Below are 57,671 nucleotides of genomic sequence, written 5' to 3'. Positions count from 1 at the left end.
ATAGATAACGAATAGGTAATAACAAAAGAAAAGAGTAGGTCCGTTTATTTAGCTATTCCGGGAATCCTTTATTTTATTCAAGAGCCAGACTTCCACCTCACTTTTCAACCATCGTGAGCTCCGGCCAAGTTTAATCGGCTTTGGAAATAACCCGTCCTTTATCAGTTTATAAAACCATTTATCGGTAAGGCCTGTGAATTCAGTGATAAAGACCATATCGACCATTTGGTCATTCAGTAATGTAGATGAGTATGTATCCATTATAAAATACCTTATGTAAAGGAACCCATCGGAAGTGACGTGGTTCCGGTCATAAGGTTTGGGGATGTCGTAAAATAAAATACCACAATGAACATCATTGTAATCTACAAACGAAAATTAAGGTGTAGAGCACACCGATATTAATAATGGCGCCGCCTTCCTCTCACACTTCTCTCTGGTAGAGAGCTTACCCCATAGACTCTCCCATTTTCCTTTTGGTTCTGTTTCGCCAGATAACTCAAAATATATTTCATACCAGCAATACCTTTGTGATTTCTGTAATCAATTATCTGCTCCCCTCTAATAAAATAATGTTCTTTAGGTTCACATCGATGAGCGTACCCCTCCCCCCTAGTTATTACTTCCCAGCGATTGCTGATATCCGCGAACGTTGGCCACACTTTACTTCTGATTTGTCCGTTAAGGTAAAATGCAGCGTGAATATGAAGTCCATGTGTCTGGGTTTGTTCCAGAACCCAGATGTAACCGGATAAACCCTTTATGTTTTTAATCTCAATGAGTAACTGAACCATATCCGCGGTGATGCCATGTATATCTTGGCAACTAAATTCATGTGAATCTTTTCGGTAGGCAAAATCCACTCTAAGCATGAGAATCTTAGAATGATTTTTAAAAAGCTGATCAAGGTGATTGTTAATATTACGCTGCAAGGTCACATCCATGTCGTAAAAAGGATTAACTACAGAGCTACGTTTCATTTTTATCCCAGTGTAAGATTGAAATTCATAATAAGAGGATTGAGTGTATTTATTAAAAGGGAGGCATTTAATTGTTGTAATATGGATATGACATGGGAGTTGAGTGGATAAGTCTGCGAGAATAAACGTCTCCCTCTGACTATGATGCAGGTAAGTGGGTACTGTATGTTCTGACGAGGAGTGGTTTAATTAGATGACTTCTTTATAAAATATCAGTAATAACCTTATTTCTTTTACACATTGTTATCCAGTTCTACTTCATATCATCCATTTTTTTGCATAAGTCACATGTATTATTCCGTAGGTGTGTCGCTTATGCGGGCTGTTACATACACGGTATGTCGGTCATCATTACGTCTAAATGACGAGAATTTTATGTTTAAAACATGACAATATGCACAGAAAAAACCTACAATTTTACGGTAAAATTACGGCGTAATTACCGTCAATGTGAATGAGGGATATAATAAATGGGCAATGAAAGTGATAAGTTCAAGGGAGTTAACTCATCTGAATTACGAGAATGTTATTTCTATATTGCATACCTAATTGAAAGTAAAATAATTTTACGTCGTTATATGAAAAAAAATGACAATCCAGAAAGAATATGTATTTATGTAAATACAGAAATTAGGAGGCATTATAATTGCAATATTTTTAAAATGAATCTCTTCGTTACTGAAATGCTTTGTGAATGTAAAAAGTATATTCTCCCATTAAGTGAATTCGATTGGATAAAAAATGATAGGCGTATTTGTTTATGGATGTGGTATAAATGTCTCAGTCCGTATAGAGAAAATAAAGTCCTGTATACATACCCGGATGAAAATTCAAGATTTAATAAAATAATTGATTACTTCGATAGATTGAATCTTTCTGAACATGGAAAAAAGAATTACATGGATAGCTATAAAAATGATTGGGGCGATATATTTAAACAGAAAAAACCGCTATCTTTACTAGATGAAAAGAGTGAGGAGGAATGCACTCACATTTGGAATTACCTCAGTAAAGAAAAATATGGTATCAATAAACTCTTCATTCCGATTAATCAGGGGGAACGTTATTTAGCCATTATTGGATATTTTGACTGTATTTGTAACACTCCAGATAAAAAAGAGAATCTGGAAAGAAAGATAAATGCATTGCTTTCGCAACGCCGTCACCGCCAAAAGAAAGGACAGAATAATGTAAATAAACATTTTTACCTTAAAAAAGAAACCGATTTACGACTAAAAACCATGTTGAAAGACAGTGGTAAAACACTAGATGTATTCATTAATGACTTACTGGAGCAAGAATACAAGATGAAATATAACGCTAGCAAAATTGAGAAACATAAAACCTGATAATACACATCTAAATCCCTGGTCAAATAAATCTCACGTCTATATTACCAACATGAACAAACAAAGGCGTATTGTAGAACTACGCCTTTACACATAAAAATGTTTATGAAGGTAAATAATGACAAAGAAAAACGTATTAAATAAACTCTACTCGCCCCTGAGTATTCTGCCATCAGATATCGCACAGACAATTATTCAGCATCTTGAGGGTATTATCAATTATGAGCCCGTCATCGGTATCATGGGTAAAACCGGTGCAGGGAAGTCGAGTCTCTGTAATGCAATATTCTCTCAACCACTCTCACCCACCAGCAATGTGCATGCCTGCACGCGGAAGGCAAAATCCTTCCGGCTCAGTATCGGCTCCCGGCAGATGACCATTATTGACTTACCTGGAGTCGGTGAGAGCAGTGACAGAGATAAAGAATATCAAGACCTCTATGAACAGTGGTTACCCAAGCTAGATCTGATTATATGGGTGATAAAAGCGGATGACCGCGCGCTTTCTGTCGATCAACATTTTTACCAGAATGTCATATGCGCAGCCCCGGAATATCAAGACAACGTTGTTTTTGTCTTGAATCAGGTTGATAAAATTGAGCCCTGCAGAGAATGGGACAGTATTCAAAATTGTCCGTCCTCAGAACAGAAAAATACTATTGCGCTAAAAATACGCGCGGTTGAAGGCGCTATGGGATATCCACGCCATGCTATTAAGGCAGTATCAGCCGTTTATGGTTATAACCTTTCAGCAATGATAGAAAATATTATCTATGCTTTACCCCGCACCGCCACCAGCTGTTTTACCACACAAATCAGACCTGCATTTAAATCTGAATCGATTGAAAAAAAGGCCCGACAGGATTTTAGTGAAACGATGGAGCACGCCTTTGACCGGGCGGTGGAACAGATAACCTTGCCAAAATTGGTGATAAAAGCGGTTAAGGCAGCAAGGGATGCCATTGTTTCAATGGCATCGTCACTCTGGTCTTTCTTCTTTTGATTTTATATCTCCAAGCATGCTCTTTGGCCCAGCACGACCTATACACACCTCCATTTTAAAGCCTGCATACCTGAATCCACTTCATCACATTTTAGCCACTTCGCTATGAAGTGGCTTTTTATACCCATTTGATTAAGGAAATTATCATGACACGATTAGCGTCCCGCTTTGGCCGGGTGAACTCTGTTCGCCGCGACCGCCCCCTGACCCATGATGAACTGGCCTACTATGTGCCCAGCGTGTTTGGCGAAGACAAGCATGCCTCCCGCAGTTCCCGCTATACCTATATTCCCACTATTACCTTGTTGGATAAATTGCGCGAAGAAGGATTTGTGCCGTTCTTTGCCTGCCAGACTCGAGTACGCGACCTGGATAAACGTGAGCATACCAAGCATATGGTACGGTTACGTCGAACGGAGCAAATCACCCAAAGAGAAGTGCAAGAGATTGTTCTGCTCAACAGCCACGATGGCTCCAGCAGCTATCAAATGCTGCCGGGTATGTTCCGTGAAATTTGCAGTAACGGTCTGGTTTGTGGTCAGAGTTTTGGCGAAATTCGCGTACCGCATAAAGGGGATGTGGTGGAAAAGGTGATTGAAGGGGCCTACGACGTACTGGGGATATTTGACAAAATAGAGGAAAGTCGTGAAAGCATGCAGGCATTAACGCTGTCAGCAGAGCACCAGTATGCACTGGCCCATGCTGCACTGACCTACCGTTACGGCGAGGAGCACCATCCGGTCACGGAGTCCCAAATCCTGATGCCCCGTCGCTGGGAAGATAAAAAAGATGACCTCTGGACCACATTCCAGCGTGTGCAGGAGAATCTGACCAAAGGCGGCTTACAGGGCAAGAGCACCAGGGGACAACGTGCCCGAACCCGCGCCATCAGTGGTATCGATGGTGACATCAAACTTAACCGCGCACTGTGGGTCATGGCGGAGCAGATGAAACAGTCTCTGTAACAGGGAGACACCTTGCCGATTATGATCGTTTTAACCGATCAATATTGCTGATATTGATCTGTAGAATCGATTATCTTTTATGCAACCCTGCCGATACACTTTGTTTATATCCATCGTCAGGCTGAATACTTCAGCAAAAAATAATGCATTACAGACTTTCTGGTTGAAGGCTCGAATAAATGAAAAAGGGGTTTTTGGCTATTTTATTATTTCCTGTCGCTCATCAGAGGCTAATTTTTGGCGATGACCAACCGGAGAGCAATGACGGGGGAATACGGCATATTGGGGAGCGATCAGTCACAATTCTAGCCAGGTGATGTTATTCATAAGATGCACTCCGGGATGCGGAGTCTCAAATTCTATGGGTACCAAACTGTTTTGGCTGGTTGAGCCGTAGTGGATGAGATTAATGATCGGCGCGTTATTGTGTATGTCTTGGGTATTGAAATAACACGCCTGTTCTTAGGCGCGTTTATATTAAATATGCCGTCTGTATTATGTAGAGATCGATTAATTGAACCCAAGATAAATAATGTATTACGTAACCAAAATAGTGCCGTTGATGGGCGACGTTTTCGGTAATACTGCCGATAGAGTCCCCCTCGAACATGACTGATATCTAGATATCAACATCAGGCAATAAATGACGCAATAAAAAACCTTACTTTGATACGGTAACGCTATTCAGCCTTGCCGGGCAGAGTGTTGTTGTTACCTCACTGATTAAGGATAAAAAATGAAAGAATGGTTCTATGAAAAGAATGGGCAGCGCCATGGTCCGATAATGGAAACGGATATGGCCGTACTGATCGCCCATGGCACGCTGGTTGCGACAACATTAGTCTGGCAGCAAGGGTGGGATGAATGGATCCCCTTAAGTACCACCGTATTATCCGCCTCACTGAGCCAGCGCAAAACGCCCCCCGCGCTGCCGAGCCACAACGTCAGTAATACTGTCATCTGGATATTGGCCTTTGCTCCCCTGATAGGCTTTATGTTGGAGGCTTTCATTGCAGGAGCGACGACGGGGGATGAAGATGCGGCTATGGAGACCTTATTCAGTGGCCAATTCTGGTATATCACTCTTCTTTTAAATATTGCGCTCAGTTACTGGGATGAACGTAATCTGAAAAAAGGAGGGATCGATACCTCAGGCTACGGGAAACTCGCCTGGTTTGTTCCCGTCTATCTCTGGAAACGCGCCCAAGCCCTGACACAAAAGCCTGTATATTTCTGGGTCTGGGTGGTCACCTATATTCTGACACTCCTTACTTTGATAGAAAGTTGAGCCTCTTCGGCCTCAACCATATAACTGACAGCAAGTCTTAGCGGACTAACGTTTATCATCAGTCTGTACTGTTGATATATACATCAATACAGGGTGATTAATACATTAATATTAATCACCATCATAAATCCGCCCTTCCTAAATAGTTCCCTCCTTACGGATTGTCTTCCCTATAATACATCGCACTCAAATTTATAAATACACCGTAATAAGAAAGCAGAGACCTAATACAAGGGATTCTGCTTTTATACCGTTATTGGAAATTAACCAACATCACCCATTCTCACTACAGAGCTACTCTCCCACTGAAGAGCGGTTTTTTGTTTTATGGAGGTTACCGCCCCGATGAAGTCAGCCGGTGCCGGTTAATGTGCGCAGACGGTGACTGACCTGCCTGTTTTGATGCCAATGGCTACGCGCAATCCTGCCCCCAACTGCAGCTGATTTTCACCGATCCCCAGCCAGCACACGACTGATAATTAATCGTACCTAAACGCCTCCCCCCGGTAAGCACTTACTCACTTTTATCACCCCCCACAAACAGGTTCCTCCGGTTTTCCGGTGGGGCCTGTTTTGTTATTAACCGATGATGACACAAGGATTTTCCCCATGAACCAACACCGCAATACCGAAACAAACGAACTCATCGCCACCCGGGTTTCTGATGCGCAACGCATCCATTTCTGGTCAAAGTACTTTGGTCAGGTGCCTAAATGGGTATTGATTGAACCACAGGTTTTTCGTTGGCTGGACCTATTATGCGAAGACTATCACGGCGACTTCTGGGACTTCTACACCTTGCCCAACGGCGGGGCATTTATGGTGCCGGGCACGGAGCAAGACTATGTATTGTTTAACGCACTCAATGGCAATGGGGCCACCGTCAGTCGTGAAGCTGCCGGTATCATCGCCTGCCTGATGGCTTACAGTCACCATGCCTGCCACACCGAGAGTGAGGCCATGACCGACCACTTTTACCGATTGCGCGAATATGCCTTACAACACCCTGAAAGCCAGGCCATTTTTGACTTGATTGACTGATGAACAGGAGTTCCCCCATGCCACATCAGCCTATGCGGGCTTCACTCCCCACCTTGCCTTTTGCCCAGCAACAGATTATCAGCCAGGCACTGGCGATACTGGAAACCCAACTCCGACACCGGCCCTACACCTTGGCCTCACCCGAGGCAGTGAAAGCCTGGCTGCAACTCCATCTTCGCCCTCAGGGCGGGAGTGTTTTATGGTGCTATTTTTGGACAACCGCCACCGCTTGATGGCCAGTGAAACCGTTTCTGTCGGCACCTTTAATGCCACCACAGTGTACCCCCGCGAAGTCGTTATTCGGGCACTGCACCACCGCTGCGCTGCCGTTGTCATCGCCCACAATCATCCGGCCGGAGACCCCACACCGAGCCAGGCTGACCGCACACTGACTGCCCGACTGGTTAATGCGCTGAACATGGTCGACATCCGCGTACTGGACCACCTGATTATCGGTGAGAGCGAGCCGGTTTCGTTAGCCGAGTTGGGGTGGCTGCCATGTTAACGACTATCCAACAAACCCACATCCTGACCCTTCGGGGTCTGCAATGCAGTACCGCACATATCACCGAGGGTGACAATGCGCTGCTGTACCGGATATCCCATTGTCAGGTGGCATTCGGCGATGGCGAATGGATCCATTTTACCGGCACAGGCTATCTGATTCGACTTAATGCCGGGAACCACCCGGTATTGCGACTCAGACAGTTGGGCCTCTCCAAAGCCTGCCGCTGTCTGGTCACCTCATTGATGAAACGTCATGGGCTAACCTACCTACATATTGATGCCATGGGCGATGTGTTGCCCGGTTTCGCCACATTCGACTGGTGATACAAGACTACCCCCAACGACGCGGTAACAGCGCTCGTCGCCTGACTTAATCCCGCATTATCCACATTGAGAACATCTCCATGAAACCACGCCCCACAGCGCAGGGTGCATTGCCCGTGCCTGTTATTTATCAACAACTGCTCGCTTTTCTGCTGGAGCACCACTATGGCCTGAGCCTCAACGATACGCCCTATCACGATGAACAGGCGATTGCACAACAGATTGAACAAGGGATTTCAGTGGGCGATACCATTAATGCATTGGTTGATAAATATGTATTAGTGCGAATTGGTCGTAACGGGTTCAGCGCACTGGCGCAAGACCCGATGTTAAGCAAAGGCGATATCGTGCGGGCTCGCCAGGCTTCGGGCTTGTGGCGTGCTCATTTTCCGCCCACGTTGCTGTACCCAACCGAATCCCTCAATCCTATTCCACAGAGACCGTTAACATGAATAACCACATTACGACTTCCCCAACATGGGGCCTGAAACGTGATATTACGCCGCGGTTGGGAGCCCGACTGGTACAGGAGGGAACACACCTGCACTTTCTGAGTGACAGAGCCAATATTGTCGGCACCTTTTCCCCTCAAGCCGCTCAGGCTCTTGATGTGGCATTCCCAGCGCTGATAACCAAACTGGAGTCGCAGTTGCTGTCCGGTCAGCTTGACCCTCGTCGTCAGCAGTGCCTTACGGTCCGGCACGGGGGATTTGTCTGTGACGCCGATACGCTGGGCAGTCACGGTTATGTCTATATCGCGGTGTATCAGGAACTGTCTTGAACGGCAGACACTGGCACCTAAAACATCCCTCTTCCTCGACGCCAACAACAAGAGTTGGCGTTTTGCTTTTATGGAGTTCTTACGATGTCTACTTCACTCAGCACAGTTATCGACGAGCCACAGGTTCTAACCGGCCACACCGATGTGATTTGCTCCACCAGCATTGAACGTATCATCACCGTGCGTAACACCGCGCTGGTGCAGATTGAAGCGCTTATCCACCAGCTTGAGGATATTTCAGCCATCACCAACAGCATTGGCGGTGGAATTGCAAAGGACTGGGCCATGCGGCAAGACTTCCGTACTGGCTGCTGGTTTATGGAGAAAGCAGAAACAGCCATGAAAGTGATAACCTGCAATCTCGATCGCGGTATCTGGAGGGATTTAATGAAAAAGTCGGGCATGCTTTCCCTCATGGATGCTCAGGCTCGTGACCAGTGGTACAGAAACCTTGAGGGAGATAATATTCCTGCCATCAGCGAAGCCAACATACTCAGTACCTTTGAGCAACTCCACCAGCAGAAGGACGAGGTATTTGAACGCGGGGTTATCAATTTATTCAAAGGATTATCCTGGCACTATAAAACCAACAGTCCATGCCAATTTGGCAAAAAAATAATCATTAGCAACCTAGTCAGTTGCAACCAATGGGGCTTTACCCTGAACCACGGTTACCGGCGAGACCAGTTGGCGGATTTGGAACGAATGCTTTATCTGCTGGATAGTAAACCTATTCCTGACAACCGTGGCGATGTGACAACTCGGCTTTATGCGCATATCAGTGCCAATCCGCATATAGCGAAAGTTTATGAAGACGATTACTTTTCGATAAAATATTTCATGAAGGGATCAGCGCACTTGGTCTTTAAACGATCAGACTTAGTGAATAATATGAATGATATTGTGGCGAAGCACTATCCAGAGATGCTGGCAACTCGCGTGTAAGTATTGCACCTAACATGCTACTGTCATCAAGTCATATCGCTGTTTGGTTACTACAACTTTTCTCCCATACTAGCCTGTGCAAAAGCCACAAAAGTTAGCGAGGGTACAAATGTGGGCACAAAAATAATCGAATTATATAAAATGGTTATATTACATGAAGATAATATCAAAGGGCGATTCCGAGTCCGGCACCACTATTTAAAGAAACCAGCCTAAGGGCTGGTTTTTTGCTTTCTGGGGTTCCGGTAGATATCTGGTCGTCTTGGCCACAGTTACCACCACTCAGCCTCTTCCATCCAGCCTGAACATTCCCCCCTGACGGCACACTTAATCCTCCGGACACGGTGCCGGTACCTGCAGACCCTAAACTGGCATATAGATAGTATCTCTAACATGCTTACTTCTTTGATGGGCTTCATCACCGCCAAACTACGTCCGGTCTCTGTCTGGTCAGAAAAAGGGATTGTGTCACTCATGACGGTGACGAAAAGCACCTGCTATTGATAGACAAACGTTACCCCAATCACCGACTGAACATTACTATCAATAACCACTTCATCAAAGCTTGATGCCATTGCAGTGAGCTTTAATTGTTTAAGTATTTCAATACAGTTATGACATTGCATTTGATATCCCTTTTAATAACGTGTTGTAACGCTGACAACTGGCTTGGGGTGGGAAGCATTTTATAACTGTCATCGCCCCCATTCAGCATAGGGTGGCGGAAACCGTCAAACCGCTTGCCGATGAGCAACTATTTCCCCTTCTCTGATTTGAATAACGTTGAAATCGCCGATCTGGTCTCAAATTCCTGAAAGATAAAAACCTTCAGTAATCAATAAGTGGTGGAGTCGTTGGTGACTCCACTATTGCTTATCCAATCAACCTGCTATGAACCTTGATTAGCTGCCAGGCCACGATTAGCTCGCAAAGTAAAAATGAATTAACAATAAATATGTCTTGGTGTAACATTCAATATGATTGATAATGCTTATCATATTGATATTGGTTATCATTGCCATGATGGTTATATGGATAAACAGTTGAACAAAACCCCTATAAGGAACGACGAGCCTACGACCATACATCCCGCGGGCAGTAAGCCGCTGTCTATCACCAGCGAGCAACTGCTGGGAGAACACAGTGTCGCTTTTATTATCCATCAGGGTGAATGTTATCAGCTACGTCAGACCAAGGCTGGAAAACTGATTCTGACTAAATAACATACCGACAGACCTAAGCTCCTCGGTGTTGTGACGCCGAAAGCTGAAGATATTAATGCAAGCCACCCAGATTTTCTAATCAAGGCAGCCAGCAAGCTATCTATTTGTTTTTGCATATTATTTTGCATAGAGAATATGGAGAATTGCCGACATGCCTCGTTTCACTTCTGACCGTTTCCGTTGGTCCCCACTCAGTTTGGCAATCGCTTGCACACTGCCTTTTGCTGCTCAAGCTGCTGATCCTACATCCACTCAAACCAACAGCAAAAGACATGCCGCCGATCCCATGGTCGTTACCGCGACCGGTAACGAGCGCAGCAGTTTTGAAGCGCCGATGATGGTGACGGTGATTGAAGCCAACACGCCAACCAGTGAAACCGCCACCTCCGCCGCAGACATGCTGCGCAATATTCCGGGGCTGACCGTCACGGGGAGCGGGCGTGTTAACGGGCAAGACGTCACACTACGTGGCTACGGCAAACAAGGCGTCCTTACCTTGGTTGATGGTATTCGCCAAGGGACTGATACCGGCCACCTGAACTCCACTTTCCTCGATCCGGCGCTGGTAAAACGTATTGAAGTGGTGCGTGGCCCATCCGCCTTGCTGTATGGCAGCGGCGCACTGGGCGGGGTAATCTCTTATGAAACTGTCGATGCCGCAGATCTCTTGCAGACGGGCCAAAATACCGGTTATCGAGTTTACAGCTCTGCCGCCACTGGCGATCACAGCTTCGGGCTGGGTGCCAGTGCCTATGGTCGCACCGATGATGTCGATGGTATTCTCTCCTTTGGTACTCGCGATATCGGCAACATTCGTCAGAGTGATGGTTTTAATGCACCGAATGATGAAACCATCAGTAATGTGCTGGCAAAAGGCACCTGGCGCATTGACCAGACTCAGTCATTGAGTACCAATCTGCGCTATTACAACAACAATGCAATAGAGCCAAAAAACCCGCAAACCAGCGCGGCGTCCAGCTCTAACGTCATGACAAATCGCTCGACAATTCAAAAAGATGCTCAGCTTAAATACAACATTAAGCCCCTTGATCAAGAATGGCTGAATGCCACGGCGCAGGTTTACTACTCCGAAGTGGAAATCAATGCGCGGCCACAGGGCACGCCAGAAGAGGGGCGCAAACAAACCACCGAAGGTGGCAAGCTGGAAAACCGCACCCGCCTGTTCACCGATAGCTTCGCCTCACACTTGCTGACTTACGGCACTGAAGCTTACAAACAAGAACAAACGCCGGGTGGCGCGACTGAAAGCTTCCCACAAGCCGATATTCGCTTTGGCTCCGGCTGGCTGCAAGATGAAATCACCCTGCGTGACCTGCCAGTATCCATTTTGGCCGGTACCCGCTATGACAACTATCGCGGTAGCAGTGAAGGCTACGCCGATGTCGATGCCGATAAATGGTCATCACGCGGCGCGCTCACCGTGACACCAACTGACTGGCTGATGCTGTTCGGTTCCTATGCTCAGGCTTTCCGCGCTCCAACTATGGGCGAGATGTACAACGATTCGAAACACTTCTCCATTCCTATCGGTGGCGGAAGATACATCACTAACTTCTGGGTACCGAACCCTAATCTGAAACCAGAAACCAACGAAACTCAAGAATATGGTTTTGGTCTGCGCTTTAGCGACCTGTTGATGGCCGAAGATGACCTGCAATTCAAAGCCAGTTACTTCGACACCGACGCGAAAGATTACATCGATACTAAGGTGGATATGGCCGCCATGACCACCACGTCGGCCAATATCGACAGAGCAAAAATCTGGGGCTGGGATGCCACCATGAGTTACAAAACCGCTTTGTTTAACTGGGATCTGGCCTATAACCGCACCCGAGGTAAAAACCAGAATACCGATAAATGGCTCGAATCCATTAACCCGGATACGGTCACCAGCACCCTAGATGTTCCCGTGGCTAACAGTGGTTTTGCTGTAGGTTGGATTGCCACCTTTGCTGACCGCTCTCAGCCATTAAGCACCGGCAAACGCCAGCCCGGCTATGGCGTTAATGATTTCTATGTCAGCTATAAAGGTCAGGAACAATTTAAAGGCGTGACCACCACGGTGGTGCTGGGTAACGCATTTGAAAAAGAATATTACGCACCGCAAGGCGTGCCGCAGGATGGTCGTAACGCGAAGTTCTTCGTGAGCTACCAGTGGTAATTGATTGAAAAAGTTAGTCTGAAATAACACTTCCGGTAATTCAATTAGCGAATTACCGGTTTATCATTCCTACCTATTACCTGCATATAAAAAATGAATGAGGAAATCATTATGAGCAATTCAATATATGAGCAATATCTACAGGCTAAAGTCGATAATCTTGGCAAATATGCGCGCGATCTCGCCACTCTAATGAATATTTCAGAAGCAGAACTGACCCACAGCCGTGTCGGCCATGATGCCAAACGGCTGAAAGCAGATGCTCGCACGCTGCTGGCTGCATTGGAGGCGGTAGGTGAAGTCAAAGCTATCACCCGCAATACCTATGCCGTGCATGAACAAATGGGCCGTTACGAAAACCAACATCTGAATGGTCACGCCGGTTTGATCCTCAATCCGCGTGATTTAGATTTGCGTCTGTTCCTCAATCAATGGGCTAGTGTATTCACACTGACAGAAGAAACTCGTCATGGTGTGCGCCACAGTATTCAGTTCTTTGACCATCAAGGCGATGCTCTGCATAAAGTGTATGTCACTGAACAGACTGACATTCCTGCTTGGGAAGCGCTACTGGCGAAGTTTATCACCACAGAAAACCCAGAGTTGCAGCTAGAGCCATTGAGCACACCTGAAGTGACTGAACCCACCGCCACTGATGAGACTGTCGATGCCGAATGGCGCGCGATGACTGACGTGCATCAGTTTTTCCAACTGCTCAAGCGCAATAACCTGACCCGCCAGCAAGCATTCCGCGCCGTGGGTGATGACTTGGCTTATCGGGTTGATAACAGCTCACTAACACAACTTTTGAATACTGCTCAACAAGAACAAAACGAAATTATGATTTTCGTGGGTAATCGTGGTTGTGTACAAATTTTCACCGGTATGATTGAGAAAGTCACTCCGCATCAAAATTGGATTAATGTTTTCAACAAGCGCTTCACACTGCATCTGATTGAAGACACCATTGCTGAAAGCTGGATTACCCGCAAACCAACAAAAGACGGTTTTGTCACCAGTTTGGAACTATTTGCTGCAGATGGCACCCAACTTGCACAGCTTTACGGCCAGCGTACTGAAGGGCAACCAGAACAAACCCAATGGCGTGAGCAGATCTCTCGCCTAAATCATAAGGATATTGCCGCATGAGACTAAGGCTACTGTCACTCCCTTTCATTCTGTCACTGAGCGCCTGTTTTCTGCCGTTAAAATCTTTCGCTGCAGAACGTATCGTCACCATTGGCGGCGATGTCACAGAAATCGCCTACGCACTGGGTGCGGGTGGCGAGATAGTGGCCCGTGACAGTACCAGTCTACAGCCTCAGGCAGTGCAAAAGCTGCCTGATGTCGGTTACATGCGCATGCTTAATGCCGAAGGAATTTTGGCGATGAAGCCGACCATGTTATTGGTCAGCGAATTGGCGCAGCCCTCACTGGCACTGAAGCAGGTCGCGGAGAGTGGTGTTAACGTCGTCACCGTCCCCGGCCAAATTACGCCGGAAAGTGTCGCGGCAAAGATTAGCGCGGTTGCCACGGCGCTTCATCAGCCGGAACAAGGGCAAAAACTGATTAAAGACTATCAGCAACGTTTGGCCGCCGTGAGCAATACGCCGCTACCGGTCAAGGTACTGTTTATTATGAGCCATGGCGGCTTAACGCCCATGGCAGCAGGCCAAAATACTGCTGCGGATGCTATGATCCGAGCCGCCGGTGGTAACAATGCTATGCAAGGTTTCAGCCGCTATCGCCCGCTGTCACAAGAGGGCGTTATCGCCAGTGCTCCAGATTTATTGCTGGTCACCAGTGACGGCGTAAGGGCGCTGGGCGGCAATGAAAACATCTGGAAACTGCCCGGTATCGCCTTGACACCTGCGGGCAAAAATAAGCGCCTGTTAGTTGTCGATGATATGGCATTACTGGGCTTTGGACTGGAAACCCCACAAGTGCTGGCGCAACTGCGTAAAGGCATGGAACAAGCGCAATGAATTGCCGTATCCATCCGCGCCTGATGTTAAGCATCTTGCTGATGATTCTAATTATTTTAGCGCTCGGCTCGGCCAATATGGGGGCATTAACGCTCTCATTTCGCACTCTGTGGCACGCCTCGCTAGATGATGCCATGTGGCATATCTGGCTGAATATCCGCCTACCCCGTGTACTGTTGGCGGTGGTGGTCGGCTGCGCGTTGGCGGTTTCTGGCGCTATCATGCAAGGGTTATTCCGCAATCCACTGGCAGACCCCGGTCTATTAGGTATCAGCAGCGGCGCGGCCCTGTGTGTCGGGCTAATTATTGTTATGCCTTTCAGCCTGCCGCCACTATTAGCACTTTACAGTCATATGGTCGGCGCGTTTATTGGCAGTCTGGCCATTTCTGCCATTATTTTCACTCTCAGCCGCTGGGGGCATGGCAACTTATCGCGTTTGCTACTGGCCGGTATCGCGATCAATGCGCTGTGTGGTGCAGCGGTCGGGGTGCTGACTTATATCAGTGATGACCAACAATTACGCCAGTTTTCCCTTTGGAGCATGGGCAGTTTGGGTCAGGCGCAGTGGTCGACATTGATGGTGGCCACATCATTGATTCTGCCCGCCTGTGTGCTGGGTTTATTGCAGGCGCGTCAGTTGAACCTGTTGCAGCTAGGGGATGAAGAAGCGCACTACCTCGGTGTCAATGTGCGACAAGCCAAACTGCGCCTGTTGTTACTCAGTGCCATTTTGATCGGTGCCGCCGTTGCCGTCAGTGGGGTTATTGGCTTTATCGGGTTGGTGGTGCCGCATCTTATCCGCATGCGCATCGGGGCAGATCACCGCTGGTTACTTCCCGGAGCCGCACTGGGTGGGGCTTGCCTGTTACTCACCGCCGATACACTGGCCCGTACTTTGGTCGCACCGGCTGAAATGCCGGTCGGGTTGATAACCAGCCTACTGGGTGGCCCTTATTTTCTGTGGCTGATTTTACGTCAGCGGGAGCAACGCATTGGTTGATATGGCGATGGTTAATACGGCGCTATTAGAAGCAAATCAGCTTTCTTACCATGTTCAGGGACAAAAACTGATTAATAATGTTTCGCTACATATTGCCAGCGGTGAAATGGTGGCGATTATCGGGCCAAACGGTGCGGGGAAATCTACCCTGCTGCGCTTATTAACCGGCTACCTTGCGCCATCTGAGGGCCAGTGCCAATTGCTGGGAAAAAACCTCAATAGCTGGCAGCCCCAAGCATTGGCCCGCGCCCGAGCGGTAATGCGCCAATACAGTGATTTGGCTTTTCCATTCAGTGTCAGTGAAGTCATTCAAATGGGCCGCGCACCTTATGGGGCGGCACACCATCGCCAGGCGCTGCAAGAAGTGATGGCACAAACAGACTGTCTGGCACTGGCGCAGCGGGATTACCGTGCCCTGTCCGGTGGTGAGCAACAGCGGGTACAACTTGCTCGTGTATTGGCGCAATTGTGGCAACCGGAACCGGCCCCGCGTTGGTTGTTCCTCGACGAACCCACCTCCGCATTAGATCTGTATCATCAACAACATACCCTGCGCCTATTGCGCCAACTCACCCACCAAGAACCTTTGGCGGTGTGCTGTGTGCTGCATGATTTGAATCTGGCCGCACTCTATGCCGATCGTATTTTATTGTTAGCGCAGGGCGAACTTGTTGCCAGTGGCACGCCAGAGGAAGTCCTCAATGCCGAAACGCTGACCCGCTGGTATCAAGCCGATTTGGGGATTTCACGCCATCCGGAAAGCGCCCTGCCACAGATTTATTTGCGTCAGTAATAGCCAGCCTAAGGCTGGTTTTGCTTTTCAGCTACCTTAGGCTCTTCCTCCGCCAGTAGTTCATAAATCGCCGTGCCGACTTTTTGCACTGCGCGTTCAATTTCTACCGTCATCGGTTTGCTGTAACTCAGCCGTAAACAATTGCGGTATTTCCCCGAGGCTGAACTGATAAATCCGACGGCAACCTGCACACCTTGCGGTAATAAGCAGCGATTAAGCCGCAAGCTATCAAACCCATGCGGCAATTCAACCCACAACATAAAGCTGCCTTGCGGTCGGCTCAAACAAGTATTCGGCGGAAAATATTTCATCACCCAACTGGTCATAATGTCGCGATTACGTTGATATTGGCGGCGCATCCGGCGCAAATGCTGCATGTAATGGCCTTGTTTGATAAATTCAGCCATTGCCAACTGCGGTAATGTGGCAACCCGTCCGGCGGAAATATATTTCATGTGCAGCGCTTTATCTAAATAGCGGCCCGGAGCAATCCAGCCAATACGCAAACCCGGCGCCACTGTTTTTGAGAAGGAACTGCACAGCAATACTCGCCCGTCATCATCGAATGAAGCAATAGTCGGTGGCCGTGGATATTGATAAGCCAGTGCGCCATACACATCATCTTCAATAATCGCGACGTCATAGCGCTGGGCCAGTATCAATAATGCTTTTTTGCGCTCATCGGGCATATTGTAGCCCAGTGGATTATTGCAAGTCGGGGTGAGCTGAATAGCCTTAATCGGCCATTGATCCAAAGCCATTTCCAGGGCCTCCAGACTGATCCCGACTACCGGATCTGTTGGGATTTCAATCACTTTCATGCCCATCCCTTTCAAGGTTTGCATGGCACCATGAAAGCTAGGGGAATCTACCGCCACAATGTCACCGGGCTGGCAAACCGCGCCTAACGCAATGGCCAGCGCACCGTGGCACCCCGAGGTAATAATGATATTTTCAGCCGATTGATGATTGCCGCTGTCCAGCATCACACGTGCAATTTGCTCACGTAGAATCTGAGTGCCATAAATATTATCGTAATCCAGCACTTCTTCACTCTGATGGAGGCTAACACGGCTCAATAAGCGGCTGAGGATTTTAAGCCCAGGGCCAGAAAGATCTGGCGAGCCAGCCCCCAGATGGATAATGCTCTCTGGATCGCCAGTGGTGAGAAACGCCAACAGATTTCCCCACTGCGATATTTCTACTGGCCGCTGTGCATGAGTGCATACCGCGGGTAATGAAGGGAGATTTGAACTGCAACGCACGAAATAACCCGACTTCGTTCGCGCCTCAATCAGCAAACACTCTTCCAGTTGCCGATACGCCTGCTGTACGGTGCTAATACTCACCCCATGCTCGTCACTCAAGATTCTGACCGAGGGGAGTCGCTCACCGGCGACATAGAGCCCTTCTTTAATCCGTTGGCTCAAAATATCGGCCAGTTGTTGGTAACGAGTCATTGGTTTCACCTGATAAATAAGTAGCAGCCAGTACAGATGGCGCGAAATAACACCATTCAGTTCATATATCGCATATCTGTATGGAAATAATAGTCCTTATTTGCATCTGTAATGTTTTGCGCCAAAGTTTCATGCTAGTGACTCACCTACTGACGGGGAGTCGATAATGAATAATATAATTGAAGATCAAACAGATGGATGCTGCTCGTCAACTGCACGAGCCATCCAAAACCGCCCTAATATTTTTATTCGGTTATGGCTGAAAGCATACAGATATGTACATCAATGGAATGAACAGCGCAAAACTGCCAATCTCATGGCGAGATTGAATTCCGATCAATTAAAAGATATTGGCCTGAGCCGAGAGGATATTAAGCGAGATTACAGCCGCCCGTTTTGGCGCTGAGAAAATAGAATGTCATCATTAGCCCGCAGAAATTGCGGGCTTTATGATGAATATATTGAGCTTGTTAGAAGTCGTAGCCCACTGTTGCTTGTACTGAACGCTCTGCGCCCCAGTAGCAATAAGAAGTGTTGTAACAGGCGGCGACATATTTTTTGTCTGCGATATTATTCACATTCAATTGAACAAATGCGCCTTTCAATGAAGTTGCCCATGTTCCTAAATCCGCACGAACCGAGGCGTCACCCAGTGTATAAGAAGGGACGCGCAAGGTATTGGCATCATCAGCCCACTGCTTGCCAATGTAACGGATGCCCGCACCCACATTGATGCCATAACCCGCTTCATACTGCGCCCACAGTGATGCCATATTGGACGGCGCTAATACTGGTGTATTGCCATCATTACCATCAATTGCATCTTTGAATTTCACTCGGTTATAGGTATAGCCCGCAATCACACTTAGCCGATCATTAATCCGGCTTCTGGCCTCCAGCTCCAGCCCCTGTGAATTCACTTTACCGGCTGGCACATAATAAGCGGCCGGTACTGCGCGGTTTGCCACATCATTTTGGGTCAGGTCATATAAAGCGGCGGAATAGAGTGAAGAGCTGCCCGGCGGCTGATATTTAATCCCCACTTCATACTGCTCGCTGGTCATCGGTTTCAACAGTTTTTGCTGTGCATCTGGGAATAAACTTGGTGTGACCGCTTGGCTGTAACTCACATACGGCGAAATACCACTATCAAAACCATACAATAATGAAGCACGTCCGCTGGCGTGATTATCCGTGCGCTCATCGGTACTGTTGGCAGTCTTATCAATATTTTCTGTTTTCATCCGGTCATAACGGCCAGATAAGTTCAAATGCCAGTTATCCAACGTCATTTCATCTTGCAGATAAACCCCACTCTGTTCATAGCGGCGATTTAAATAGGATGAATTAATGCCGGGAGTGGTCAATAAGTCATCACGATACAAGGTACTGCCGCCAGAAACACCGGTGTAAGGGTTCAATGTGGTGGCATAAGCACTGTCACTGCGCAGATTATTGCGGAACTTCTGGAAATCCAGCCCCAGCATCACCTTGTGTTCCACTGCCGCAGTGGCAAAATCCGCTGCCAGTTGGTTATCTACCGCAAATGCATTGAGTGAAGACTCTTCACCGGAGTAATAGCGGTTCATCACGCTAGGGTCAACTTTACTCCATCCCCCTTGATAAACCTGCTCTAGTTGAGAATTAGAATGGGTATAGCTGGCGTTTTGGTGGAAAGACCAAACATTATCAAATTTATGTGAAAATTCAGTGCTATAGATTTGCTGCCAGCGCTTAAACACGTTGTGATTGCTTTCGCCATCAAAGAAACCACGGCTTAGTTTCCGCCCATAAATGCTGCCATCCGCCGGCACGGCACTGTGATAGCCACCGGAAGGGTCTTTTTGCAAATTGGCGCGCAGTAACAATGAAGTATTTTCATCTGGCTGCCACAATAATGACGGCGCGATCGCATAGCGCTCTTCGCGCTGATGGTCATACATGGTGTCACTGTTGCGGGTTATCCCGGTCAGGCGAAACGCCCAATGCTCGGATATTGCATCGGTATAATCAAATGCCGCAACTTGCGTATTGTTATTACCGCCCGTCAGGCGGAAATGACCTTCCGAGGTAAACTGCGGGCGCTTAGAAGTCATCATCACCACACCGCCGGGAATGCTCTGACCATATAATGCAGAAGAGGGGCCTTTGATAACATCAACACGCTCAAGGAACCACGGGTCAATCTGCAACACGTTAAAACTGCCGCCATCACTGAGTAAACGCAGGCCATCGAGAAAGGTATTATTCACATCGCCGCCATGGAAACCCCGCAAGGCAATAGTGTCATAGCGGGTTGCGCCGCCGGAAAAACCGGTGAAAACACCTGGGGTATAATTCAGCGCCTGGTTCAGCGTGGCAACATTTTGATCATCCATTTGTTGGCGGGTAACTACAGATACCGTTTGTGCGGTAAGAATTAACGGCTGATCGGTTTTAGTTGCCCCCTTAGTGGTTTTTGCGGTGTAACCCAAGGTGGGTAAATCGGCTTCGTGGCCTGCTTTAGCCGTCACTTCTATCGTATCGTCAGCAATAACGGCTAATGGAATAAAAATAGCCAATGAACATAAAATAGCAGAACGCTTTATTATAAAAGCCGAAAACATAGTTATCTTCCCCAGATAAAATAGATGGTTATTTATCAGCTTCCATTGCTATTTTCACCTGGCGAACCCCTTGCCTAGCCGCCACATATCGTGAATCCATAAATGCAGCGCACAATTTATTAAATGAGAGTGCTAATTACAATGATAATTATTATCTTTAATGATTGGTTTAGGTGAGTAATTATCGGAGTAAGATTATTCAGTAACTCGCAAGGTGTGTCACAATAACTGTCAAGCAGGCACCACTGCATTAATAAATGGGTTCATTGTGACACTCACTTTCGGGCTGACCGGTTTTATGAAAAAGAATGGGTACTTTGTTTTACATCGATATAACCCCCTACTCTGTCTGTTATTCACACTTTTTTGCGCGTCACTTATCGCGACTTCAACTATAACCTTTGCGGCGACAGTATCAGACACTACAACGGAAGGCAGTGAGGAACCGGTAAAACCTGCGGTATCAGTTCAATTAATTAGCTTGCAAAAACAGTTAGATAAACTCAAACAGAGTGTGTCAGTCAGTACATCGGACAATCAGTTAAGTACGCTGAATGAAACAGCATTGACACTGGTTCAGGATGTCGACATTCTGCTAGCCGATTTGAAGCCCAAGCGGGAACAACTGCAAACACAGTTGGATGTTTTAGGCCCACCGCCAGCCGCAGGAACACTGGCTGAAACTCCGATAGTCGCTCAACAACGCCGTGCGCTAAACACCCGAAAAGTCCAGTTAGAGGGCCAGAATGATCAAGCTCAGGCCATCAAAGTCAACGCAGAGAACTTGGCTGCACAGATTGTTGCGTTACGGCGAACTGCGCTGAAATCACAAATTGCCTTAAATTCCGGCAGCATCTTAGGGGCTAAATTCTGGGCGCCTATCGTCAATCCCAATGCCGACGATGACCAGCGGTTGAAAGGTTTTGTGCAAGAACTGGCGGATGCCTGGCATGCTGCTTGGGAGCCGGAATGGCGCACGGGCACGGTAATGTACCTGTTGCTGACCCTGTTGATCGGCGCATTTGGCTTTAAGCTCCTCGACAAACTGACGGCCTGGTTTTGTGCCAAGTGCTTGCCCCAAGGCCCACTACGCCGCAGTTTTATGGCCTCAGCCACCACTTTATACACGGTGCTGATTACCGTCACGATAGCGCAATGTATCACCCAGGTATTCACCCGCACGCCGGATGTCTCACCGCTGGTGATGAATTTTGCACTGGCATTTGTTCAACTGATGTTTTTCTCCGCGTTGGTCGCGGGTCTTGGCCGCGCGTTTTTATCCAATCAGCGTCCCTCATGGCGGCTACCCGCCATTGCCGATGAAGTCGCCGCGTCTCTCAAGCTGTTTCCTCCGTTATTAGCCAGTTGCATCATGATTTTTGGTGCTATTGATCAGATGAATAACATGATCAATATCAGCGTATCAGGGACAATTTTTGGCAATGGTATCTCGGCCCTGCTGATGGCGCTGACTGCCGCGATTATCCCATTACGCGCCAACCGAATACGCCGCCAGCTGATAGTCAATGGTGAAAAGCCGGAAGCTTATTCCACTCTGGCCGGATTAATTCACTTGGCCATCGGCATTACTGCAGTAGCCATATTATTGTCATTGTTGGTGGGATATATCGCACTGGCGAAATTTTTAAGTTACAAACTGGTATGGGTTTGCCTGGTGCTGGCCTGTTTATATTTACTGACCCATCTTTGTGTCGATTTAGCAGAAAGTCTCTTTTCCCCCACCAGCAGTGCCGGCAAAGCGATTAAGCAGTCGCTCAATATTGACGATCGCCATTTGGCGCAAGCGGCAACATTATTATCAGCGACCAGCAAAGTGACGCTGATATTACTGGCTATTATCGCGCTGTTTAATGGCACTTTTGGCTCGACAACCCCGGTTTCACTGCTACAAAAGACTATGGAGCTCTTGGGTGGCGAGGGGTTGGAAAAACTTAATATCGTGCCAACCAATTTGCTTAATGCGGTTATTTGTTTGCTGGTTGGGTTATATGTGCTCAAAGCAGCACGGCGTTGGCTAAGTACTGAATTCCTGCCGAAAACTCAAATGGATTCCGGTATAAAAACCTCGGCAATCACCCTGTTCAGTAATATCGGTTATGTGCTGGTGATACTGCTGACCTTATCGGTGCTCGGTATTCAGTGGAATAAATTAGCCTGGATTGTCAGTGCATTATCAGTCGGTATCGGCTTTGGCTTGCAGGAGATTGTGAAAAACTTTATTTCCGGCATTATTCTGCTCACCGAACGGCCGGTCAAAGTGGGAGATTTAATCAGTATTAGTGGGGTTGAGGGGGATATTCGGCGCATCAATGTCCGTGCCACAGAAATCCAACTCAGTGACCGCTCGACGGTTATCGTGCCCAACTCTCAATTGATTTCGCAGAATGTCCGCAATGCGACTATGGCTAATGCGCAAGGGGTGGTGACCATTGCCCTGACATTCCCGCTAGATTTAGATATTGAACTGGCGCAAGCGCTGTTGATAGAGGCGTATGAAGAACACGAATCGATACTCGACACCCCGGCCCCATCAGTGAAATTTAGCCAGTTAAGCCCAGATGGCATTGTGCTCAGTGTCACCGGTTTAGTCCCCAGCCCACGAATGGTCAGTAACACCAAAAGTGAGTTGTTATTCAGCATATTAAAACGGCTGCGGGCCTCAGGGGTGTCTCTGGCAATGGCAGCGCCGACCAAAAGCATACCGACCGCGAATTAACCGGATAATTAATAGAGAGTGGGCCATAAGCAATATCAATACGATAAAACTTATGGCCCCTGAATGACTTATTTCGCCGGGCTGAGACTAAATACTTTCGGATTGCGCCCTAACCATTAAGCAGCTAACGCACTGTTTTTACTTACGCCCACTTCAGCGCTGGATCAAATAGCGGATGGTCGGGCCATCTTGCTGAATATCCAATACTGTATAGCCGTAATTTCGGGCATCTAACGGAATATTATTAATGGATTGTGGGCAGTCGCTGATCACTTCCAGAATTTCACCCGGTTTCAGTTGCGGCATAGCTTCGAGCGTCGCGACCGCCGGGTATGGGCAGGGTTCGCCCACCATATCCAACCGGTAATCCGGCACGATAGCGGTTGGGATTGCTGAACTATCAATGGCTAAATTATCAACTGATGAAGAGTGGCTCATGATGGCTCCTTAACCAAAGTGGATGCGGCAGCTTTCTGTTGGCGGAAGAAGCGTTTTTCCCACCACAGCATGGCGGCAAACGCGATGGCTAACATCAGGTAAGTCACCAGCAATCCGCCGATCGGCCCGAAAGTTTCCAGCAGGTTAACTTTGTCATAATTGGTTGCCAATGCTGGGGCAAAATCGTCCCAATAATACGCCAAAATAGTCGCGCCAATAATATTCCCCAGCCCCACCCACCAATAGTGAATTTGCCCTTCTACCGCGCGATACATCCAGCCCGTTTCACAACCACCGGCGAGCACGATACCAAAACCAAACAGTAACCCTCCGATCACCGCATTTGGCCCTGCCCACAAAATCTTGGGCGCAACCCCCAGTTGGACATAACTGAATATCCCAATAGCACTGACCGCCATCCCCAGAATAATCGCCTTCGCCATGTGAGTGCGCCCGGTGATCCACAGATCACGGAATGCCGAGGTAAAGCAAATCTGCGCCCGTTCAATCAGCAAGCCAAAACCAATGCCACATAGCATGGCGATGCCCAGTTTCGGGTGGCGGAATAGCTCAATCAATGACCAGCCCAACGCCAGAACAAACACCACCATGCCGAGACGAAAACGTCGTGCAGCCCTGGCGGGATGCTGAGTCAGCGGCGAGGCTGATGTCATTTTTTGCAATTTCACCGGAATACGAAACAGCGGCAACAAAGTGAATTTGGCACCAAAATAGGAGCCTGCTGCCGTCGCGAGCGCGAAGAACCAGGCGTGCAGTGAAAACTGTGGAATGCCGGTAAAGAAAGCCGCCAGATTACAGCCCATTGCTAAGCGCGCACCAAAACCGGCGATAATGCCGCCCACCAGCGCTTGAGCAATGCGAATATTATGCTGGGGCTTTCGCAATTTCACATTGTTAGCCCACAGTGCAGCGGCGATACATCCGGCAAACATGCCGATGATCATCATGCCGTCGATGCGATCTAATGGCGTCCCTTCCAATCCGATAACTTTAAAATAACCCCACTCTTGCGGATGCGCGCCAAACAGTTGCATCAGATGGCCGCCCCAGCGCGTGAATTCGCCTGTCACCGCCCAAAAAGTGCCCGTCAAACCAAAGTAATAAGTCGATAAAATACCTGCGGCGATTACTGCCGGCAGTGGGGCCCAGAAGCGCACCAAATATTGAGATTTAAACATCTGCCAGCTCACACTGACACCTCCAAAATACGTGTTGTCGCCGACAAAATGAGGGTCATATGCCGTGACGAGGAAATAGACCTATCTATAATAAGCCAATTATTTGGTTAAGGGAGATATGACGTATTGAAAATTAGATGTTAACCAGAAGTTATCCTGCTCAAAGGGGAGTATTGGGCAAGGGATAAGTATTTCGAATCAAAGTGGGTCATCTTCATCCGAGGATTGATAATCCAGGGACAAAGCCAAGCGCAAGATAGCCGCCACCGGCTCAAATAAGGGTTCGGGAATGGTATCGCCACACACCACATCGCGGTGCAATGCCCGTGCCAGCGCAATATTTTCCACAATAGGAATTCCTTGCTGTTGCGCTAATTTGATAATCAATGCCGCTCGTTCGTCTTTACCTTTTTCAATCACGACCGGAAGCGGGGCATCATCAGGGTGATAAAATAGACACACCGCAAAATGGGTGGGATTACGCACCACCGCCGTGGAGCGCTGAACATTTTTAGCAAAACTGCCGCTTTGCACCTCTTGCTGCAACTGCCGCCGTTTTTGCTTAATATGCGGATCCCCATCGCTGTCTTTGTATTCTCGCTTGACCTCTTCATGAGACATTTTCAGTTGTTTCAGGGTGTTATAGCGTTGAAAACTATAATCCAGCAGAGAAAAAACGCCATAACAGGCAATCAATGCACCTAATAGCCAACTCATTAATGTGCCAAATACTGGAATAGCGCAGTGACTGCCACAATAGGCCAGATAACCAAAAGAGCTGGCATATCGCGCTAATAAATAGCCGAAAATTAGGGTTAACACCCCCACTTTCAGTAATGATTTGGTCAACTCAAACAGGCTACGCAATGAAAAAAGCTGTTTAGCATTATTGATGGGATTGATGTGTTCGCCTTTGAACGCCACCGCCTTAGTCGCTAATAACGGCCCGACCTGCGCCATACCGGCCATTATCGTCATTAAGATCAGTGCCCCGCCCAATATCCCCATAATGTGGATAACCACCGCCATGCACTCTGCCCCAATACGCGCCAGTGCGAAAGTGAAGGGTTGCTGTAATTGTTTGATTGAACTGCGAATAAGAGCGCCGATTTGCTCGAGCAAGCTGTCGCCCACCAGCAAAAAATAAGCCACCAGCACCACCAACTGTATCCCCGAGGTTATCTCGACACTTTTAATCACCTGCCCTTTTTCCCGAGCTTCTCTCAGCCGTTTAGCTGTGGGCTTTTCATTCTTTTCACTGCTTTCACCGCTCATTATTATCCCCTTTTATCAGCGGGATAAGTGTGCTTATTTTTTGTTCGGTTTGATTAATGCCGACCAAATAGTGATGCAATGCATAAGGCAGACTGATCAGTAACAACAGCAGGGCTAAGGCACTTTTGATCGGCATGGCCAGGAAGAATACATTCAGTTGTTGAGATGAGCGATTGATTAATCCTAAAGATAAATCCGCTAAAACCATTACCAACATCGCCGGTAAGGCAAAGCTTAGACAGAGTTCATACATCAGCCGCCATTCACTTTGCAAAAATTGCAGCATGGCCGATGAGGGCTGAATCCCACTGCCCGCAGGCAAGATTTCATAGGAGCCATAAAGTGCTAACAGCACCAGATTAAACCCGCCTGAAATCAGAAATAGGACGGTCAATATTTGTGTAAATAACACCCCAAAAATGGAGGACTCCATCCCCATGCTGGGGTTAAATAATGTCGACATGGTGGCACCGCGTAAGGTGTCAATCAGGAAGCCCGCCATATCAATCGCCCAAAAAGGCAATGCGGCGACAAAACCAATCATCACCCCAATCATTAGCTCGATGCATAACAACCAGAACCACCCAGTGAGGTTACCCTGATGCAGTAATGTGGTGGTAAAAAACAGCGGAGTGACTGGCAGGGCGATGGCAAAAACCACACTATTACGCAATAAACTACTGCCCAAACTGCGGGCGGTAAACAGAGGTAATATCAGCAACATACCGTAAGGGCGCATCATCGCCAGCCCCAAAGCCCCTATCCAATGTAGAGCATCATGCATATCAAGACCGCATACTGGTTATCTGCAAAAAGGTCTGCTGGGTATAATTCAGCAATGTCGATCCCATCCAATGATAGGTAATCAATAACGTGGCTGATACAGCCAGTAATTTAATCAAGAATTGTAATGTTTGGTCCTGTATTTGGGTTAACGCCTGTAACAAGCTAACCACTAATCCAACCACTGACGCCACGACCACCACCGGCATCGAGAGTAATAAAACTATCCATAACAATTGAGTCGCCAGATGAACCACAATGGCCGTGCTCATTGCTGCTTCCTTTGATGGAAATTCACAAGTAAGACCCTACTAACTGCCCTAGCAGTAGCCCCCAACCATCTATAAGTATAAAAATCAATAACTTGAATGGGAGTGAAATGGTAATGGGCGAAACCATCATCATCCCCATGGCCAGCAAAATGTTGGAGACAATTAAATCAATCGCCACAAAGGGCAGGTAAAGCAGCAAGCCGATTTTGAATGCCTCGGTCAACTGACTAAGAGTAAAAGCGGGCATTAATATCAGTAATGAATGGGATTTGATGGTGTCGCGATAGCGTTCCGGCCACTTAGTTTGGACAATATCATTGAAGAAATTGATCTGTTCCGCATCAGTATTCCGTTGTAAAAAATCGCGGTAAGGCCCCAGCGCACGCTCATCAATATGATGCAGCAAAGCACCAATATCATTGGGCAGCGGCTCATCCTGGAGGCGAGCATGCACATCCAACCCGACCGGGGCCATAATAAAAATGGTTAACACCAGCGCCAGACCATAAATAGCAATATTGGGCGGCACCTGTTGGACACCCAGGGCATTACGCAGCAATGAAAAAACAATTGATAGCTTAAGAAATGATGTCCCCATCACCATCAACAAGGGGAGCAATGACAGGATAAAAAGCAGGACAATTAATTGAGAGGACGAATTCAGCAACTCCATAATCTATTCCGCAAAAATCGGCCTGTTGGGTGAAGAAGAATGCCCCTAGTATTTATCGATTCACCGCGATCCCCTATCAGGTCATGGCCTGAATAAACGTCGCTGCGGCATCAAGTGTGCCGATTGTTATCCACAACAATTGGTGTTGCAGCAAGGCAGCCAGTGAATAAATCCCGATGAGCTGACTCAGGTCAGTGATTCGGGTGCATGAGCGCCGCTAACACCGCTGCGGCATCAAGTGTGCCGATTGTTATCCACAACAATTGGTGTTGCAGCAAGGCAGCCAGTGAATAAATCCCGATGAGCTGACTCAGGTCAGTGATTCGGGTGCATGAGCGCCGCTAACACCGCTGCGGCATCAAGTGTGCCGGATAAACCACTGATCGATACGCACCACCATCTGCCCATCACAACACAACAAACTGCCACTACCGACGGGCTGCCCCTGTAGCCGGATATTCACTTCACCATAAAGGTGGGTTTGGCAAACCAATGTTTGCCCGACATCTAACTGTTTGATGTCACTCAGCGGCAATGTCAGGCGGCCAATTTCCATGACCAGTATTTGCGGTAATTGCTCAAGTTGCACCGCCTGTGGCATTTTCGGCAGCGCGGCAATATCCAGCACGAGCAGGGCGTCAATATCGTCATTAACTTGTTGAATGGTCATTCTGTTTCCATCTTCCAGTTTGATGTGAATCTGCGGTAATTCCCTTTGCCATAACCAACAATTCCCTTGTTCCCATTCAGCGGCACAGTTGATTCGCACCCCATCCCCCGGCCTGATTTGTTGCAATTGATGCAGTGATAATCGGCTCCACCCCACCACTAGCTCCGCCTGCCACTGGAGGTCATGCTCGGTAACCCGCTCTTGGTGCCAGTCGGACAAAGTTTCAGCTAACGCCGCCAAAGGCCAGTCAAACAACACGCCACTGAGTGACTGGCCTTCCAGCTCGAAAGCCAACACCACCGCCCATTGGGGCAGAAGTGTCATCGCCACTGGCGCGGGGGCATCAATCGCCAACTCGGGCAGCACAGCAGACAAGGGGCTGACAGCCCAAATAGCCATGGCACTGACCAATTCAGTCGCCAGTAAATGGGGATTATCGGTAGCCAATGAAGCTGCTAGCCAGTGGTTCCAACAAATCTGTGATAGCCAGCAACCGCACGACTTGCCAGCATAGTGAAGTGGCAGGTAAACACCCTCGCCCTCGACCTGCGCCAATGTGGCGCAAACACCGCTGGAATGACGCCCACGCCCAATCACAGCACTGATATGGCGTAATTCAGCCGACAATATCGCCATCATGGGTCACCTCCAACACGCAAGGGAAGCCCAATTGATGCAGTTGTTGTTGCCAGCGAGATTGCAGGCGCTGTAGGCGCTCGGCCAAACCCCAGTTGCCGTGACTGAGCACAATAACCAAACCATGAGCCGCCAGACTGACATGAACCCGAGTGCCAGCCAGTGCCCCACTGACGATGCGGTAGTCCGTCTGCATCACATTTTCATGACCCGAGTTCGCCATTGCATAGGCCATATCCTGCATGGAAGATGAACGCAGAGGGAGATAGCGGGAAAATTGCTGTTTTTGTCTCTCATTACCTAAATTTTGCGACGGTTCGCCGCTAAAGTGTCCCTCACTGAGGGGCGGTATTGCACCTTCAACATCGATTCGACTCATCTTTGATTAACATCCGTAATTTTTCCTGCTCGCGCTGATTAGTCCGTAATAGCGCCAGTTGTGCTGTAATGGCGGCTTGCTGTTGCAGCCGTCGAGCCGCTAGCTCAGCGAGTGATTTTTGCAGCCGCCGCTCCCCCTGATAGGTTTGGTGCTGCAAAGCTCTTTGATCCCGCGCTTCGGTCGGGTTCAGCGTACCGCGCCATTGAGCAAGTATTTGTAATTGCTGACATAGCCCTTGGCGTGTTTGATGGAAGTGCGCCAATTGCTGTTCTTGTTGTTGCTCTTCTTGCTGCAAACTTATTAATTGGCGACGCAATCGGCGCTCTTGGTGTTGGCGCAATGCCAGTAAGCGCAGAAAAATCGCTAATGTGGGATGGCTTAACCCAGTGCTTGCGCGAGCTGCGCCAAGGTGTGAGTAAGCCCGGCGGTGTCGGTTTCGCGCGCGAATAATGCATTCTCCTGTTGCAAGAAAGCACAAATAGCCGGGTAGCGCTGTAGCGACTCATCGGCTTGTAAATCTTGCCCTTCCTGATATTCACCCACTCGCACCAGCAATTCGATTTCCTGATAGCGGGCCTGTAGATGGCGCAGTTTTTGTGCCAATGCCCGATGCTCCGCACTGACAATTTGCGGCATGATACGGCTGACACTGGCGGCAATATCAATGGCCGGATAATGCCCGGCCCCCGCCAGTTGTCGCGATAAAACAAGGTGCCCGTCCAACAGCGAGCGCACCTCATCGGCCACCGGCTCATTCATGTCATCGCCCTCGACCAGCACGGTGTAAAAAGCCGTGATACTGCCGCGCTCGCTATTACCCGCCCGCTCAAGTAACCGCGGCAGGGCCGCAAAAACACTGGCGGGGAAACTGCCCATCACCGGGTGTTCCCCCGCCGCCAAGCCAATTTCACGCGCCGCCCTGGCGTAGCGGGTGAGCGAATCGGCCATTAACAGCACTTTCAACCCGCGCTCACGGAAATATTCGGCTACTGTGGTGGCGGTATAAAGACCTTTTAGCCGCTCCAGCGCGGGGCGATCGGAAGTGGCCACCACCACCACAGTGCGGGCGCGAGTTTGGGGCGTGAGCACTTGCTCGAGGAATTCCCGCACTTCTCGGCCGCGTTCACCAATCAGCGCCAACACGGTAATATCCGCCGAACAGCCGCCACATAACATGCTCAATAAGCTGCTTTTCCCTACTCCGGCGGCGGCAAAAATCCCCATTCGCTGCCCTTCGCCACAGCTCAATACGCCGTCAATGGCGCGAATACCGGTGGTCAATATTTGCTGGACGGGTTGGCGAGTGAGTGGGTCTGGCGGCGGGCAATCCAATTCACACCAATGTCCGCTCAGGGGCGAGCCACCGTCCATCGGCTCCCCCAAACCGTCCAATACCCGCCCGACCAAATCATCCCCAACTCTGACACGGTGCGCATACCCCAGTGGAGAAATCCATTGACCACATCGCAAGCCAACGGAAGAGGAAAACGGGGATAACAATGCCGTTTGCTGCTCAATGGCGACCACTTCAGCCAACCTATCCGGTGAGGCGATTTGGCATAATTCCCCCAGCGCCACACCGGGTAAATGGGCGCGTAACAGTGTTGGGCCGACATCCAAGATCGGCCCGCAAGACACCATGCCGCTTGGCGGGCAAGGCGGTAAGCGCAATTGTTGCTGCAACTGGGTGCTTAATCGTGCGATATCAGGCGGTTTCATCAAGCTCATCTCCGATAAGCTCGATGGTGCTTGCCACCTTAATATTCATTTCATCGCCCAATTCCTGCCAGGAAAGCACCGGCAGCGCAAAAATATCCCGCTCAACAATTTTGCGCAGAAAACGCCGCACATCAATGGTGGTCAGTAGCACCGCATCTGGGTTTTCAGCAAATGCGCTTTTTATTTTGTCGAGAATTAGCCGCGAGTGTTTATCTCCCAGAGCAGAATAGGTTCCCGCCGAGGTCTGGCGGATAGACTCGCGGATCAGGTTTTCAGCCCCTTCCCCCAACCGCAATACCGGCAGCCAAGCTTGGTTTTTGCTAAATCGGGCACACACATGGCGACGTAAGGCGATACGGACATATTCGGTCAGCATCACGATGTCTTTCTCTTTGGGCGCCCACGCCACCAGCGCGCCAAAAATAGTGCGCAAATCGCGGATCGAAACATCCTCCTCCACCAGCCGTTGCAGTATTTCTGCTACTTTTCCGACCGGCATTTGGCGCTGTAGTTCTTTGACTAACTCGCCGTAACGCGCTTCCATGGCATCCATCAGATAACGGGTTTCCTGCACGCCGATAAACTCGGCGGTATGCCGTTCAAGTACCCGAGTTAAGCAATGAATAATGCGCTGATGCCCTTGCGCATAAGGGAGACCCAAAGTGCTGGCATGCCCCCCTTGTTCAGCGGCCAACCACTCAAAAGCGCCCATTTTCATGCCCAGAGTTTGGCTGCGAGTCGCCAGTGCCGCACTGGGCTGGAGCAGTAATAAGTCATCGGCAGGTAAAATCAATTTCAGCACTTGCTCCTGATAAACCCGAATTGACAGCTCATTTTCGGCCAATGTCGGAGAACTGCGGATAACTACCTCGGGCAATGGCACACCAAGATGCTCAAACCAGCGCCAGCGCAGGCCATCAATGTCCCGCCCCAAATGGGGATAATGTAAATTGGGGGCGCAATACAACATCAGCGGCACCGCGCCAGGCGTCATGGTGTTAGCCGACGAAAGCATATTCTTGCCGCTGGCACTGGCCCCGGCACTCTGCTGCTTTTTCCGATACAGTAAAAATGCTGGGGTGGCGACCAGCGCGGCTAAAGTGATAAAAATCAGGAAAGGGAAACCCGGTAATAGAGCAAAAACGGTCAAAATGGCTGCCGCCAGCCACAAAGCATCGGGTTGACGCCCCACCTGCACGGCTAAGTCTTTGGCCAAGCTCTGTTTATCACTGCCGGGAACGCGGGTAACAATAATCCCGGCGGTGATAGAAATCAGTAATGACGGGATTTGAGCACATAAACCATCGCCGACGGATAACACCGCATAAGTGGTCATCGCCTGTTCCGCCGACATATTATGTTGCAGCACCCCAATAGTGATGCCGCCAATAATATTCACCAGAATGACAATAATTCCGGCAATGGCGTCCCCTTTAACAAACTTCATCGCCCCGTCCATGGCACCAAACAGGCGGCTTTCTTTTTGCACCCGCTCGCGCAAGCGCCCAGCTTCGGCGGAGTCAATCACCCCGGCTCGCATATCACCATCAATGCTCATTTGCTTGCCCGGCATGCCGTCGAGTGAAAAGCGGGCGCTCACTTCGGCGACGCGCTCCGAGCCTTTGGTAATCACGATAAACTGCACCACGGTGATAATGGTAAAAATGATCAACCCCACCGCCAGATTGCCCCCAACCACAAACTGACCGAATGCCTCGACAATTTCACCGGCATCGTGCTGGAGCAACACCAGCCGCGTGGTGCTGATGGTCAGTGCCAGCCGATAAAGTGTGGTGATAAGTAGCAGCGACGGGAAAACCGAGAATTCGAGCGGATCGCGCAGATAAATTGAGATCATCAGCAGGATAACGGAGAACGCGAGGTTAACAGCAATCAGCACATCCACCATGACGGTGGGCAGTGGCAAGATCATCATAAAGATCGCCACCAGCAACATGATCGCTAAGAAAACATCCTGCCGCGCCGCGATCATCATCAGGCCGCGTGTCAGGGCCGATTCTCTCATCGGTATTCTCCTGGCAAGCGGCGGAGTAAAGCGCACTGTTGCTGATAAAGCTGATACCAACACTCGGCTCCCGATGACGCCGGAGGGGAGCAACTGACCATCATGCCCATTTTCAATAAGTAAATGCGCTGAGGAACCCCATTAAAACGTTCGAGTTGCCAACATTCCTGTAGCAGCAATAAGTCCTCATGGTGATAATGCCGATGTTGCACGCCCGTGGTCAGTAATAGCCGCGCATTGCGCCACTCAAGGAAAATTCGCTGCGGCCCTATGTGCCATTCCATGCACGAGGTGATTGCCGAGCAAGGTAATTCCGCCATTTGGATGAACAGCTGGAGGTTACGGGTCGCGACTAAATCCATTTCCATCACCCGAAGCCCATTGATATACATTATTGAAATAATAAACAGCCAACAATTCTCACACTATCGGGCATTCGCCTGAATTGTAAAATCACATCTCCAGCAATACCGCCAAAACCTGCTGCTGCTGCTCTTGATCATTAAAACAATCAACCGGCATAAGGTTGAATAACTCATAAAATCGGCGAATAAATCTATTGCGTGTCTTGGTGTCCGGCCCAGTAATCACTTCAATCCGGGGCTGTAGCCAACGGCTAAATAGCCAAGGCTGGCCCACCACCGCCAACACTTCATGCAGAATCACATCCCCCGCCACGCCACAGGCCCTCCCCATGTGATTGCAATGATCTTCCAGCCCTAAAAACATCAGCAAACGACGAAGTTGATACAATGTGGCGGCCAGACGCTCACCACGTTGAGGGGGCGGTTGAGAAGCTAAATCAAATGCCACCGCGCGCATTAATACCCGCACACGTTGCTGGCGCTGCGGCCAGCGGCTAACCTGCGAAAACCACTCTGCAACGGACAACTCATTTTGCTCAATACTTTGTGCGAACAATTGCTTGATAGCACCTAGCCCTTGGCTTTCCTGACTGCCCAGTTCGAACAAACCAAATAACTCGATTTCCCAGCCGCCCTCTTCCAATAGCGGTTCAAGTAATTGCGATAAGCTGCGGCGGCGTAACGGATTATTTTTGCTGTAGGCCAGCATCGCGGCCAGCAACAAGATTTGCTGCCCTACCGATAGCCCCCCGTGGCGGAGTTGGCTGGCAAGTGACGAAATATCCATATCCAGCCGGATATTCTGCGGTAGCAGAGAATCAGCGCTACCGGATAACTGGGAGATTAACTTCACCAGTAACTCTTGGCGACGTTGGCTGCGTTCCTCAGCTTCGACAGATTTTTGATCTTTTAATCGGGATCCCAAACTCAGCCCGATTTCTTCCATGGTTTCTTCCAATGCAGTTTGTCTGACCTCCAACAATTCCATGCTGGCTAACGCCATAATCGAGTGCGCGGGTGTTATTTCGCCATGAAGCTCAGATCCATGGAGTGACGAACCATGAACAGCAAGGGTTTCGGACACATTATGGGCATTTATCATGCTCGGCTCCTGATGAGATGAATTCCTGCTTTGGTGATTCCTGTAACCACTGAAGAAGTTGCGATAAATGGTGCTGAAGAGAAAGTGTGATTTGCAACATCGGCGAGCTTAATTGCGCCTGATCTGACGCCATTTTTTCATCTGCGATGCACCGCACTCGCGCCCCTAAAGCAGAGGCCACGGCAGAAAAATGCTGGGGATGAACACGCAGCATCAGCCCATGCAACACCTGCGCATCGTCGAGAGCCATTTTCTCGACTTGCGCCCCCAAGCGGTGGATGAGAATCTGGCTCGCCTCTTGCTCCCCGGCCCAAGCAGTTACCACCGACGCAATCGCCGCCAAAATAAGCTCCCGAGCCTGTGTAATCAGTACAGATTCCAGTTGCTCTGCCGCCACTAACCAGCTGACATGCTGCGCTAACACATCAATTTCCAGTTGGCTCCGCGTGTGTTCGAGCAGCTTATCCACCTGTTGTTGCGCCTGGGCCAGTAGCCGCGCACTCTCGGCCTGCGCGCTTTGCACTATGTCTGCTGCTTGCCTGTGAGCATCTGACACCCTATCGCGACACTGTTCCATTTCCTGTAACTGAGCCGCTGGGATAACACCGCCAAGAGGCAGTGAAAAATCAAATTTTTCCACTCGAATCTGAAAAGGATTCACAACAAACGCTCTAACCGGGTTAACCAATGATCAACCGAAAGGGATAGCGCCCGCGGCAAAGATAACGCCCGTGTTAACGGAGGTAACGAAATAGACATTGCCCGCCACACCACATCATCACCGCGGGCACCATGAGCAAGACTCTGCCCCAACCGCAAAGCAACAGCGGGCAATTGTTGTGGATTTAATCTGGCAGGAAGGTGGCCGCGATACCCCATCCCCATAAGTTGCTGAATATCGTCCTCACTTAATAGCGGCGAGAGTGACTGCCGGTAACTGCGAAAGCGCAGATAATCATCACACTGTAAATGAACCAATCCCAACGCCAAACAGCGGGCCGACAAGCGCTCAGATGCCACTATTTGACATTGCTGTTGCTGACTCAAGACGGCGGGCAGCGCCTGTTGAGGAAAGTTTCGCAAGCGATTTAGCTCCGCATTCAACGCGGTATCCAGCAATTGGCTGCGGCCATAACAATAACTTTCTGTGTTAACGCCAGCCGCCGCCAACCACAATGGATGGGCAAATTGGGCTGGCCGCCAGGCTAACTGATGCAAATAACGAATATCGGGAGTTAACGGCAATATCATCCTTTCCTCCGGCCATTTATCGCCGCAGATAGCGCAATAAGCAGGCGGTCGACAGCCCGACCAACAACACCAGCAACGCGCCTAAGACGATTTGTAATGTCGCGGCATGACGTAATAGCCATTGTAGGGCCGCTTCTGAGTGGCTTTGTTGCCGTGTTACCGGGGCAGTGAATCGATAATTAGCGGGCTGCATCACCACACTAATTTGTGAAAAATCAATCCCAGGAATACCATCGCGGACCAGGTTCTTAATTTGTGGCTGATAGCTCAGTAAATTGACCTCTGGCGAATATTTTATAAACACCGAGGCAGCATGGGGGACACTGCTTTTCCCGTCTGTCGGCGCTGGCATGGCAATGGTCACATCAGCTTGAATCACCCCATCCATATGGCTCAGCATACTTTCCAACTGTTGCTCTTTTAAATAGACCATTTTGGCCTGTTCTTGCCCCGGCGAAGTCACCAACTGATTCGACGGGAACAGCTGATCCACGGTGGCAAAGCGCTGGCGAGGAAAACCATGCTGGCGTAGCAGCTCCACCGCGTTAATAAACTGACTTTTATCGACATTCAGCCCGACCGTCCCGCCTTTCTCAGATTGTTTTTCCGCTTTGATTTGGTGCAACATCAATAACGCCAGCATCTGGTTAGCTTCCCCTTCCGACAGCCCGCTATACAACTCCATACCACAGCCAGAAAGCGACATCACGACCAGTAATAGCGCTACCGTGCGCCGCACCTGTTTCATTGCATATTGACCAATTTATTAATGTTTTGCCCGATAACACCGGCAACTTTAGCCGTCAAATCAATGGCTAATGTGGCATGCATCCATTCAGACTGCATGGATAACAATGGGTCTGGAGACATCATGGCCGTGGCCGGTTCAGTCGGCTGCATTAACTGAGCAAACTTAGCGATGTGCTGGACGTCGGCAGGTGGCTGAGAGGGGATATTCAATTTAACGGCGGCTTTGATAGCATCAATTTCCATCGGATAATCTCGCTTTAATAAAAATGTTTATCGCGCAGGTTTACATCTTGGCAGAACAAGCAATCCCTTGTTGCAACAAAGCCAACATGCCCTGAGCCTCTTGAGAGGAGGACGTCGCCAATAACGCCAATGCCTCACTTTGGCGATTAATGCCAAATAACAGCATACCCTCACAGACTAAACGCACTTGAGGATCAGGAATTAACTGGGGCAATACGTTAAGAATATCGCGAGCCTCTGCCAGTAAGCTGTGATTAACTCCCGCCAATGCGGCTTCCACCACTAACTGGCGGCAAGGTGCTGAAAGTAAAATCATATTTTGGCAATAATCCCACTGGTCATATCCTTAATTCCCTTCATCAACGCACTGCTGAAATTGATATAAGACGAATACTGCTGCATCGCGAATTGCATCTTTAACATATGCTCAGGATCAGAGGGATTACCGGACGCCATTTGGCTTTGAAAATCCTGGCCAATCTTATTGATGCTCTGTGCCAACCCGTTCACTAACGCGTTTATGTCCATAACCCCTCCTATTCCATAAGTGACCGCATATGTGACGGGCACTGCTGAAAACGGCGACGAAAACTATCAGAGAAATGAGCGTGATTACTAAAGCCACACTCCAGGGCAATATCTGCTACCCGTAATCGCGTGGATAGCAGCAGTTCACACCCTTTTTTCAATCGTTGATCCAAAAGCCATTGCTTCGCAGACATGCCGAATTTTTCATAAAATAGGAAATTCAATTTACGGGTCGAAATACCTAATTCATTGGCATAACGCGAAACTGTCCAAGGGTTAAGGCGGTTTTTCTCAAAGAACTCCAGTAACTCATTATTAGTTCCGACAATTGATTCTAGTAGTCTGGAGAAATAAACAGGCTCCAGACCTAAACAATAAAGATAAAGAAATCGTAACGATGCACTTCGCTCAATATCAACTAACTGCTCAGCCGCGCAAATAATATCGTTATTAGCAGGTAATATCTTATAGCGTTCACAAACACTTGGGGGTAAGCGAAATTTATTCGGCTGCACCATCTTACTGGCTAAATCTTTGTATAGCGGTAAAAGATCGATAGAATGACATAATATTGAAATAAACGTACTTTGTGAAAAAGAGGACACACTCGCCTGCTCATCGGTAATCACTAAATTACCGGCAGGCACAGTATGGCCGACACCTTCAATGCGTAATATTCCCTCTTGCCGAAATAGAATAAATTTTATTGATTTCATCATATCCCTTCGAGTGTCATTGTCCTTGGACAAGAGTGACAAATAATACCGCTCAGGGTTATCCGTCTTAAACCTTAATCCCATTAATAATATTCTGTTGACTTTCTCCTGATAACTTAATGAACTCTTTAAGTGCGGCTAATATCTTCTTCTCCCCCGCAAGAGAGGCTAAGCTTTCGACAGTCTCTTTTTCAGTTGTGACCAATTTTGTTATAATAGCGTCTTTCGCATCACTGTCATGATTCATCCAGGTTCCTAAAGCCCCCGCCGCGACCACACTCATCATGGAGGTTAATATTGGGGCATAATTTTTAGCGAGTAAGCATAAACTATTATTAATAACCGGATGGATAAACCCTCCGATTACGCCGAGAGAAATCACAATTCCAGCTCTAATAAAATACGAAGTGAAGCGGGCAATTTTTTTAGCATTTATCGGTGATGCCTGGCAATGCCTAGCTAGCATAAAAACAGCTTGTTGTATGGCATCGCTGCCCATCGTCAGTTCTTCTTTATTTTGACTGGCGCAACTCCAGTTATGATAAGCACAGGCCAAATTAGACAGTGAGAGCATAAGATTTAAGCCCGCAATAACAGCAACAGGGGTTGCTACACCACCGCTACAAATACTGATCCCAACCCCGACAACAAACGAAGTCAGAGAAATAATCGATTCAATCACATTAATAAAAAATTGTTTCTTAGCTAATTTTACTCTGGCACTTTTTAATTCAACAAGCTCACAGTCTTGAGTGTCACCTAATCTATTAACGCCAATATTTGCCTCTTTAATAGCATTATTCTCAAGCTTTTTCATCAATTCAGTTAAAGCAAGAAGAATAGGTTTTTTATCATCAGATGCCGGATTGACACTTTTTTCCATAGAATTAAATGTGGAGATGACCTCTGGACACTGATTTATTTCGGATGCAGTTATTAGGCTCATAGTTATCCACCTTAAATATGGCTTATACGAACTGTATTATCTGTTTCAGATACTATTTAATAATTGATTGGCTTTTTCGGCCGTCGGAGCATATTCAGAGTTAAGATAGCTCATTTCAATGGCAGTTTGTAATGCTTCTCGGGCATCCGCTCCATTTCCCATGGCCTGTAAACAAACGGCCATTTGATAGACTGGTTCAGGATCTTGCGCCTCTAAAAGTAGTGCACAAGCATAAGCACTCAGCGCTAATGTAAACTCCTGCTGCATTTGCATGGCACCCGCCAAAGCCAAATGAAATTGCGGTTCTAGCGGGCAATGTAATGTCAGCCAAGAAAACTCCTCTATTGCAGCAATATAATTATCCACCAGCCAGGCCTGATAACCTCGTTCATATCTTGTATGCACCTCCTGAGGAGAAACATCCTGACTATCATTCATCATTTGTGTATTAATAATACCTTTGCACGTCAATGTGACATTTATTTTTTCGCAAATAGACTGTAACTTTTCGATATTATCCTCACTCATATCACCCCTTAGCTAACATCAAATAATAACCAATCATCACCATCAATATTTTTATTGAAAGCACCTTTGGCTATGAGCAACTTAATAAGGCGGCGACGTATTAACTGCAAAGTTGGGTTGGCAATATTATCAACAATCATCATTCTGATTATCGACAGGTCAGTAATACTCATACCTAATTGATGTAATAAATTAAATAATTTTAAAAAATCACCGGGCTGGCCATCATTATTTATGACCTCTAGATGGCAAATAATAAACTCACTGTGCTCAACCCGGTAAATGACACGATAGCCATAATGGAAAAACTCATGACCCATTTTAAATGCACTATTTTCAAAGTAAGCTATTTTGACTGTGCAGCCTTGATTACTTAAGTATTGTTCAGCATTACATGGGTTATATTTCATATATCATAACTTCACAGCCATGGAAATTTGGCCCATCATATTGCTTACGGCATTACACAAATCTTTCATGTTTTGGCGGGCTTCATTCATCTTATCCGACAACTCACTGATATTTTTACTATAAGATTGTGCACCAGTGCTTTGCAGATCACTGGTCATGCGTAGCAAATCAGCATTCCGCGCCATATCTCCTTCAACTAATTTACCGCTACCCGCACCAAGTTGCCCTAGCGCCGAGCCGCTATGTGTCGCAATATCACCGAGTTTTAAACTGGCCGCCGCCCCCACACCGCTAACCACACCCGAGAGAATAGTACAAACACCATTGGCAATGGCACCAGCCGCTGTTTTATCGATAGCTTCCCGCTTATTCTGCATTGAACTTACTTGAATATTCCAACCTAACATTTGTTGCTTTTGATTATAGGTATTCAATAAATCACGCATTTTTTTAAATAAAATATTCATTTGAAAAATGATATTGGACAAATCTGACAAGAAATTGGACAGGTCTGAGGTAAATTTATTTCCTATTTCTTCATTATCTTTTTCAGTAGCAATTTTATTTTGCTCAGGAAAAATTATTTTATGATTTACTGTCATATCCATAATAACCTCTCTATATCAATGAACTCGCAATACTGACCTGCAACATGCCATTCTGGCGGACATTGTCATTGAGTTTTGTCAATGTATCTTGCGCATCCTGGGACGTTTCTTTGAGTTGTTTAAGCTGATGCTGTTTATTTTTCTCTACCCATTCATCCATAAATTGAGTGAAATCTTGATCAAGAATTAATTTTTGAATCTCTTTTTGCAACCCGGAATTCTGAATAGATAACTGGCCATTATTAATTTGTACTGCCGCACTACTGCATTTTTGAATAATCAGTAAAGGTGACGTGGCAATATCTTTTAAAATGGTCTTAATTGATTTTTTCATAATCGCTTTGGTACATTGCCGGCCCAATTCTTCTGTGGTGAGAGTGACCCCTTTTTTTATTGCATCCTGAGCCAATTTTTTCGTCACCCCACTCACCAGTTTTTCAATGCCTTCGTGGGTAAATGATTTAGTGATATTACGCACCAAAGTCATTTCCGCCTTTACCGCTTGCTTAGCCGCCGTCGACGCCATATTAGAGGCCTCAACCATTTCTATTTCCATCGCTTTCATTGAGATATTACGGCTGACCTGCTGACTCACATCTTTACCGAACTGCCCAGCCAACTGCTCAACTTCTTCAGTCGCTCCGCGTTTGATAGCATCAGTCAGTGCTTCGCCGCCGCCCTTTGTCAGCACATCACCCGCGCCTTGGGTCACCGCACGGGCGGCATTGATTGCGCGGCCCGCCTGAAACAGGTCAATGGCCATAGCAAAACATTCAAAGCCAAGTTGTACTTTTCCTGCAACATCAATAACTTCCTGACATTTTTCCTTTGATGCACCCAATAACATTGCCGTTTCTGCTGCAGCTTTAACCAAACCTGCTGTGCCCGCCGCTAAATAAGCGACACCCGAGGTAATGGCGACGGGATCGCCAGTTAATACGCCCTCAACAACCTTCAGCGCGCCATAAACCACTTCGGCAGCCCCGATAATCCAATCAAATACGGCATTGAAAATGCCCGCTTTTTTGGCTTTATCTGCCTGTTCAATCGCCTTATCAATCTGTTTTTGATATTCAGCGACGCGTTTATCGCGCAAGAAAGCCTGCACATCTGTGGCACGTTCCATTTGCTTGCCGATCGACTTGCACAAATCAGAGAAAATCCCAAGATTCAGATTTCCGGCCATCGACATAATGAGTTGCATATCCGTGCTGCCCAGTCGGTCAAGCGAAAGTCGGTTATTGCCCACTTCATTTGAACCCGAGCGCGGTAAAGATGTTAGCAAGCGATCGAGTGCGCCTTGGGCATTTTGTCGCGTCACTTTGGGCGAGTTTGTATTGGCATCTATTAAGGGAGGAAACCCAGCAATACCGCGCCAGTCAGGCATTTTTACCGGCGATAAAGCCGAGCTTTTACCCGCATTCACCATTGCACAATCATTCAGAAAAGTGGCTTTAACACCTATCGCATCGGGCATGTCATACCTCCAACCGTAAAGCCGCTAAGCCGCGCTCGGCTCGTTGTTTCACTTCAGTCCATTCAGTGTGCGAATGGCACCAATTCAATGACATGCGGAAAGCTTTTTCCGCATAAACTCGGTTATTGCAGGCCACATAACATTCCGCAGCAGAACAAGATGGGCGGGGGTCATCGACCTGAATTTGTCCCGCACGACTAAAGCAATAAATTGCCTGATGGAAATCAGCCGTTTGCTGATAACACGCCCCCAACGTCAGCCAATAAGAGAAATTCCAATGATCCAGTCGCACTAATAGATTTAATAGCTGCTTGGCACTGTTATATTCCCTTCCCTGGCATAACTGAACGGTGTATTCATATACCAATGCCAAATCTTGTGGGTTCATTTTGGTTAACATGCGCAGAGAACCGCCACGCCTCATAAAATTAATAACCTCATCACTGGGTTGAATACTCATTTCACACCATCCTTACCCTCGCGATTGAGTTAGCAGAAACTTCGAGCAATCGTCATCAGTAAATCTTTTAAGCCGGTCTGCAATGTACTGATGTTATTGGAGCAAACGTTATAACTTTGCATTATTTTCTGTAACTGCAATTGATCCTGGCTCATGGTGTCCGTGGCCCGGCTCTTCTCATTATCTAATGAAGCTTTCACCGCCTGTAATTGCCCTTTATCCAGCTCTGGGCCATTCTTTTTTAAATACTCATCAATACTCATTCCATCAACGGTAATGCCATTTTTTCGCATAAAATCAATTACCGAGTCAGGTAGAGACTCTTTAGTTTTATCGTCTCCTTTCGCGGCTTTGGCAATAACCTCATCGACTTGGTTAGACATATCCTGCGTATCACTGGCATATTTTGAGCGCGCCTGCATAGCTTTAAAATTGTTACTGGCAATATTAGAAAGCACTTCAAGAAATGAATATAAGACTTCTAATCCTATACTGAAAATATCATCTGAGTCATTGATCGTATCTGACTCCGTTTTTTTTATTGCGTCCTTACCTAATGCTTTTCCCGCATATGTTGAAACGTGTCTTGGCATATCGATATAATTATTTGTTAACATATAGACACTCCTACATTCCAGTTAAAATAATATTTAAGGAAGATCATCGCTACCTGTGCTTATTCTCTGGGTATTAATATTCTTAAGTTGTGTTTCTAACTGTTTAAACTGTATGCTCATCTGAGAAATACAATCCATCATCTTGGCTTTTTCTTGTTTAAAACCATCAGGAAAAGCGGCATCCAGTCGTGATAACACTTCTCTTGCTTGACTATCATTATCTGCCCGCTGTTGTAGTAAGTTTATATGCTGTTGAAAAACCTTAAGTTTATCTATATCAGACTCTAACTTACTATACCTCCCCTGCAAATCACCCAGCATGTATTGAATAGGGTTACTATCATTCATATAATATATCCTTATCTATTCATGAGATATTAAATTAATTTTGCCTCATTCATTAATCAGTGTCTTTTATATTCACTGAATTTCTTTTAAAAATAGGCATAATAAATTGAATTACTTCTTGTAACGGAGAGTTAAGGTTTCTATGATTTTTTCTGCACTACCCAATGCTAATAACATATCATTAAGATACTTATAATTCTCCGGTGTTTGCTGGAGAGACAACTGATGAATAACTAATGATTTTTCTTTTATTAGCAACGACTTTTTCTGCTGAATGGATAAAGAGTCATACTTAACACAATCTTCCAGGTCCGTAATATGTCTCATCAATTAATTCCCTATTCTCAAAAATCCATCGGTATTTGTACTAAGTTAGATGCTTTTAATAGGGAGATACTCTGCTCTCCAATCAAAATAACCTTATAACCATTTCCCAACACAGCACCTTGCTGCAAACGAACACCATTAGCCAGTTGCACAAATTTTGAATGGCTATTTCCACCATAACTAACAATCGCCGCAGGGAGGAGTTGAGTGGCCTGATCCGAGGCTGGGATATTTTGATATCTGACTGGAAATACATCAGGTTGTTGACTGAGTGTCGCTAGCATTAACCTAAGATGTTGCTGCTGCTCGAGTGACAATACGCCGCTAATAACGATCTCTTTATTACTTTGCGTCATAGTTAGATAACTTAATAATCCCAATTCTTTGAAACGATCAATCAGAAGTGGGATTTGGCCATCATGAGGATTAATAACCGTCCAACCTTTTAAACCTACAATGGCTGCTAATGCTTCCTGAACACTTAACCATTTCGCCCCCATCTCAATAGCACCCTGGATAGCAACATATCCTGTTTTTTTACCGGCCTTAACGTCTATATCCTGATAACCATACTGGTGTAATACCTCACTGACACTGGCAATTAACCTATCATCACAAACTAGTTGATTACGAAATACCACATGGTTCGAAATCAAAAAATTCTGCAACTGGATAACTGCTGGGGATGATGCACAGTGACCGCTCAATACAACACTGCCATCAGCTAGCCAGGCGGCATTTACGCCCTCCAAAGTGGGCCTTTTTAATTGTTCCAATAATTGTGTTGGGATAGAGGGAGGAAGATAAGAAAAAAGCCGATTCGATTGCTGTGTAAACCAAAATATAAAAGAGAATAACAAGCCTAATAAGATAAATGTCGCCACAGATAAGCATAATAACAAGCGAGATCCTGAACGGCGGGTCACTCTTATTCCGCTCAAAACATCTTTCTCCTCGCCGAGCACCAATGCTAAACCCGCTGTTTCAATGACTTGCCGTAAAGGAACGGGTTGTTGTAAATCATGCCGCAAGCCATTAATCCAAACAACACCCGACACCTGTAGCATTATTTGGTTCTCGCTGATTATCAAGGTTAATATTTTCCCCTGATGTAATGGCAATAGCACATCCGCCCCCTGCTCCCCCAGAGTAAACACTCCCTCAGGCAAAATCAGTTCGCGGCCATTGAGTTCACCATCCAATATGCGAAGCTTGAATTGTACTACCATATTATTCCCCTGTGTTAATCGGTACGGCTTTGATTAAAAACAACCGAACAACACTGTGGGATTGCTTATTGGTATTACGAAACAACCCACCTAATAAAGGAATATCACCCAATAAGGGTATTTTATTTTGTGATTCAATTTGTTTATCTTGAATGAACCCACCCAAGAGTAAACTTTGTCCAACCCGCAATGTAGCTTGGGTTGAAATATCTGAGTTTTGTATTTCTGGTAAAGGTTCACTGCTACTGATTGATGCCTGTTGTTGTCCATCCTGAATATTAAGGTTAAGTAGGACTTCTTTCACACCATCAGAATCAATCATCCTTGGCGTTACTCGTAATAATGAACCGGATGTTATTGACTCAAGTTTTGCCACCTTATCACCTTGCAGTTTTGTATAAAAAGTCACATTTTTATCTAATACTGCTTGGATATTATTCAAGGTAACTACTGATGGGCGAGATAAAACTCGCGCGCGTGAGTTCTTTTGTAACGCATTCAGGCGCACCATAAAGTTTCCGCTATCCCCTATCACGGTGGAGAATCCATTGGCATTATTTTGAGGTTCCCCACTGTTAAATGAGATACCGGTTCCACCAATGGATGTGGATGCTGACCAATCGATACCAAGCTGACTGATATCCCCGGCATCAACATCAATGATCGTCACCGAAATTTCTATTTGGACAGGCCGTAAATCCAACTGTGTAATCAAACTACGATAAAGCGGCATATTCGCCTGGCGATCGCGAATAATAATCGCATTCTGCCGAGGGTCTGCCGAAAAAAGTGGCGTGCTGGCAGGTACACCCTCTGTTTCCTTTTCGCCCCCCAAAGATAGATGATTACCTGCACTCATTTCTCGTAGCACACTAACAAGGCCCGGTAATTTAACTTGTTGATCCCTATACTGGTAGTTAGAGTCAGCAGCAGAAGCATATTTTAACTGGAAGACTTTCACTGTTTCTTTATTTTGGTTTTGCTCACGAACTTTCGCGGAAAACATTTTAGTCAGAGAACTCACACGCTCAATGCAGACTGGCACCCCCGTAACTTCAATAACATTAAGTTGCGAAATAGCCTTTACAGTACAGTTTTTAGCCGCAGGTACACCACTTTGATTTAGATATTTTATTAAGGAAGCCGTTGACAAGCTTTCAGGAGATATAAGCTCCCTTTTAATAGATTGAGTTTTGTAGAAGTAGAGGATATCACCGTCATAATACCAAGTAATATTGTATAGCCCAGCCAGCTCGGACAATATTTTCTCGGGTGTTTTATCCCGTATTTTGCCACTAAATTTTTCAGTTATTTCTGGGCTAACGAACACAGGAATTCCATAATTTACCCCTAGATCCTGTAATAAATGAGTGACCGTCATACCTCGACTATAAATAAAAAAAGGTTCACCTTGCCAAGGAATATCTTTCCCATTGACTTGAAAAATAAAAAAAAACAATATTAAGCCAGCAATTTCTTTCATACAGCCACCTTGCTGACATCTATTTTATGTTCACTTAGAATACGTTTTTTAGGTGCTTTAAGTGGAGTTACCAATGAGCTAAAGATATCAACTAACTCATTGATTTTATGCAGTTTTATTGATAATTTATGATGTTCATCATCAATGTTTATTCTGTCACTAATAGTATGCCGATACCAAAGCCACCAATCGTTACTCTTAAGTTGTAATGCAAAGTCTTGCGTATCCTCAAGAGCCATTAACATGAGAGAAATATAATAAATCGTCGAGTCGGATATCATTTTTTTTTCAATAAAAAAAAGCCCAATACAAATAGAATGGTCATAATCCATCGCTTTGGCAGGGATACCATTCAATGTAAAGTGCATAATTTGAGTATCTGATAAATTAATATCTTTAATTAACGCCTGCATTTTCAATATTTCTAACATTGACAATAACTCCAGCAACACCACGATTCAATTATCCTCTATAATCAAATCTCCGTTATAAGGTTAAAACCTGATTTACTCATAATTCATAATTCATAATTCATAATTAAACGAATCTATAACGAGCAGTAATGAAATCAGTGTAATTCTTGATATCATTTTTAGGCTGTGGCGTACTAAAAAAAACAGTCAGGTGACTTCATGGAAAATTCATCATCACTCGTCACTCGATTGACATTCTTACTCGGTATAACCTTAACGGCTATTTGGCTAATTTCAATTGCCACAACAGCATTCTTTTCATATGAAGATATACGTCAACGGTTAGTAAATGAATTAACACACATGGCGTCATTACGCGCAGATTTAAGCAATTACCAATTTGAAGGGGCTGAACGGGATGCTATCTCGCTGATCAACCGTCAAACTCATCATCAAATGAACTGGGGATTCCCTATACCGCTTAAAGGCGAGAATATGAATAATACTCTCGTTAACTCAATAATATGTAATACCCCACAGTCGAAGCATGACCTTCAAGTAACACAGGCTTATGGCACTTCAGGTCAAACCTATTATCTTGATAGTTTTACGATTAAAAGAAATCAGGGGATTACAATATTTAAACCGCAAGACGCATCTAACGATTATTTGCAGCAACGCCGCAAAGAGCTAATTTTACTCCCTGTGTTTCCCACCCACGATAATATTTTTTGGGGTGCACCCACGTATACAAAAAAAAGTGGCTGGCATGTTTCTGTTGCCGCCTGTGATCAAGAAGGTTCGTTAGCCGGATTCTCATTAAAACTAAATGAATTAGTCACTAATAATCAATCAATTGAGCAGAGAGACATTAACTTATTGCTGGATAAGAATGGTGAGTTATTACCTCTTTATCAACAGAATATACCGTCAAACCAGTTATATGAAATTCTCCGTCAGTTGAAAAATAATCCCTTACATGATGGTTGGCAACAAACACCAGATTATTTAGTGCTAAGAACTCAGCTGAAAGGCCCTGGCTGGCAACAATTAGTTATTTATCCACGAATAGGTTTTGCCTGGGAAGCAGCAAAGCCCTCATTGCATCAACTCCCTTTTGCATTAGCTATTTTGCTGTTACTCACCCTGGCGCTTTCTTTATTACTACGATATTACCTGGCTATTCCCTTATGGAATTTTGTCAATATCATTGGTGCCACTGGCCCACATGCGATGGAGCCGAGATTACCCGTTAAACGCATGGATGAATTAGGTCATATTGCTCGTGCTTACAATAATTTACTAGATACATTGAATGAGCAATACGACACACTAGAAATGAAAGTAAAAGAACGTACACTGGCATTAGCAAAATCGAAATTAGTCGCCGAGCAGGCAAATCATCGTAAGAGTATTCATCTAACAACAATAAGTCATGAAATTCGTACTCCCTTAAATGGAACTCTAGGTGCAGTCGAATTATTACAAAATACCTATCTAACACCTGAACAATATCGGCTAGCAGAAACGGCTAGCCAGTGTTCGCACTCATTGTTGGCGATAATTAATAATCTTTTGGACTTTTCGCGTATTGAGTCTGGACAATTAACACTGTCCCAAGAGAAAACGGCGTTATTACCTTTGCTGGATCAGGCAATGTTAACTGTTCACAGCCAAGTTCTCAGTAAGTCTATTGCTCTCTCTACTTATGTCAGCTCAGATATCCCTCTAGAGCTTGAGCTGGATAGTCAGCGCCTAAAACAGATCCTGATTAACCTATTGGGCAACTCGGTTAAATTTACACAACAAGGAAGTATAAGCCTCACTGTTGAACGCAAAGGCCAACAACTCTGCTTTACTGTTGAGGATACCGGCTGTGGCATTGATTTACAGGATCAACAGAAGATATTCCGCCCTTTTATTCAGACTTACGACCATAGGCAAGGGACGGGCCTGGGACTGACTATTGCGGATAATCTGGCCAAAATGATGGGGGGGCACATTACGCTTTACAGCAAACCAAACTCTGGGAGCCGTTTTTCATTAACTCTGCCGTTTAATGGAATAACCCCCGCGATGCCTTTTAAGGGGGAATTCTATGCCCCCCTCTCACCATTACAGACGCAATTATCTGCTTGGGGTATAACCTGCCAATCGAAAAATAACCAATCTAACTCCCTCCCATTGACGCTGTTGGCGGAGAAAGAATTATGTTACTTACCAGGCCGTTTATATACCAAAGTAAAACAGTATTTGGATAATAAAAGACACGCTACTCCTTACCTGCCAGAAATACGACATACTCTCCCGCTACAACCTTGGCATATGAATATATTGCTGGTCGACGATGCAGAAACTAATCGTGATATTACTGGTATGATGCTGCGGCAATTGGGGCATAACATTACGCTGGCGGAGAGCGGCGAAGTGGCGCTGCGTATCGGGCAGAGTCAACATTTTGACCTGGTGCTGATGGATATTCGCATGCCAGGCATGGATGGCCTGATGACAACTCAGCGCTGGCGTAATGATGCAATTAATCTGGATAACCGCTGCATGATAACAGCGCTTAGTGCGAACACTAACCCTGACGAAAAAATAAGGGCTTATCATGCAGGGATGAATCATTATATTTCTAAACCCGTCACATTCAGTCAATTAGCTAAGGTTCTGGATCTGACGGCACAATTTCAACTCGAACGTGGGATTAATCTCACTCCACAAATAACTACGCCCCAACCATTATTGAATCTAGCTGACGGCTCACTTCGATTGAAAATATTAAAATCACTACAAGACTTACTGCAACAAGCAAGAAACTCGCTTACTCATACCCCCACATTATCAGACTGTCTTCACACTCTAAAAGGCTGTGCCGGGCAAGCAGGATTAATTGAATTGCAAGACGCCGTTATCCAACTGGAAATAGCCATTGATACTAAGAAAGTAATTACACAGGAAGATATTACCCACCTCGAAGAGATAACCCATTGGCTATTTCAGCCACAAGGCCCCGTGGCACTATTTAAATTATCAGGTAAAGGATTCACTTTATGAACACAAAACTATTAATTGTCGATGATCATGAGCTGATTATTAATGGCATTAAAAATATGCTTGTTGCTTATCCACGCTATCAAATTGTCGGCCAGGCAGATAATGGGTTGGATGTGTATAACTTGTGTCGTCAAACCGAGCCAGACATTGTCATTATCGATTTAGGACTACCCGGAATGGATGGTCTTGATGTCATTATTCAGCTTCTCCGCCGCTGGCCCACCATGAAGATCTTGGCATTGACTGCTCGTCATGAGGAGCATTACGCCAGCAGAACACTCAATAATGGTGCGCTAGGGTATGTTCTGAAGAAAAGCCCACAGCAAATCTTGCTGGCAGCTATTCAAACTGTCGCTGCGGGTAAGCGCTATATTGACCCCGCACTGAATAGCGCCTTACTGAGTAAATTGGCTCAAGGTGGTGAGGCTAATCAAACCATCTTGACGCCACGCGAGCGACAAATATTAAAACTGATCACCGAAGGTTCATGTAATCGTATTATCGCAACTCAACTTTCGATCAGCCAGAAAACCGTTGAAACCCACCGCCTTAATATGATGAAAAAACTGGATGCACATAAAGTCGCGGAACTGATTCACTGGTCATATCGCTTAGGTTTAAATGAATAATGTCCACGAATTAACTACATGCTCATCTTTGGTCGGAACGCCCAATAAAAACCCCCCTGTTAGTCTCGCTCCAACAGGGGGGTTTTAACTGATAAGTAATTTATGATAGGTAGCTATTTTGGGCTGCTAGCTATTTTTGACAAATAATAAAGGGCTTAACCGCTAGCTTTGAACCGGTATCTGTTTCGGCGCAAACAATGCCTTCTCATAAGCCAGGGCTTTCTTATCATCAAACTGATTTTCCCACTTGGCGATTACCAGCACCGCTAATGCATTCCCTACCACATTCAGTGCGGTACGTGCCATATCCAGAATACGATCAACGCCAGCAATAAAGGCCAAACCTTCCAATGGAATACCGACACTGCCTAATGTCGCGAGTAAGACAACAAAAGAGACGCCCGGAACACCGGCGATGCCCTTTGAGGTCACCATCAAGGTCAACACCAGAATAATCTCTTGCCCAAGGGACAGCTCAATACCGTAAAGTTGGGCAATAAATATCGCCGCAATACTTTGGTATAACGTGGAGCCATCCAGATTAAATGAATAACCGGTCGGTACCACAAAACTGGTAATCGCTTTTGGCGCACCATAAGCTTCCATTTTTTCGATAATTCGTGGCAATACAGTCTCAGAACTGGCCGTGGAATAGGCCAGAATCAACTCATCCTTCAGAATTCGAATTAATGTCCAAATGCGCAACTTACATAATCGGGCTACGGTACCTAGCACCACCAATGCAAAGAACAGGATGGCGGCGTAAACCAGAACAACTAACTTGGCGAGTGGAATAAGCGATGCAAAACCAAAGTTGGCGACGGTCACCGAGATCAAACCAAACACCCCGATAGGCGCATAACGCATAATCATGTGTGTGACTTTGAACATGCTTTCAGATACAGCTTTAAACACATTCAACAGTGGTTCTTTGGTTTCTTTTGGCAATGAAGACAGCCCTAAACCAAACAACACTGAGAAGAAAATAATTGGCAACATATCGCCTTTTGCCATAGAGGCAAAGACATTGGCAGGGATCAGCGACAAGATAGTACTAACCAAACTGTGGCTACCACTTTGCACTTGTTCAGTGGTTTTTTCATATTGGGAGATATCAACCACGGTCAACGCAGACATATCAATACCGTGCCCTGGCTGGAACACATTCGCCAAGGTGATCCCGACAATAATAGCAACAGTAGTGATCACTTCGAAATAGATGATGGTTTTTAGGCCAATTCGCCCAAGCTTCTTCGCATCACCAACACCTGCGATGCCCACTATCAAGGTTGAAATAACAATCGGCACTACAATCATTTTAATTAAGCGAATAAAAATATCGCCCGCTGGGCTTAAAATATTACTAACTAACCACTCTCTTGATTCAATTTGGCTATGCAGAATTGCACCAACCAAAATACCCAACACCAGTGCAATGAGTATTTGCCAGGCCAGACTTATTTTTAAACTTTTCATACCCTAAAAATTCCTCAAAGCATTCAATAAAAGGCAAGTTACCAAGTACCTCAAATAGAATACTTAATCATTAAATACGGGGCTATAGTTGATGAAACCTGTGGTTCAGCCTCCCGCCAGCCGTCCACGTTATAAATCAGTATCATTTCCAGGCACTCCTCTGCAAGCCTTGTTTACACTAAGCCTACATCAGACCTGCGCCGGGTTTCGGTGAAAATAATCATTAATTCCCAGTAAATATTTGTTATTTAAAAAGTAAAATTCATCAATAGCAAATAACAGCTTAACTGGGTAGTAGGAAAAATGAGCGAAATTAAATTACTGTATAATCCATTATTATGTTTGGTTTTATGCTTTATTTTGTTTGTATTTTGTTAAAACCGATTGCAGTAATTCTCCGCCTATTTGGGATATTACACAACCAAATCTGGCTTTTATTAAGAAAATTCTCAAAAGATAATTAGAAAAATAAAGATATTAAAATGCATATTTATGCCATTCATAATTTTATTTTTAATGGCATATTTCAATCTGAAATATATATAATTTTTTAATTACAGAAAAATATTAGAATAATATTTCTCATTCAGATGTAAATTAATACATTATTTTCTAGTTAACCATTAATACCATATCGTGTTAATCACGCTGCGTTAATATCCCTGATCAGGTAAGCCTGTCAATATCCCCTTTTCATACTGAAAATGAGCCGATGAGCACATTTTCTTTCCTTTATAGCATGTCCAGATAGTGCCTCTTCTATCATTAAGATATCGATTCACCACTCAGCGCATTAAGTAAGTCTCTAAATCAACATCTTTTATGCGTGATCTGCCGCCCAAAAAAGAAACAAAACATCCATTCACACTATAACTAACTATTTATTGACATATTATTAACAATCTCAAGGAGAATGATAATGAGCCAAATACATAAACACCCTATTCCAGCTGCAATTGCAGAGCATGCCCTGATAAATCCAGAACAATATCATCAATACTATCAACAATCAGTGCAGAACCCAGATCAATTCTGGGGTGAACATGGCAAGATTATTGATTGGATTAAACCGTATAAAACGGTGAAGAATACCTCTTTCGACCCCGGTCATGTCAGTATCCGCTGGTTTGAAGACGGCACATTGAACCTTGCGGCAAACTGTCTAGACCGCCACTTGGCAGAGCGCGGTGATCAGACCGCGATTATCTGGGAAGGCGATGATCCTAATCAGTCTAAAACCGTTACCTACAAACAACTTCACCATGATGTTTGCCAGTTCGCCAATGTGCTGAAAAAGCTGGGAATCAAAAAAGGTGATGTTGTCGCTATCTATATGCCAATGGTGCCAGAAGCTGCTGTTGCGATGCTGGCTTGTGCTCGTATTGGTGCCGTTCACTCAGTGATTTTTGGTGGGTTCTCACCTGATGCTGTCGCTGGCCGTATTATCGACTCTAACTCAAAACTGGTGATTACTGCCGATGAAGGCATCCGTGCTGGCCGTGCAATTCCACTGAAAAAAAATGTCGATGAAGCACTGAAAAACCCTGCCATTACCAGTATCAAGAATGTTGTTGTATTCCAACGTACCGGTAATACCGGTTATTGGAAAGATGGACGAGACCTATGGTGGCATGACCTGATTAAAGACGCCTCGCCCGACTGCCCGCCTGAAGAAATGAATGCAGAAGATCCTCTATTCATCCTTTATACCTCCGGGTCAACCGGTAAACCGAAAGGGGTATTACATACCACTGGCGGTTATTTGGTTTACGCCGCACTCACTTTTAAATACGTTTTTGATTATCACCCTGGCGATATCTACTGGTGTACCGCAGACGTTGGCTGGGTTACTGGCCATAGCTATTTACTGTATGGCCCACTGGCCTGTGGTGCTATTACCTTAATGTTTGAAGGTGTGCCGAACTATCCCGGTGTCAACCGCTTGGGTCAGGTCATTGATAAACATCAAGTTAACATTCTGTATACCGCACCAACCGCTATCCGCGCTTTAATGGCCGAAGGTGACAAAGCCATCGAGGGGACTAAACGTACTTCGCTGCGCATCATGGGGTCAGTTGGCGAGCCTATCAACCCAGAAGCATGGGAATGGTATTACAACAAAATCGGTAACAGCAAATGCCCGATAGTTGATACCTGGTGGCAGACTGAAACCGGTGGTTTCATGATAACGCCGCTCCCCGGTGCTACGGAGCTGAAAGCAGGTTCCGCGACTCGCCCATTCTTTGGGGTTCAACCGGCGCTGGTAGACAATTTGGGTAATCCACAAGAAGGTGCAGCCGAAGGTAATTTGGTCATCACCGACTCGTGGCCGGGCCAGGCCCGAACTTTGTTTGGCGATCATGACCGCTTTGAACAAACCTACTTTTCAACCTTCAAAGGCATGTATTTCAGTGGTGATGGCGCGCGTCGTGATGAAGATGGCTATTACTGGATAACTGGCCGGGTTGATGATGTTCTGAACGTTTCAGGCCACCGTCTGGGCACCGCCGAAATTGAATCAGCGCTAGTTTCGCACCCAAAAATTGCCGAAGCCGCTGTTGTGGGTGTTCCGCACAATATTAAGGGACAGGCAATTTATGCCTATATCACCTTGAATCATGGCGAAGAACCCACGCCAGAGCTGTATACCGAGGTACGCAATTGGGTGCGGAAAGAAATTGGCCCAATCGCCACACCCGATATCTTGCACTGGACTGACTCACTGCCAAAAACGCGTTCGGGAAAAATCATGCGCCGGATTCTGCGCAAAATCGCGGCTGGCGATACCAGCAACTTAGGGGATACCTCAACGCTCGCCGATCCGGGTGTCGTAGAAAAATTACTGGAAGAAAAACAATCAATGCAAGCACCGTCGTAAATTATGCCGCCTGCGGGCGGCACCTTATTTAATGCCTCAAAGGAGAGACTCTGATGAATGACAACATTTATCAAGAGATTGAAAATAACCCGCGTTTCAAAGAGTTGGTGCACAAGCGCAGCCGTTTTGCCTGGCTACTGTCGCTGATTACCTTGGCGCTGTATGTCGGTTTCATTTTCCTTATAGCTTTCGAACCACAATGGCTCGGCACCCCACTATATGCAGGTGCGACCATTACTCGCGGTATTCCTGTGGGCGTGGGCTTGATTATTATTTCTTTTGTTCTTACAGGTATTTACGTTATTCGTGCTAATGGCGAGTTTGACCGTCTGACGGCAGAAATTCTTCGTGAGGTGAAGCAATGAAGACTCGCCATTGGTCCGTACTTTCCCTATTAGCTCTGCCAGCGCTGTCACAGGCAGAGGCAATTACCGGCGAAGTTCAACGCCAACCACTTAATATTGAAGCAATTGTGATGTTCGTGCTGTTTGTCGGCGCAACACTCTATATCACCTACTGGGCATCAAAACGCACCCGTTCACGTGGCGATTATTACACTGCGGGTGGGCGTATAACGGGTTTCCAAAATGGTTTGGCGATTGCCGGTGACTTTATGTCTGCGGCCTCATTCCTCGGTATTTCCGCATTGGTCTATACCTCCGGTTACGATGGTCTGATTTACTCCATCGGGTTCCTCATCGGGTGGCCAATCATTCTATTTCTAATCGCTGAACGCCTGCGTAACCTGGGCCGCTATACTTTTGCCGACGTAGCATCTTACCGGTTAAAACAAAGACCTATCCGGACATTATCTGCCTGTGGCTCATTAGTCGTCGTGGCTTTATACCTGATCGCACAAATGGTTGGCGCAGGTAAGTTAATTGAGTTGCTATTTGGTTTGAACTATCACGTAGCCGTAGTGTTGGTGGGCCTGCTGATGGTGCTGTACGTCCTGTTTGGTGGCATGCTGGCCACAACATGGGTACAGATAATCAAAGCGGTATTGCTACTGGCTGGTGCATCATTTATGGCTATCATGGTCATGAAATCGGTTAACTTTAACTTCAATACATTATTCAGCGAAGCCGTTAAAGTTCACCCTAAAGGTCTATCAATCATGAGCCCTGGGGGATTGGTATCTGACCCGATATCGGCCTTGTCCCTTGGACTGGCATTGATGTTTGGTACTGCCGGTTTACCACATATTTTGATGCGATTCTTCACCGTAAGTGATGCCAAAGAGGCCCGTAAAAGTGTGTTCTATGCAACAGGCTTTATCGGTTACTTCTACATATTGACCTTCATTATTGGTTTTGGCGCAATCCTGTTAGTCGGCCCAAACCCAGCCTTCAAAGATGCCGCTGGCGCATTGTTGGGCGGCAACAATATGGCCGCAGTTCATCTGGCTGACGCTGTAGGCGGTAGCTTCTTCTTAGGCTTTATCTCAGCAGTGGCTTTTGCAACTATCCTGGCAGTCGTCGCCGGCCTGACATTGGCGGGTGCATCTGCGGTTTCTCATGACCTTTATGCCAGCGTCATCAAGAAAGGCAAAGCAAATGAGCGCGATGAGTTGAAAGTGTCTAAAATCACCGTCGTGGTTTTAGGGCTTGTCGCAATCGGCTTAGGCATTCTGTTTGAAAAACAAAATATTGCCTTCATGGTCGGTTTGGCATTCTCCATTGCAGCCAGCTGTAACTTCCCCATTATTTTCATTTCGATGTATTGGGAAAAACTGACTACGCGCGGCGCAATGATTGGAGGCTGGTTAGGGTTACTGACTGCGGTGATCCTGATGATTTTAGGCCCAACTATCTGGGTCAAGATCTTAGGGCATGCAGAACCAATCTATCCATATGAATACCCAGCATTATTCTCAATGATAGTGGCATTTGTCGGGATCTGGTTCTTCTCCATCACAGATAACTCAGTTGAGGGCCAGCAAGAGCGCCTGCGCTTCAAAGCCCAGTTTGTACGGTCACAAACTGGCTTGGGCGCCTCTCAGAGTAGTTCTCACTAATCCTCATTATTCACAAAAGGCCCTAAGGGGCCTTTTTTATGGTTTTAGCCAGCAGTCCAACCATAATAAATCATATTTTCTATTCTCGGTAAAAGGCATGCCCCAATGCCAGGCAAGTCGGATATCCAACTGTGACTCTGCATTTTGTGAGCGACAAGCATGTACTTGGTTACCCAAGTATTCTGTCAGCTTAGTGATAAGCTATGGCTGAATCCCGGTATAAGTGATTCATATTTCATTAAATCGCGACCAACTTTCCGATATAAAAAAAGCCCTCTGCGCAGCAGAAGGCTTTTCTCTTTTTCTTTTCCACATAGCAAAAACCCCACGCTTTTGGCATGGGGTCTCGGCTTTATTTGATGCCTGGCAGTGTCCTACTCTCGCATGGGGAGACCCCACACTACCATCGGCGCTACGGCGTTTCACTTCTGAGTTCGGCATGGAATCAGGTGGGTCCACCGCGCTATGGCCGCCAGGCAAATTCTGTTTCAATTAACCCGCTATGCAATATCACACAGCCAGCCAATCCAATCTCGGAACTTCGCTGAAAATCTTAATTTCTCTCAAATCAC

59 protein-coding genes, 1 rRNA gene and 1 pseudogene are annotated in these 57,671 nt (G+C 46.5%); 23 read left to right on the top strand and 38 right to left on the bottom strand.

The features are described 5' to 3' along the window. Positions 1-48: 48 nt before the first annotated feature. Positions 49-261 (bottom strand): helix-turn-helix transcriptional regulator, encoded by a 213-nt coding sequence (locus OVO64_RS19000; protein ID WP_145509643.1) that lies wholly within the window; start codon positions 259-261, stop codon positions 49-51. Between the two features lie 140 nt (positions 262-401). Continuing rightward, on the bottom strand, positions 402-980 hold the full coding sequence (locus OVO64_RS18995) for an inovirus-type Gp2 protein (RefSeq protein ID WP_099462418.1): 579 nt from the start codon (positions 978-980) through the stop codon (positions 402-404). 470 nt (positions 981-1,450) lie between these two features. Here OVO64_RS18995 and OVO64_RS18990 point away from each other — a divergent pair, with 470 nt between their 5' ends. The 16 genes and pseudogenes from OVO64_RS18990 (at position 1,451) to OVO64_RS18910 (ending at position 16,367) form a co-directional block, all read left to right on the top strand. Continuing rightward, entirely contained in the window at positions 1,451-2,329 is an 879-nt protein-coding gene (locus OVO64_RS18990; RefSeq protein WP_099462416.1) for a hypothetical protein, read from the top strand. A gap of 118 nt (positions 2,330-2,447) precedes the next feature. Next, positions 2,448-3,332: a GTPase family protein gene (locus OVO64_RS18985; protein WP_099462415.1), complete on the top strand. Its 885-nt coding sequence runs from the start codon at positions 2,448-2,450 to the stop codon at positions 3,330-3,332. A 146-nt stretch (positions 3,333-3,478) separates the two neighbouring features. Next, on the top strand, positions 3,479-4,297 hold the full coding sequence (locus tag OVO64_RS18980; protein ID WP_145509458.1) for a DUF932 domain-containing protein: 819 nt from the start codon (positions 3,479-3,481) through the stop codon (positions 4,295-4,297). A 736-nt stretch (positions 4,298-5,033) separates the two neighbouring features. Then, positions 5,034-5,585, top strand: coding sequence for a DUF4339 domain-containing protein (locus tag OVO64_RS18975; RefSeq protein WP_145509459.1), 552 nt, complete (start codon positions 5,034-5,036; stop codon positions 5,583-5,585). Between the two features lie 609 nt (positions 5,586-6,194). After that, positions 6,195-6,626, top strand: a complete 432-nt coding sequence (locus OVO64_RS18970; protein WP_145509460.1) for an antirestriction protein — start codon at positions 6,195-6,197, stop codon at positions 6,624-6,626. Between the two features lie 32 nt (positions 6,627-6,658). After that, positions 6,659-7,131 (top strand): annotated as a pseudogene (gene radC, locus OVO64_RS18965) (RadC family protein). Next, entirely contained in the window at positions 7,125-7,457 is a 333-nt protein-coding gene (locus OVO64_RS18960; RefSeq protein WP_050078950.1) for a DUF5983 family protein, read from the top strand. The pseudogene radC and the gene OVO64_RS18960 overlap by 7 nt, the downstream one beginning before the upstream one ends. Positions 7,458-7,537: 80 nt before the next feature. Further along, a complete protein-coding gene (locus OVO64_RS18955) occupies positions 7,538-7,909 on the top strand; it encodes a TA system toxin CbtA family protein (RefSeq protein WP_050078949.1) in 372 nt (123 codons plus the stop codon). Further along, positions 7,906-8,238 carry a type IV toxin-antitoxin system YeeU family antitoxin gene (locus tag OVO64_RS18950; protein ID WP_038251171.1) on the top strand — a complete coding sequence of 111 codons (333 nt, stop codon included), beginning with the start codon at positions 7,906-7,908 and terminating at the stop codon, positions 8,236-8,238. Before OVO64_RS18955 ends, OVO64_RS18950 begins: the two co-directional genes overlap by 4 nt. An 84-nt stretch (positions 8,239-8,322) precedes the next feature. Next, positions 8,323-9,183: a DUF4942 domain-containing protein gene (locus OVO64_RS18945; RefSeq protein ID WP_050292338.1), complete on the top strand. Its 861-nt coding sequence runs from the start codon at positions 8,323-8,325 to the stop codon at positions 9,181-9,183. 1,031 nt (positions 9,184-10,214) lie between these two features. Continuing rightward, positions 10,215-10,406, top strand: coding sequence for a hemin uptake protein HemP (gene hemP / locus OVO64_RS18935; RefSeq protein ID WP_162472791.1), 192 nt, complete (start codon positions 10,215-10,217; stop codon positions 10,404-10,406). Positions 10,407-10,557: 151 nt separating this feature from the next. Then, positions 10,558-12,588 (top strand): TonB-dependent hemoglobin/transferrin/lactoferrin family receptor, encoded by a 2,031-nt coding sequence (locus OVO64_RS18930; RefSeq protein WP_050291536.1) that lies wholly within the window; start codon positions 10,558-10,560, stop codon positions 12,586-12,588. Positions 12,589-12,699: 111 nt separating this feature from the next. Further along, entirely contained in the window at positions 12,700-13,737 is a 1,038-nt protein-coding gene (locus OVO64_RS18925) for a hemin-degrading factor (RefSeq protein ID WP_038637019.1), read from the top strand. Then, on the top strand, positions 13,734-14,573 hold the full coding sequence (locus OVO64_RS18920) for a heme/hemin ABC transporter substrate-binding protein (protein WP_038637021.1): 840 nt from the start codon (positions 13,734-13,736) through the stop codon (positions 14,571-14,573). The genes OVO64_RS18925 and OVO64_RS18920 overlap by 4 nt, the downstream gene beginning before the upstream one ends. After that, positions 14,570-15,574 carry a FecCD family ABC transporter permease gene (locus tag OVO64_RS18915; RefSeq protein WP_038637022.1) on the top strand — a complete coding sequence of 335 codons (1,005 nt, stop codon included), beginning with the start codon at positions 14,570-14,572 and terminating at the stop codon, positions 15,572-15,574. Before OVO64_RS18920 ends, OVO64_RS18915 begins: the two co-directional genes overlap by 4 nt. Then, entirely contained in the window at positions 15,567-16,367 is an 801-nt protein-coding gene (locus OVO64_RS18910) for a heme ABC transporter ATP-binding protein (protein WP_072089059.1), read from the top strand. The genes OVO64_RS18915 and OVO64_RS18910 overlap by 8 nt, the downstream gene beginning before the upstream one ends. 8 nt (positions 16,368-16,375) lie before the next feature. On the opposite strand, the gene OVO64_RS18905 is transcribed toward OVO64_RS18910, so the two are convergent. Next, entirely contained in the window at positions 16,376-17,827 is a 1,452-nt protein-coding gene (locus tag OVO64_RS18905; RefSeq protein ID WP_267248945.1) for a PLP-dependent aminotransferase family protein, read from the bottom strand. A gap of 166 nt (positions 17,828-17,993) precedes the next feature. Between OVO64_RS18905 and OVO64_RS18900 the strand changes: the two genes are divergently transcribed. Beyond that, positions 17,994-18,233, top strand: coding sequence for a DUF1127 domain-containing protein (locus tag OVO64_RS18900; protein WP_038637025.1), 240 nt, complete (start codon positions 17,994-17,996; stop codon positions 18,231-18,233). A gap of 64 nt (positions 18,234-18,297) precedes the next feature. Here the strand turns inward: OVO64_RS18900 and OVO64_RS18895 are convergent, their stop codons facing one another. Continuing rightward, entirely contained in the window at positions 18,298-20,433 is a 2,136-nt protein-coding gene (locus OVO64_RS18895) for a TonB-dependent siderophore receptor (protein ID WP_145509463.1), read from the bottom strand. 268 nt (positions 20,434-20,701) lie between these two features. Between OVO64_RS18895 and OVO64_RS18890 the strand changes: the two genes are divergently transcribed. After that, positions 20,702-23,170 (top strand): DUF3772 domain-containing protein, encoded by a 2,469-nt coding sequence (locus OVO64_RS18890; RefSeq protein ID WP_162472778.1) that lies wholly within the window; start codon positions 20,702-20,704, stop codon positions 23,168-23,170. 153 nt (positions 23,171-23,323) lie between these two features. Here OVO64_RS18890 and yedF read toward each other — a convergent pair whose 3' ends face one another. The 32 genes from yedF to OVO64_RS18730 all read right to left on the bottom strand — a co-directional run bounded on the left by yedF (position 23,324) and on the right by OVO64_RS18730 (position 47,060). After that, the gene (gene yedF, locus OVO64_RS18885) at positions 23,324-23,608 is read right to left on the bottom strand and encodes a sulfurtransferase-like selenium metabolism protein YedF (RefSeq protein WP_042562535.1); all 285 of its coding nucleotides are present in this window, start codon (positions 23,606-23,608) and stop codon (positions 23,324-23,326) included. Continuing rightward, positions 23,605-24,819, bottom strand: a complete 1,215-nt coding sequence (gene yedE / locus OVO64_RS18880; protein WP_145586072.1) for a selenium metabolism membrane protein YedE/FdhT — start codon at positions 24,817-24,819, stop codon at positions 23,605-23,607. Before yedE ends, yedF begins: the two co-directional genes overlap by 4 nt. Positions 24,820-25,005: 186 nt before the next feature. After that, positions 25,006-26,082 (bottom strand): EscU/YscU/HrcU family type III secretion system export apparatus switch protein, encoded by a 1,077-nt coding sequence (locus tag OVO64_RS18875; RefSeq protein WP_038637030.1) that lies wholly within the window; start codon positions 26,080-26,082, stop codon positions 25,006-25,008. Continuing rightward, the gene (locus OVO64_RS18870) at positions 26,072-26,866 is read right to left on the bottom strand and encodes an EscT/YscT/HrcT family type III secretion system export apparatus protein (protein WP_038637032.1); all 795 of its coding nucleotides are present in this window, start codon (positions 26,864-26,866) and stop codon (positions 26,072-26,074) included. Before OVO64_RS18870 ends, OVO64_RS18875 begins: the two co-directional genes overlap by 11 nt. 1 nt (position 26,867) lies before the next feature. Then, positions 26,868-27,137, bottom strand: a complete 270-nt coding sequence (locus OVO64_RS18865) for an EscS/YscS/HrcS family type III secretion system export apparatus protein (protein WP_004391785.1) — start codon at positions 27,135-27,137, stop codon at positions 26,868-26,870. Between the two features lie 22 nt (positions 27,138-27,159). After that, positions 27,160-27,810, bottom strand: a complete 651-nt coding sequence (sctR, locus tag OVO64_RS18860; RefSeq protein ID WP_038637034.1) for a type III secretion system export apparatus subunit SctR — start codon at positions 27,808-27,810, stop codon at positions 27,160-27,162. A 358-nt stretch (positions 27,811-28,168) separates the two neighbouring features. Continuing rightward, on the bottom strand, positions 28,169-29,119 hold the full coding sequence (locus tag OVO64_RS18855; RefSeq protein ID WP_267248944.1) for a YscQ/HrcQ family type III secretion apparatus protein: 951 nt from the start codon (positions 29,117-29,119) through the stop codon (positions 28,169-28,171). Further along, positions 29,097-29,495, bottom strand: a complete 399-nt coding sequence (locus tag OVO64_RS18850; RefSeq protein WP_038637039.1) for a hypothetical protein — start codon at positions 29,493-29,495, stop codon at positions 29,097-29,099. Before OVO64_RS18850 ends, OVO64_RS18855 begins: the two co-directional genes overlap by 23 nt. Then, on the bottom strand, positions 29,476-29,850 hold the full coding sequence (locus OVO64_RS18845) for a hypothetical protein (protein WP_042562661.1): 375 nt from the start codon (positions 29,848-29,850) through the stop codon (positions 29,476-29,478). Before OVO64_RS18845 ends, OVO64_RS18850 begins: the two co-directional genes overlap by 20 nt. A gap of 23 nt (positions 29,851-29,873) precedes the next feature. Beyond that, positions 29,874-31,214: an EscN/YscN/HrcN family type III secretion system ATPase gene (locus OVO64_RS18840; RefSeq protein ID WP_038637040.1), complete on the bottom strand. Its 1,341-nt coding sequence runs from the start codon at positions 31,212-31,214 to the stop codon at positions 29,874-29,876. Then, positions 31,201-33,240: an EscV/YscV/HrcV family type III secretion system export apparatus protein gene (locus OVO64_RS18835; protein WP_038637041.1), complete on the bottom strand. Its 2,040-nt coding sequence runs from the start codon at positions 33,238-33,240 to the stop codon at positions 31,201-31,203. The genes OVO64_RS18840 and OVO64_RS18835 overlap by 14 nt, the downstream gene beginning before the upstream one ends. After that, positions 33,237-33,608, bottom strand: coding sequence for a type III secretion system protein (locus tag OVO64_RS18830; protein WP_038637043.1), 372 nt, complete (start codon positions 33,606-33,608; stop codon positions 33,237-33,239). Before OVO64_RS18830 ends, OVO64_RS18835 begins: the two co-directional genes overlap by 4 nt. 85 nt (positions 33,609-33,693) lie before the next feature. Continuing rightward, a complete protein-coding gene (locus OVO64_RS18825; RefSeq protein ID WP_038637045.1) occupies positions 33,694-34,707 on the bottom strand; it encodes a TyeA family type III secretion system gatekeeper subunit in 1,014 nt (337 codons plus the stop codon). Next, a complete protein-coding gene (gene sctL, locus OVO64_RS18820) occupies positions 34,691-35,368 on the bottom strand; it encodes a type III secretion system stator protein SctL (protein ID WP_042562533.1) in 678 nt (225 codons plus the stop codon). Before sctL ends, OVO64_RS18825 begins: the two co-directional genes overlap by 17 nt. Further along, on the bottom strand, positions 35,365-35,958 hold the full coding sequence (locus OVO64_RS18815) for a type III secretion system domain-containing protein (protein WP_038637047.1): 594 nt from the start codon (positions 35,956-35,958) through the stop codon (positions 35,365-35,367). The genes sctL and OVO64_RS18815 overlap by 4 nt, the downstream gene beginning before the upstream one ends. Positions 35,959-35,974: 16 nt before the next feature. Then, positions 35,975-36,706, bottom strand: coding sequence for an EscJ/YscJ/HrcJ family type III secretion inner membrane ring protein SsaJ (ssaJ, locus tag OVO64_RS18810; protein ID WP_038637049.1), 732 nt, complete (start codon positions 36,704-36,706; stop codon positions 35,975-35,977). Next, a complete protein-coding gene (sctI, locus tag OVO64_RS18805; protein WP_038637051.1) occupies positions 36,703-36,951 on the bottom strand; it encodes a type III secretion system inner rod subunit SctI in 249 nt (82 codons plus the stop codon). Before sctI ends, ssaJ begins: the two co-directional genes overlap by 4 nt. Before the next feature lie 40 nt (positions 36,952-36,991). Beyond that, on the bottom strand, positions 36,992-37,267 hold the full coding sequence (locus tag OVO64_RS18800) for an EscG/YscG/SsaH family type III secretion system needle protein co-chaperone (protein ID WP_032820404.1): 276 nt from the start codon (positions 37,265-37,267) through the stop codon (positions 36,992-36,994). Then, on the bottom strand, positions 37,264-37,479 hold the full coding sequence (sctF, locus tag OVO64_RS18795) for a type III secretion system needle filament subunit SctF (RefSeq protein WP_032820403.1): 216 nt from the start codon (positions 37,477-37,479) through the stop codon (positions 37,264-37,266). Before sctF ends, OVO64_RS18800 begins: the two co-directional genes overlap by 4 nt. A gap of 8 nt (positions 37,480-37,487) precedes the next feature. Continuing rightward, positions 37,488-38,195 (bottom strand): helix-turn-helix domain-containing protein, encoded by a 708-nt coding sequence (locus OVO64_RS18790; protein WP_186377392.1) that lies wholly within the window; start codon positions 38,193-38,195, stop codon positions 37,488-37,490. Between the two features lie 67 nt (positions 38,196-38,262). Further along, entirely contained in the window at positions 38,263-39,141 is an 879-nt protein-coding gene (locus OVO64_RS18785; RefSeq protein ID WP_038637057.1) for a hypothetical protein, read from the bottom strand. Between the two features lie 45 nt (positions 39,142-39,186). Next, the gene (locus tag OVO64_RS18780; RefSeq protein WP_038637059.1) at positions 39,187-39,669 is read right to left on the bottom strand and encodes a tetratricopeptide repeat protein; all 483 of its coding nucleotides are present in this window, start codon (positions 39,667-39,669) and stop codon (positions 39,187-39,189) included. A gap of 8 nt (positions 39,670-39,677) precedes the next feature. Beyond that, positions 39,678-40,079, bottom strand: coding sequence for a pathogenicity island 2 effector protein SseE (locus OVO64_RS18775; RefSeq protein ID WP_038637061.1), 402 nt, complete (start codon positions 40,077-40,079; stop codon positions 39,678-39,680). A 3-nt stretch (positions 40,080-40,082) separates the two neighbouring features. Then, positions 40,083-40,688 carry a chemotaxis protein gene (locus OVO64_RS18770; protein ID WP_038637063.1) on the bottom strand — a complete coding sequence of 202 codons (606 nt, stop codon included), beginning with the start codon at positions 40,686-40,688 and terminating at the stop codon, positions 40,083-40,085. Between the two features lie 10 nt (positions 40,689-40,698). After that, complete coding sequence (gene sctE / locus OVO64_RS18765; RefSeq protein ID WP_315850458.1) at positions 40,699-42,117, bottom strand: type III secretion system translocon subunit SctE; 1,419 nt, start codon at positions 42,115-42,117, stop codon at positions 40,699-40,701. Between the two features lie 49 nt (positions 42,118-42,166). Then, complete coding sequence (locus OVO64_RS18760; protein ID WP_038637067.1) at positions 42,167-42,625, bottom strand: SycD/LcrH family type III secretion system chaperone; 459 nt, start codon at positions 42,623-42,625, stop codon at positions 42,167-42,169. A gap of 29 nt (positions 42,626-42,654) precedes the next feature. Further along, positions 42,655-43,242, bottom strand: a complete 588-nt coding sequence (locus tag OVO64_RS18755; protein WP_145509466.1) for a chemotaxis protein — start codon at positions 43,240-43,242, stop codon at positions 42,655-42,657. Between the two features lie 33 nt (positions 43,243-43,275). Next, positions 43,276-43,590 carry a chromosome partitioning protein ParA gene (locus OVO64_RS18750; RefSeq protein WP_267248943.1) on the bottom strand — a complete coding sequence of 105 codons (315 nt, stop codon included), beginning with the start codon at positions 43,588-43,590 and terminating at the stop codon, positions 43,276-43,278. A gap of 111 nt (positions 43,591-43,701) precedes the next feature. Continuing rightward, on the bottom strand, positions 43,702-43,917 hold the full coding sequence (locus OVO64_RS18745) for an EscE/YscE/SsaE family type III secretion system needle protein co-chaperone (RefSeq protein WP_038637071.1): 216 nt from the start codon (positions 43,915-43,917) through the stop codon (positions 43,702-43,704). A gap of 17 nt (positions 43,918-43,934) precedes the next feature. Further along, positions 43,935-45,146: a type III secretion system inner membrane ring subunit SctD gene (gene sctD, locus OVO64_RS18740; RefSeq protein ID WP_038637073.1), complete on the bottom strand. Its 1,212-nt coding sequence runs from the start codon at positions 45,144-45,146 to the stop codon at positions 43,935-43,937. A gap of 1 nt (position 45,147) precedes the next feature. Continuing rightward, positions 45,148-46,629 (bottom strand): EscC/YscC/HrcC family type III secretion system outer membrane ring protein, encoded by a 1,482-nt coding sequence (locus OVO64_RS18735; RefSeq protein ID WP_120011004.1) that lies wholly within the window; start codon positions 46,627-46,629, stop codon positions 45,148-45,150. Next, positions 46,626-47,060 (bottom strand): hypothetical protein, encoded by a 435-nt coding sequence (locus tag OVO64_RS18730; RefSeq protein ID WP_145509674.1) that lies wholly within the window; start codon positions 47,058-47,060, stop codon positions 46,626-46,628. The genes OVO64_RS18735 and OVO64_RS18730 overlap by 4 nt, the downstream gene beginning before the upstream one ends. A gap of 201 nt (positions 47,061-47,261) precedes the next feature. Between OVO64_RS18730 and OVO64_RS18725 the strand changes: the two genes are divergently transcribed. Together OVO64_RS18725 and OVO64_RS18720 are read left to right on the top strand one after the other, a co-directional pair. Next, the gene (locus tag OVO64_RS18725) at positions 47,262-50,099 is read left to right on the top strand and encodes a two component system sensor kinase (protein ID WP_267248942.1); all 2,838 of its coding nucleotides are present in this window, start codon (positions 47,262-47,264) and stop codon (positions 50,097-50,099) included. Further along, positions 50,096-50,728 (top strand): two component system response regulator, encoded by a 633-nt coding sequence (locus OVO64_RS18720; protein WP_038637077.1) that lies wholly within the window; start codon positions 50,096-50,098, stop codon positions 50,726-50,728. Before OVO64_RS18725 ends, OVO64_RS18720 begins: the two co-directional genes overlap by 4 nt. Positions 50,729-50,890: 162 nt before the next feature. Here OVO64_RS18720 and gltP read toward each other — a convergent pair whose 3' ends face one another. Next, positions 50,891-52,204, bottom strand: a complete 1,314-nt coding sequence (gene gltP / locus OVO64_RS18715) for a glutamate/aspartate:proton symporter GltP (RefSeq protein ID WP_038637080.1) — start codon at positions 52,202-52,204, stop codon at positions 50,891-50,893. Between the two features lie 919 nt (positions 52,205-53,123). Between gltP and acs the strand changes: the two genes are divergently transcribed. From acs to actP, 3 genes are read left to right on the top strand one after another with little or no spacing between them, the layout of a single operon-like run. Further along, positions 53,124-55,082, top strand: a complete 1,959-nt coding sequence (gene acs / locus OVO64_RS18710; protein ID WP_038637082.1) for an acetate--CoA ligase — start codon at positions 53,124-53,126, stop codon at positions 55,080-55,082. A gap of 53 nt (positions 55,083-55,135) precedes the next feature. Continuing rightward, the gene (locus OVO64_RS18705; RefSeq protein WP_004391748.1) at positions 55,136-55,447 is read left to right on the top strand and encodes a DUF485 domain-containing protein; all 312 of its coding nucleotides are present in this window, start codon (positions 55,136-55,138) and stop codon (positions 55,445-55,447) included. After that, positions 55,444-57,099, top strand: a complete 1,656-nt coding sequence (actP, locus tag OVO64_RS18700; protein ID WP_038637084.1) for a cation/acetate symporter ActP — start codon at positions 55,444-55,446, stop codon at positions 57,097-57,099. The genes OVO64_RS18705 and actP overlap by 4 nt, the downstream gene beginning before the upstream one ends. A gap of 361 nt (positions 57,100-57,460) precedes the next feature. On the opposite strand, the gene rrf is transcribed toward actP, so the two are convergent. Further along, positions 57,461-57,576: ribosomal RNA gene (gene rrf, locus OVO64_RS18695) — 5S ribosomal RNA — on the bottom strand. Between the last annotated feature and the right edge of the window lie 95 nt (positions 57,577-57,671).

This window comes from Yersinia sp. Marseille-Q5920, assembly GCF_946902935.1.
In the GTDB taxonomy this organism is placed as follows: Bacteria; Pseudomonadota; Gammaproteobacteria; order Enterobacterales; family Enterobacteriaceae; genus Yersinia; species Yersinia rochesterensis.
Note: the sequence above shows the minus strand (reverse complement) of the source record. Positions and strands in the feature narration are given on the sequence as shown.

What these genes read in the sequence shown, in the direction of transcription:
- OVO64_RS18985 (WP_099462415.1), top strand. Translation starts at nt 2,448, where the DNA reads ATGACAAAGAAAAACGTATTAAATAAACTCTACTCGCCCCTGAGTATT.
- OVO64_RS18725 (WP_267248942.1), top strand. Translation starts at nt 47,262, where the DNA reads ATGGAAAATTCATCATCACTCGTCACTCGATTGACATTCTTACTCGGT.
- hemP (WP_162472791.1), top strand. Translation starts at nt 10,215, where the DNA reads ATGGATAAACAGTTGAACAAAACCCCTATAAGGAACGACGAGCCTACG.
- OVO64_RS18790 (WP_186377392.1), bottom strand. Translation starts at nt 38,195, where the DNA reads ATGAAATCAATAAAATTTATTCTATTTCGGCAAGAGGGAATATTACGC.
- actP (WP_038637084.1), top strand. Translation starts at nt 55,444, where the DNA reads ATGAAGACTCGCCATTGGTCCGTACTTTCCCTATTAGCTCTGCCAGCG.
- OVO64_RS18920 (WP_038637021.1), top strand. Translation starts at nt 13,734, where the DNA reads ATGAGACTAAGGCTACTGTCACTCCCTTTCATTCTGTCACTGAGCGCC.
- OVO64_RS18975 (WP_145509459.1), top strand. Translation starts at nt 5,034, where the DNA reads ATGAAAGAATGGTTCTATGAAAAGAATGGGCAGCGCCATGGTCCGATA.
- OVO64_RS18990 (WP_099462416.1), top strand. Translation starts at nt 1,451, where the DNA reads ATGGGCAATGAAAGTGATAAGTTCAAGGGAGTTAACTCATCTGAATTA.
- sctR (WP_038637034.1), bottom strand. Translation starts at nt 27,810, where the DNA reads ATGGAGTTGCTGAATTCGTCCTCTCAATTAATTGTCCTGCTTTTTATC.
- OVO64_RS18745 (WP_038637071.1), bottom strand. Translation starts at nt 43,917, where the DNA reads ATGAGACATATTACGGACCTGGAAGATTGTGTTAAGTATGACTCTTTA.
- sctD (WP_038637073.1), bottom strand. Translation starts at nt 45,146, where the DNA reads ATGGTAGTACAATTCAAGCTTCGCATATTGGATGGTGAACTCAATGGC.
- OVO64_RS18750 (WP_267248943.1), bottom strand. Translation starts at nt 43,590, where the DNA reads ATGAATGATAGTAACCCTATTCAATACATGCTGGGTGATTTGCAGGGG.
- OVO64_RS18720 (WP_038637077.1), top strand. Translation starts at nt 50,096, where the DNA reads ATGAACACAAAACTATTAATTGTCGATGATCATGAGCTGATTATTAAT.
- OVO64_RS18830 (WP_038637043.1), bottom strand. Translation starts at nt 33,608, where the DNA reads ATGGAAATGGATTTAGTCGCGACCCGTAACCTCCAGCTGTTCATCCAA.
- sctI (WP_038637051.1), bottom strand. Translation starts at nt 36,951, where the DNA reads ATGGAAATTGATGCTATCAAAGCCGCCGTTAAATTGAATATCCCCTCT.
- OVO64_RS18735 (WP_120011004.1), bottom strand. Translation starts at nt 46,629, where the DNA reads ATGAAAGAAATTGCTGGCTTAATATTGTTTTTTTTTATTTTTCAAGTC.
- OVO64_RS18865 (WP_004391785.1), bottom strand. Translation starts at nt 27,137, where the DNA reads ATGAGCACGGCCATTGTGGTTCATCTGGCGACTCAATTGTTATGGATA.
- OVO64_RS18755 (WP_145509466.1), bottom strand. Translation starts at nt 43,242, where the DNA reads ATGTTAACAAATAATTATATCGATATGCCAAGACACGTTTCAACATAT.
- OVO64_RS18970 (WP_145509460.1), top strand. Translation starts at nt 6,195, where the DNA reads ATGAACCAACACCGCAATACCGAAACAAACGAACTCATCGCCACCCGG.
- OVO64_RS18705 (WP_004391748.1), top strand. Translation starts at nt 55,136, where the DNA reads ATGAATGACAACATTTATCAAGAGATTGAAAATAACCCGCGTTTCAAA.
- OVO64_RS18955 (WP_050078949.1), top strand. Translation starts at nt 7,538, where the DNA reads ATGAAACCACGCCCCACAGCGCAGGGTGCATTGCCCGTGCCTGTTATT.
- OVO64_RS18760 (WP_038637067.1), bottom strand. Translation starts at nt 42,625, where the DNA reads ATGAGTATTCAACCCAGTGATGAGGTTATTAATTTTATGAGGCGTGGC.
- OVO64_RS18730 (WP_145509674.1), bottom strand. Translation starts at nt 47,060, where the DNA reads ATGTTAGAAATATTGAAAATGCAGGCGTTAATTAAAGATATTAATTTA.
- OVO64_RS18875 (WP_038637030.1), bottom strand. Translation starts at nt 26,082, where the DNA reads ATGAGCGGTGAAAGCAGTGAAAAGAATGAAAAGCCCACAGCTAAACGG.
- OVO64_RS18775 (WP_038637061.1), bottom strand. Translation starts at nt 40,079, where the DNA reads ATGAAATATAACCCATGTAATGCTGAACAATACTTAAGTAATCAAGGC.
- OVO64_RS18930 (WP_050291536.1), top strand. Translation starts at nt 10,558, where the DNA reads ATGCCTCGTTTCACTTCTGACCGTTTCCGTTGGTCCCCACTCAGTTTG.
- OVO64_RS18995 (WP_099462418.1), bottom strand. Translation starts at nt 980, where the DNA reads ATGAAACGTAGCTCTGTAGTTAATCCTTTTTACGACATGGATGTGACC.
- OVO64_RS18915 (WP_038637022.1), top strand. Translation starts at nt 14,570, where the DNA reads ATGAATTGCCGTATCCATCCGCGCCTGATGTTAAGCATCTTGCTGATG.
- OVO64_RS18870 (WP_038637032.1), bottom strand. Translation starts at nt 26,866, where the DNA reads ATGCATGATGCTCTACATTGGATAGGGGCTTTGGGGCTGGCGATGATG.
- OVO64_RS19000 (WP_145509643.1), bottom strand. Translation starts at nt 261, where the DNA reads ATGGATACATACTCATCTACATTACTGAATGACCAAATGGTCGATATG.
- OVO64_RS18895 (WP_145509463.1), bottom strand. Translation starts at nt 20,433, where the DNA reads ATGTTTTCGGCTTTTATAATAAAGCGTTCTGCTATTTTATGTTCATTG.
- OVO64_RS18905 (WP_267248945.1), bottom strand. Translation starts at nt 17,827, where the DNA reads ATGACTCGTTACCAACAACTGGCCGATATTTTGAGCCAACGGATTAAA.
- OVO64_RS18945 (WP_050292338.1), top strand. Translation starts at nt 8,323, where the DNA reads ATGTCTACTTCACTCAGCACAGTTATCGACGAGCCACAGGTTCTAACC.
- OVO64_RS18980 (WP_145509458.1), top strand. Translation starts at nt 3,479, where the DNA reads ATGACACGATTAGCGTCCCGCTTTGGCCGGGTGAACTCTGTTCGCCGC.
- OVO64_RS18785 (WP_038637057.1), bottom strand. Translation starts at nt 39,141, where the DNA reads ATGAGCCTAATAACTGCATCCGAAATAAATCAGTGTCCAGAGGTCATC.
- OVO64_RS18925 (WP_038637019.1), top strand. Translation starts at nt 12,700, where the DNA reads ATGAGCAATTCAATATATGAGCAATATCTACAGGCTAAAGTCGATAAT.
- OVO64_RS18850 (WP_038637039.1), bottom strand. Translation starts at nt 29,495, where the DNA reads ATGAGTCGAATCGATGTTGAAGGTGCAATACCGCCCCTCAGTGAGGGA.
- gltP (WP_038637080.1), bottom strand. Translation starts at nt 52,204, where the DNA reads ATGAAAAGTTTAAAAATAAGTCTGGCCTGGCAAATACTCATTGCACTG.
- OVO64_RS18840 (WP_038637040.1), bottom strand. Translation starts at nt 31,214, where the DNA reads ATGAAACCGCCTGATATCGCACGATTAAGCACCCAGTTGCAGCAACAA.
- OVO64_RS18800 (WP_032820404.1), bottom strand. Translation starts at nt 37,267, where the DNA reads ATGATTTTACTTTCAGCACCTTGCCGCCAGTTAGTGGTGGAAGCCGCA.
- OVO64_RS18770 (WP_038637063.1), bottom strand. Translation starts at nt 40,688, where the DNA reads ATGGATATGACAGTAAATCATAAAATAATTTTTCCTGAGCAAAATAAA.
- OVO64_RS18855 (WP_267248944.1), bottom strand. Translation starts at nt 29,119, where the DNA reads ATGATGGCGATATTGTCGGCTGAATTACGCCATATCAGTGCTGTGATT.
- acs (WP_038637082.1), top strand. Translation starts at nt 53,124, where the DNA reads ATGAGCCAAATACATAAACACCCTATTCCAGCTGCAATTGCAGAGCAT.
- sctF (WP_032820403.1), bottom strand. Translation starts at nt 37,479, where the DNA reads ATGGACATAAACGCGTTAGTGAACGGGTTGGCACAGAGCATCAATAAG.
- OVO64_RS18815 (WP_038637047.1), bottom strand. Translation starts at nt 35,958, where the DNA reads ATGATATTGCCGTTAACTCCCGATATTCGTTATTTGCATCAGTTAGCC.
- yedF (WP_042562535.1), bottom strand. Translation starts at nt 23,608, where the DNA reads ATGAGCCACTCTTCATCAGTTGATAATTTAGCCATTGATAGTTCAGCA.
- OVO64_RS18835 (WP_038637041.1), bottom strand. Translation starts at nt 33,240, where the DNA reads ATGAGAGAATCGGCCCTGACACGCGGCCTGATGATGATCGCGGCGCGG.
- OVO64_RS18780 (WP_038637059.1), bottom strand. Translation starts at nt 39,669, where the DNA reads ATGAGTGAGGATAATATCGAAAAGTTACAGTCTATTTGCGAAAAAATA.
- ssaJ (WP_038637049.1), bottom strand. Translation starts at nt 36,706, where the DNA reads ATGAAACAGGTGCGGCGCACGGTAGCGCTATTACTGGTCGTGATGTCG.
- sctE (WP_315850458.1), bottom strand. Translation starts at nt 42,117, where the DNA reads ATGGTGAATGCGGGTAAAAGCTCGGCTTTATCGCCGGTAAAAATGCCT.
- OVO64_RS18950 (WP_038251171.1), top strand. Translation starts at nt 7,906, where the DNA reads ATGAATAACCACATTACGACTTCCCCAACATGGGGCCTGAAACGTGAT.
- OVO64_RS18960 (WP_050078950.1), top strand. Translation starts at nt 7,125, where the DNA reads ATGTTAACGACTATCCAACAAACCCACATCCTGACCCTTCGGGGTCTG.
- OVO64_RS18900 (WP_038637025.1), top strand. Translation starts at nt 17,994, where the DNA reads ATGAATAATATAATTGAAGATCAAACAGATGGATGCTGCTCGTCAACT.
- OVO64_RS18825 (WP_038637045.1), bottom strand. Translation starts at nt 34,707, where the DNA reads ATGATAAATGCCCATAATGTGTCCGAAACCCTTGCTGTTCATGGTTCG.